This is a genomic window from Nonomuraea sp. MTCD27 (genome assembly GCF_041950495.1).
Lineage (GTDB): Bacteria > Actinomycetota > Actinomycetes > Streptosporangiales > Streptosporangiaceae > Nonomuraea.
In genome coordinates this window covers 55,900-108,117 of the sequence record NZ_JBGNUW010000024.1, presented here as the reverse complement: position 1 = coordinate 108,117, position 52,218 = coordinate 55,900, and the positions used below count along the sequence as shown (strand labels likewise).

General features: G+C 70.8%; 61 protein-coding genes (2 of these 61 cut by a window edge). 24 read left to right on the top strand and 37 right to left on the bottom strand.

What is annotated here, in order from left to right; genetic code table 11:
- On the bottom strand, positions 1–465 hold the start of the coding sequence (rlmB, locus tag ACBJ59_RS49565) for a 23S rRNA (guanosine(2251)-2'-O)-methyltransferase RlmB (RefSeq protein WP_364119714.1). 498 nt of this gene lie to the left of the window's left edge; only the first 465 of its 963 coding nucleotides appear in the window; it begins with the start codon at positions 463–465; its stop codon lies beyond the left edge, outside the window.
- 273 nt (positions 466–738) lie between these two features.
- Here rlmB and ACBJ59_RS49560 point away from each other — a divergent pair, with 273 nt between their 5' ends.
- Positions 739–1,239: a SigE family RNA polymerase sigma factor gene (locus tag ACBJ59_RS49560; protein WP_375116985.1), complete on the top strand. Its 501-nt coding sequence runs from the start codon at positions 739–741 to the stop codon at positions 1,237–1,239.
- On the top strand, positions 1,236–2,432 hold the full coding sequence (locus ACBJ59_RS49555; protein ID WP_375116984.1) for a hypothetical protein: 1,197 nt from the start codon (positions 1,236–1,238) through the stop codon (positions 2,430–2,432). The genes ACBJ59_RS49560 and ACBJ59_RS49555 overlap by 4 nt, the downstream gene beginning before the upstream one ends.
- On the opposite strand, the gene cysS is transcribed toward ACBJ59_RS49555, so the two are convergent.
- A complete protein-coding gene (cysS, locus tag ACBJ59_RS49550; RefSeq protein WP_375116983.1) occupies positions 2,429–3,820 on the bottom strand; it encodes a cysteine--tRNA ligase in 1,392 nt (463 codons plus the stop codon). The two genes, ACBJ59_RS49555 and cysS, sit on opposite strands and share 4 nt — an antisense overlap.
- Before the next feature lie 42 nt (positions 3,821–3,862).
- Entirely contained in the window at positions 3,863–4,249 is a 387-nt protein-coding gene (locus ACBJ59_RS49545) for a PPOX class F420-dependent oxidoreductase (protein ID WP_375116982.1), read from the bottom strand.
- A gap of 55 nt (positions 4,250–4,304) precedes the next feature.
- Here ACBJ59_RS49545 and ACBJ59_RS49540 point away from each other — a divergent pair, with 55 nt between their 5' ends.
- Positions 4,305–5,363: a DUF2637 domain-containing protein gene (locus ACBJ59_RS49540; protein WP_375116981.1), complete on the top strand. Its 1,059-nt coding sequence runs from the start codon at positions 4,305–4,307 to the stop codon at positions 5,361–5,363.
- 84 nt (positions 5,364–5,447) lie between these two features.
- On the opposite strand, the gene ACBJ59_RS49535 is transcribed toward ACBJ59_RS49540, so the two are convergent.
- From ACBJ59_RS49535 to ACBJ59_RS49520, 4 genes are all read right to left on the bottom strand, one after another.
- Positions 5,448–5,717, bottom strand: a complete 270-nt coding sequence (locus ACBJ59_RS49535) for a GlsB/YeaQ/YmgE family stress response membrane protein (RefSeq protein WP_364119728.1) — start codon at positions 5,715–5,717, stop codon at positions 5,448–5,450.
- 97 nt (positions 5,718–5,814) lie between these two features.
- Entirely contained in the window at positions 5,815–6,102 is a 288-nt protein-coding gene (locus ACBJ59_RS49530) for a GlsB/YeaQ/YmgE family stress response membrane protein (RefSeq protein ID WP_375116980.1), read from the bottom strand.
- Positions 6,103–6,281: 179 nt separating this feature from the next.
- Positions 6,282–6,752 carry a 2-C-methyl-D-erythritol 2,4-cyclodiphosphate synthase gene (ispF, locus tag ACBJ59_RS49525; protein ID WP_375116979.1) on the bottom strand — a complete coding sequence of 157 codons (471 nt, stop codon included), beginning with the start codon at positions 6,750–6,752 and terminating at the stop codon, positions 6,282–6,284.
- A gap of 17 nt (positions 6,753–6,769) precedes the next feature.
- Positions 6,770–7,252, bottom strand: coding sequence for a CarD family transcriptional regulator (locus tag ACBJ59_RS49520; RefSeq protein ID WP_020544658.1), 483 nt, complete (start codon positions 7,250–7,252; stop codon positions 6,770–6,772).
- A gap of 179 nt (positions 7,253–7,431) precedes the next feature.
- Here ACBJ59_RS49520 and ACBJ59_RS49515 point away from each other — a divergent pair, with 179 nt between their 5' ends.
- Positions 7,432–8,085 (top strand): copper chaperone PCu(A)C, encoded by a 654-nt coding sequence (locus ACBJ59_RS49515; RefSeq protein ID WP_364119736.1) that lies wholly within the window; start codon positions 7,432–7,434, stop codon positions 8,083–8,085.
- A gap of 53 nt (positions 8,086–8,138) precedes the next feature.
- On the opposite strand, the gene ACBJ59_RS49510 is transcribed toward ACBJ59_RS49515, so the two are convergent.
- Together ACBJ59_RS49510 and ACBJ59_RS49505 are read right to left on the bottom strand one after the other, a co-directional pair.
- Positions 8,139–8,831: a response regulator transcription factor gene (locus ACBJ59_RS49510; RefSeq protein ID WP_364119739.1), complete on the bottom strand. Its 693-nt coding sequence runs from the start codon at positions 8,829–8,831 to the stop codon at positions 8,139–8,141.
- A 67-nt stretch (positions 8,832–8,898) separates the two neighbouring features.
- Complete coding sequence (locus ACBJ59_RS49505; protein WP_364120005.1) at positions 8,899–10,071, bottom strand: ATP-binding protein; 1,173 nt, start codon at positions 10,069–10,071, stop codon at positions 8,899–8,901.
- Positions 10,072–10,204: 133 nt separating this feature from the next.
- Between ACBJ59_RS49505 and phoU the strand changes: the two genes are divergently transcribed.
- Complete coding sequence (phoU, locus tag ACBJ59_RS49500; protein WP_364119742.1) at positions 10,205–10,849, top strand: phosphate signaling complex protein PhoU; 645 nt, start codon at positions 10,205–10,207, stop codon at positions 10,847–10,849.
- Positions 10,850–10,994: 145 nt separating this feature from the next.
- Here phoU and ACBJ59_RS49495 read toward each other — a convergent pair whose 3' ends face one another.
- Entirely contained in the window at positions 10,995–11,957 is a 963-nt protein-coding gene (locus ACBJ59_RS49495; RefSeq protein ID WP_375116978.1) for a helix-turn-helix transcriptional regulator, read from the bottom strand.
- 61 nt (positions 11,958–12,018) lie between these two features.
- On the opposite strand from ACBJ59_RS49495, the gene ACBJ59_RS49490 reads away from it, so the two are divergent.
- Positions 12,019–13,209, top strand: a complete 1,191-nt coding sequence (locus tag ACBJ59_RS49490; RefSeq protein ID WP_375116977.1) for an epoxide hydrolase family protein — start codon at positions 12,019–12,021, stop codon at positions 13,207–13,209.
- 108 nt (positions 13,210–13,317) lie between these two features.
- The gene (locus ACBJ59_RS49485) at positions 13,318–13,596 is read left to right on the top strand and encodes a hypothetical protein (protein WP_364119747.1); all 279 of its coding nucleotides are present in this window, start codon (positions 13,318–13,320) and stop codon (positions 13,594–13,596) included.
- Between the two features lie 176 nt (positions 13,597–13,772).
- Here ACBJ59_RS49485 and ACBJ59_RS49480 read toward each other — a convergent pair whose 3' ends face one another.
- From ACBJ59_RS49480 to mshA, 3 genes are read right to left on the bottom strand one after another with little or no spacing between them, the layout of a single operon-like run.
- Positions 13,773–14,516, bottom strand: coding sequence for a phosphoglyceromutase (locus ACBJ59_RS49480; RefSeq protein ID WP_375116976.1), 744 nt, complete (start codon positions 14,514–14,516; stop codon positions 13,773–13,775).
- A gap of 33 nt (positions 14,517–14,549) precedes the next feature.
- Positions 14,550–15,029: a YbjN domain-containing protein gene (locus ACBJ59_RS49475; RefSeq protein ID WP_375116975.1), complete on the bottom strand. Its 480-nt coding sequence runs from the start codon at positions 15,027–15,029 to the stop codon at positions 14,550–14,552.
- A 36-nt stretch (positions 15,030–15,065) separates the two neighbouring features.
- Positions 15,066–16,307 carry a D-inositol-3-phosphate glycosyltransferase gene (mshA, locus tag ACBJ59_RS49470; protein WP_375117058.1) on the bottom strand — a complete coding sequence of 414 codons (1,242 nt, stop codon included), beginning with the start codon at positions 16,305–16,307 and terminating at the stop codon, positions 15,066–15,068.
- Between the two features lie 152 nt (positions 16,308–16,459).
- Here mshA and ACBJ59_RS49465 point away from each other — a divergent pair, with 152 nt between their 5' ends.
- The 3 genes from ACBJ59_RS49465 (at position 16,460) to ACBJ59_RS49455 (ending at position 20,869) form a co-directional block, all read left to right on the top strand.
- Positions 16,460–17,203 (top strand): SDR family NAD(P)-dependent oxidoreductase, encoded by a 744-nt coding sequence (locus ACBJ59_RS49465; protein WP_375116974.1) that lies wholly within the window; start codon positions 16,460–16,462, stop codon positions 17,201–17,203.
- Positions 17,196–17,987 carry a class I SAM-dependent methyltransferase gene (locus ACBJ59_RS49460; protein WP_375116973.1) on the top strand — a complete coding sequence of 264 codons (792 nt, stop codon included), beginning with the start codon at positions 17,196–17,198 and terminating at the stop codon, positions 17,985–17,987. The genes ACBJ59_RS49465 and ACBJ59_RS49460 overlap by 8 nt, the downstream gene beginning before the upstream one ends.
- 137 nt (positions 17,988–18,124) lie before the next feature.
- Positions 18,125–20,869 carry an AbfB domain-containing protein gene (locus ACBJ59_RS49455; RefSeq protein WP_375116972.1) on the top strand — a complete coding sequence of 915 codons (2,745 nt, stop codon included), beginning with the start codon at positions 18,125–18,127 and terminating at the stop codon, positions 20,867–20,869.
- A gap of 66 nt (positions 20,870–20,935) precedes the next feature.
- On the opposite strand, the gene ACBJ59_RS49450 is transcribed toward ACBJ59_RS49455, so the two are convergent.
- Complete coding sequence (locus ACBJ59_RS49450) at positions 20,936–21,439, bottom strand: O-acetyl-ADP-ribose deacetylase (RefSeq protein ID WP_375116971.1); 504 nt, start codon at positions 21,437–21,439, stop codon at positions 20,936–20,938.
- 110 nt (positions 21,440–21,549) lie between these two features.
- On the opposite strand from ACBJ59_RS49450, the gene ACBJ59_RS49445 reads away from it, so the two are divergent.
- The 5 genes from ACBJ59_RS49445 to ACBJ59_RS49425 all read left to right on the top strand — a co-directional run bounded on the left by ACBJ59_RS49445 (position 21,550) and on the right by ACBJ59_RS49425 (position 24,267).
- A complete protein-coding gene (locus tag ACBJ59_RS49445) occupies positions 21,550–21,906 on the top strand; it encodes a BlaI/MecI/CopY family transcriptional regulator (protein WP_364119766.1) in 357 nt (118 codons plus the stop codon).
- A complete protein-coding gene (locus ACBJ59_RS49440; RefSeq protein WP_375116970.1) occupies positions 21,903–22,808 on the top strand; it encodes a M56 family metallopeptidase in 906 nt (301 codons plus the stop codon). The genes ACBJ59_RS49445 and ACBJ59_RS49440 overlap by 4 nt, the downstream gene beginning before the upstream one ends.
- A 60-nt stretch (positions 22,809–22,868) precedes the next feature.
- Positions 22,869–23,360, top strand: coding sequence for a helix-turn-helix transcriptional regulator (locus ACBJ59_RS49435; RefSeq protein WP_364119771.1), 492 nt, complete (start codon positions 22,869–22,871; stop codon positions 23,358–23,360).
- Between the two features lie 3 nt (positions 23,361–23,363).
- Entirely contained in the window at positions 23,364–23,780 is a 417-nt protein-coding gene (locus ACBJ59_RS49430; protein WP_364119774.1) for a hypothetical protein, read from the top strand.
- Between the two features lie 121 nt (positions 23,781–23,901).
- On the top strand, positions 23,902–24,267 hold the full coding sequence (locus tag ACBJ59_RS49425; protein WP_364119777.1) for a DUF2516 family protein: 366 nt from the start codon (positions 23,902–23,904) through the stop codon (positions 24,265–24,267).
- 1 nt (position 24,268) lies between these two features.
- Here ACBJ59_RS49425 and ACBJ59_RS49420 read toward each other — a convergent pair whose 3' ends face one another.
- Complete coding sequence (locus tag ACBJ59_RS49420; protein WP_375116969.1) at positions 24,269–24,922, bottom strand: SGNH/GDSL hydrolase family protein; 654 nt, start codon at positions 24,920–24,922, stop codon at positions 24,269–24,271.
- Positions 24,923–24,949: 27 nt separating this feature from the next.
- Here ACBJ59_RS49420 and ACBJ59_RS49415 point away from each other — a divergent pair, with 27 nt between their 5' ends.
- The gene (locus tag ACBJ59_RS49415) at positions 24,950–25,684 is read left to right on the top strand and encodes an alanyl-tRNA editing protein (protein ID WP_375116968.1); all 735 of its coding nucleotides are present in this window, start codon (positions 24,950–24,952) and stop codon (positions 25,682–25,684) included.
- A 544-nt stretch (positions 25,685–26,228) separates the two neighbouring features.
- Here ACBJ59_RS49415 and ACBJ59_RS49410 read toward each other — a convergent pair.
- Positions 26,229–27,143, bottom strand: a complete 915-nt coding sequence (locus ACBJ59_RS49410; protein WP_375116967.1) for a TetR/AcrR family transcriptional regulator C-terminal domain-containing protein — start codon at positions 27,141–27,143, stop codon at positions 26,229–26,231.
- Positions 27,144–27,257: 114 nt separating this feature from the next.
- Between ACBJ59_RS49410 and ACBJ59_RS49405 the strand changes: the two genes are divergently transcribed.
- Both ACBJ59_RS49405 and ACBJ59_RS49400 read left to right on the top strand, forming a co-directional pair.
- Positions 27,258–28,337, top strand: coding sequence for an FAD-dependent monooxygenase (locus ACBJ59_RS49405; protein ID WP_375116966.1), 1,080 nt, complete (start codon positions 27,258–27,260; stop codon positions 28,335–28,337).
- A gap of 28 nt (positions 28,338–28,365) precedes the next feature.
- Positions 28,366–29,976, top strand: a complete 1,611-nt coding sequence (locus tag ACBJ59_RS49400; RefSeq protein ID WP_375116965.1) for a DUF2207 domain-containing protein — start codon at positions 28,366–28,368, stop codon at positions 29,974–29,976.
- On the opposite strand, the gene ACBJ59_RS49395 is transcribed toward ACBJ59_RS49400, so the two are convergent.
- Complete coding sequence (locus tag ACBJ59_RS49395) at positions 29,973–30,881, bottom strand: asparaginase (protein WP_375116964.1); 909 nt, start codon at positions 30,879–30,881, stop codon at positions 29,973–29,975. The two genes, ACBJ59_RS49400 and ACBJ59_RS49395, sit on opposite strands and share 4 nt — an antisense overlap.
- A gap of 60 nt (positions 30,882–30,941) precedes the next feature.
- On the opposite strand from ACBJ59_RS49395, the gene dtd reads away from it, so the two are divergent.
- A complete protein-coding gene (dtd, locus tag ACBJ59_RS49390; RefSeq protein WP_375116963.1) occupies positions 30,942–31,367 on the top strand; it encodes a D-aminoacyl-tRNA deacylase in 426 nt (141 codons plus the stop codon).
- Between the two features lie 59 nt (positions 31,368–31,426).
- On the opposite strand, the gene ACBJ59_RS49385 is transcribed toward dtd, so the two are convergent.
- The 4 genes from ACBJ59_RS49385 to ACBJ59_RS49370 all read right to left on the bottom strand — a co-directional run bounded on the left by ACBJ59_RS49385 (position 31,427) and on the right by ACBJ59_RS49370 (position 34,044).
- On the bottom strand, positions 31,427–32,365 hold the full coding sequence (locus ACBJ59_RS49385) for a folate-binding protein (protein WP_364119800.1): 939 nt from the start codon (positions 32,363–32,365) through the stop codon (positions 31,427–31,429).
- 124 nt (positions 32,366–32,489) lie between these two features.
- A complete protein-coding gene (locus ACBJ59_RS49380; RefSeq protein ID WP_364119802.1) occupies positions 32,490–32,903 on the bottom strand; it encodes a Fur family transcriptional regulator in 414 nt (137 codons plus the stop codon).
- 349 nt (positions 32,904–33,252) lie between these two features.
- Positions 33,253–33,549, bottom strand: a complete 297-nt coding sequence (locus ACBJ59_RS49375) for a DUF2470 domain-containing protein (RefSeq protein ID WP_375116962.1) — start codon at positions 33,547–33,549, stop codon at positions 33,253–33,255.
- A gap of 6 nt (positions 33,550–33,555) precedes the next feature.
- Positions 33,556–34,044 carry an FABP family protein gene (locus ACBJ59_RS49370; RefSeq protein ID WP_347701491.1) on the bottom strand — a complete coding sequence of 163 codons (489 nt, stop codon included), beginning with the start codon at positions 34,042–34,044 and terminating at the stop codon, positions 33,556–33,558.
- Between the two features lie 43 nt (positions 34,045–34,087).
- Between ACBJ59_RS49370 and ACBJ59_RS49365 the strand changes: the two genes are divergently transcribed.
- Positions 34,088–34,450, top strand: coding sequence for a DsrE family protein (locus tag ACBJ59_RS49365; protein WP_375116961.1), 363 nt, complete (start codon positions 34,088–34,090; stop codon positions 34,448–34,450).
- Between the two features lie 33 nt (positions 34,451–34,483).
- Here the strand turns inward: ACBJ59_RS49365 and ACBJ59_RS49360 are convergent, their stop codons facing one another.
- From ACBJ59_RS49360 to ACBJ59_RS49340, 5 genes are all read right to left on the bottom strand, one after another.
- Complete coding sequence (locus ACBJ59_RS49360) at positions 34,484–35,281, bottom strand: ArsR/SmtB family transcription factor (RefSeq protein ID WP_375116960.1); 798 nt, start codon at positions 35,279–35,281, stop codon at positions 34,484–34,486.
- A gap of 121 nt (positions 35,282–35,402) precedes the next feature.
- Positions 35,403–36,116 carry a type 1 glutamine amidotransferase gene (locus ACBJ59_RS49355; protein ID WP_375116959.1) on the bottom strand — a complete coding sequence of 238 codons (714 nt, stop codon included), beginning with the start codon at positions 36,114–36,116 and terminating at the stop codon, positions 35,403–35,405.
- Positions 36,106–37,335 carry a MurT ligase domain-containing protein gene (locus ACBJ59_RS49350; protein WP_375116958.1) on the bottom strand — a complete coding sequence of 410 codons (1,230 nt, stop codon included), beginning with the start codon at positions 37,333–37,335 and terminating at the stop codon, positions 36,106–36,108. The genes ACBJ59_RS49355 and ACBJ59_RS49350 overlap by 11 nt, the downstream gene beginning before the upstream one ends.
- Positions 37,336–37,396: 61 nt before the next feature.
- Entirely contained in the window at positions 37,397–40,276 is a 2,880-nt protein-coding gene (locus tag ACBJ59_RS49345; protein ID WP_375116957.1) for an ATP-binding protein, read from the bottom strand.
- 167 nt (positions 40,277–40,443) lie between these two features.
- On the bottom strand, positions 40,444–42,390 hold the full coding sequence (locus ACBJ59_RS49340; protein ID WP_375116956.1) for a hypothetical protein: 1,947 nt from the start codon (positions 42,388–42,390) through the stop codon (positions 40,444–40,446).
- A 170-nt stretch (positions 42,391–42,560) separates the two neighbouring features.
- Here ACBJ59_RS49340 and ACBJ59_RS49335 point away from each other — a divergent pair, with 170 nt between their 5' ends.
- Genes ACBJ59_RS49335 through ACBJ59_RS49325 form a run of 3 tightly spaced genes read left to right on the top strand, consistent with a single transcriptional unit; the run spans position 42,561 to position 45,017 of the window.
- Positions 42,561–43,223, top strand: coding sequence for a hypothetical protein (locus tag ACBJ59_RS49335; protein WP_375116955.1), 663 nt, complete (start codon positions 42,561–42,563; stop codon positions 43,221–43,223).
- A complete protein-coding gene (locus ACBJ59_RS49330; RefSeq protein WP_375116954.1) occupies positions 43,223–43,876 on the top strand; it encodes a hypothetical protein in 654 nt (217 codons plus the stop codon). The genes ACBJ59_RS49335 and ACBJ59_RS49330 overlap by 1 nt, the downstream gene beginning before the upstream one ends.
- A 4-nt stretch (positions 43,877–43,880) precedes the next feature.
- A complete protein-coding gene (locus ACBJ59_RS49325; RefSeq protein WP_375116953.1) occupies positions 43,881–45,017 on the top strand; it encodes a hypothetical protein in 1,137 nt (378 codons plus the stop codon).
- On the opposite strand, the gene ACBJ59_RS49320 is transcribed toward ACBJ59_RS49325, so the two are convergent.
- Positions 45,007–46,266 carry a hypothetical protein gene (locus tag ACBJ59_RS49320; protein WP_375116952.1) on the bottom strand — a complete coding sequence of 420 codons (1,260 nt, stop codon included), beginning with the start codon at positions 46,264–46,266 and terminating at the stop codon, positions 45,007–45,009. The two genes, ACBJ59_RS49325 and ACBJ59_RS49320, sit on opposite strands and share 11 nt — an antisense overlap.
- Positions 46,267–46,494: 228 nt before the next feature.
- Between ACBJ59_RS49320 and ACBJ59_RS49315 the strand changes: the two genes are divergently transcribed.
- A complete protein-coding gene (locus ACBJ59_RS49315) occupies positions 46,495–47,046 on the top strand; it encodes a helix-turn-helix domain-containing protein (protein WP_375116951.1) in 552 nt (183 codons plus the stop codon).
- On the opposite strand, the gene ACBJ59_RS49310 is transcribed toward ACBJ59_RS49315, so the two are convergent.
- The 10 genes from ACBJ59_RS49310 to ACBJ59_RS49265 form a co-directional block, all read right to left on the bottom strand.
- A complete protein-coding gene (locus ACBJ59_RS49310) occupies positions 47,025–47,774 on the bottom strand; it encodes a methylated-DNA--[protein]-cysteine S-methyltransferase (protein ID WP_364119840.1) in 750 nt (249 codons plus the stop codon). The genes ACBJ59_RS49315 and ACBJ59_RS49310 overlap by 22 nt on opposite strands.
- Entirely contained in the window at positions 47,771–48,331 is a 561-nt protein-coding gene (locus tag ACBJ59_RS49305) for an RNA polymerase sigma factor (RefSeq protein ID WP_375116950.1), read from the bottom strand. Before ACBJ59_RS49305 ends, ACBJ59_RS49310 begins: the two co-directional genes overlap by 4 nt.
- An 87-nt stretch (positions 48,332–48,418) precedes the next feature.
- On the bottom strand, positions 48,419–48,724 hold the full coding sequence (locus ACBJ59_RS49300) for a DUF1416 domain-containing protein (protein ID WP_364119846.1): 306 nt from the start codon (positions 48,722–48,724) through the stop codon (positions 48,419–48,421).
- Complete coding sequence (locus ACBJ59_RS49295; protein WP_364119849.1) at positions 48,724–49,563, bottom strand: sulfurtransferase; 840 nt, start codon at positions 49,561–49,563, stop codon at positions 48,724–48,726. Before ACBJ59_RS49295 ends, ACBJ59_RS49300 begins: the two co-directional genes overlap by 1 nt.
- Complete coding sequence (locus ACBJ59_RS49290; protein ID WP_364119852.1) at positions 49,560–49,973, bottom strand: DUF4395 domain-containing protein; 414 nt, start codon at positions 49,971–49,973, stop codon at positions 49,560–49,562. Before ACBJ59_RS49290 ends, ACBJ59_RS49295 begins: the two co-directional genes overlap by 4 nt.
- A gap of 60 nt (positions 49,974–50,033) precedes the next feature.
- Positions 50,034–50,117: a putative leader peptide gene (locus ACBJ59_RS49285; protein ID WP_350668905.1), complete on the bottom strand. Its 84-nt coding sequence runs from the start codon at positions 50,115–50,117 to the stop codon at positions 50,034–50,036.
- A gap of 72 nt (positions 50,118–50,189) precedes the next feature.
- The gene (locus ACBJ59_RS49280) at positions 50,190–50,609 is read right to left on the bottom strand and encodes a thioredoxin family protein (protein WP_364119855.1); all 420 of its coding nucleotides are present in this window, start codon (positions 50,607–50,609) and stop codon (positions 50,190–50,192) included.
- 73 nt (positions 50,610–50,682) lie between these two features.
- Positions 50,683–51,558: an anti-sigma factor family protein gene (locus tag ACBJ59_RS49275; protein ID WP_375117057.1), complete on the bottom strand. Its 876-nt coding sequence runs from the start codon at positions 51,556–51,558 to the stop codon at positions 50,683–50,685.
- Positions 51,558–52,070 carry a sigma-70 family RNA polymerase sigma factor gene (locus ACBJ59_RS49270; protein WP_364119857.1) on the bottom strand — a complete coding sequence of 171 codons (513 nt, stop codon included), beginning with the start codon at positions 52,068–52,070 and terminating at the stop codon, positions 51,558–51,560. Before ACBJ59_RS49270 ends, ACBJ59_RS49275 begins: the two co-directional genes overlap by 1 nt.
- 37 nt (positions 52,071–52,107) lie before the next feature.
- A protein-coding gene (locus ACBJ59_RS49265) for a DUF2993 domain-containing protein (protein ID WP_375116949.1) crosses the window boundary here: on the bottom strand, positions 52,108–52,218 show its 3' portion. 555 nt of this gene lie beyond the right edge of the window; 111 of the gene's 666 nt are visible here — the last part of the coding sequence; the start codon falls outside the window, past its right edge; the stop codon is at positions 52,108–52,110.

Genomic DNA, 52,218 nt, shown 5'->3' with positions numbered 1-52,218 from the left:
GTGCGCGTAGTCGTATGCCGGGATCTGGAGGGCGATGCCCTGGTGGACGGCACCCTCCGTCAGACGGTCGAGCTTGTCGCGGGAGACCTCGAGCAGGGCGATGCCGCGCTCTGCCGCGATCTTGATGGAGTCGCGTACGCGGTCGTCGTTGTCGATGCGCTGGGCCACGTAGAGGGCGTTGCTCGGCACCCCCGCCTGCAGCGCCTCCAGCACCGGGTTGCGGCCGCCGATGTATTCGGGGGCGTCTTCCGAGCGCCGCTGCCTGGCAGGCGCGGCGCGCCGGGCGCCTCCCTGCTCCTCGCGCGCGATGCGCTCGGTGCGGGCCTTGTCCTTGTACCAGTGACGCATTTCGGCAGGCGGTGTCGCGCCCCGGCCCTCGAGCGACCGGCGGCGCTGCCCTCCGGCGCCTTTGGACGGGCCCTTTTTCTTCGCGGGCCTGCCCGATGCCCTACCCCCTGCTGCCATGCCATCAAGGGTACTCGGGCCGCCAGCCACCTCAGCCCACGGCGGCGAGGGAGGTCTTTCGCAGCGGATGGGCGGTGCTCGCGGAGAGGGTCGAGGAAAGAGGAGGTCGAAGGGCACCGTGCACAGTCGTCCGAGGCAGGGGCAGAGTCGAGTGGTCGATCCGCACTTCCCGGGCGGGCCCCGCATCGCCCACGGCAGAAGTCCACCGGCCGTTCAACAAATCCCCCGCCAAGTCCGTCTCTGTGGAGACGGACCAGGGAAAGGCGATGACAAGTGGAAGACGACTCCCGCTTCACGGAGTTCGTCGCGGAGCGAGCCAATGCGTTACTGCGTTACGGCTACGCGCTCAGCGGCAACCCGCATGACGCGGCCGACCTGACGCAGGAGGCGCTGATCAGGCTGCACCGGGCCTGGTCGAGGGTGCGCCGGAAGGAGGATCCGGAACGCTACACCAAGGTCATCATGACCCGGCTCCACATCAGCGCCTGGAGACTGCGCCGCCGCGAGCACCTGGCCTGGGCGCTGCCGGAGACGCCCCTGCACGACGCGCTGCCCTCCGACGACGACCAGGAGCTGTGGCAGGCCCTCGACGGGCTGCCACGTAAGCAGCGCGCCGTGCTCGTCCTCCGCTTCTACGAGCAACTCGCCGACGCGGAGATCGCCGAGCTCCTCGGCATCTCCCAGGGAACCGTACGCAGCCACGCCTCGCTCGGGCTGGCCAAGCTCCGTTCCGCGATCGCCCACCGTATCCCCGCCAAGAGGAGCACCCCGTGACCAAGGAGCTGGAAGACGACCTCCGCCGGGTCATCGGCCGCGCCGCCGAGACCGCGCCGCAGGCACCGAGCGGCCTGTCCGCGGCGATCGTGGGCCGCTCGCGGCGGCGCCGGGCGCGTACGCTGGCCGCCGTGACGGCGCTCGCCGTGGCGGTCGTCGCGGGCGGCGTGTCCGTGACGGTACGCGACCTCGGCGACGACAGCGCCCACCTGGCGGTGAATCCCGTCCCATCACCTCAAGAGAGCCAGGCCGCCCAGGAAGGCCGTCCTGCCCCCGTCGAGGAGGTGTGGCCGAACGCCGTGTGGAAGATCCCGGCGAAGCTTTCGGACGGCCGCAAGTTCCAGCCGCTGCTGTTCATCGACGACCGGACGATCCTGCTGTCGACGTGGTCGAGCTTCGATAAGGCCGACGCGATCCACGCCTACGACCTCGGCACCGGCGATGTCCGCAAGATCGCCGACATCCGGACGCCGAAGGGCGTGTTCGCCTCCGGGTACGCGGTCGGCGAAGGCCGAGTCGTCTGGCAGACGGTCCGGAACAGGCGTACCGAGTTCTGGTCCGTCCCCATCACGGGCGGAGAGCCCACCGCCATCGCGACGGACGCCCCGGTCGAGGGCGGCACCGACGCCTCCGCCGTGGTCGCCGGCAAGCTCGCCTTCTCCCTCGTCAAAGGAGGCGTCTTCACCCTGCCCCTCGACGGCGGGCAGGTGACCCCCGTCGCGGGTGCCGACCGCCACCACATCCTGCGCTGGCCGTGGGTGGGGACCCCGGGCGACTACACGCCGGACAACGAGCCCAGCTTCGAGGAGCTGCTCAACGTCGAGACCGGGGAGACCAGCAAGGCGCTCGTCCGGCCGGGCGAGAAGTTCGTCAGGTGCGGCGTCACCACGTGCGTCGGCACGGGCGCGGACGAGAAGTATTTCCACCGCCTGCGCGACGGCTCGCAGCAGCGGGAGCTGCCGCAGTGGGCGGCGCTCGGGCTGGCCTACGACCGCTTCATGGCCATCCACCTGCCCATGCCCACCGGCGGCCAGGCGCTGCTCGACCTGACCACCGGCAAGTCCGGCGACCTGGGTCTGCGCCCCGACGCCAAGGGTGGGTCGGTCAGCGTTCAGCCGGGCCTGACCGGGAACCGCCTGGTCTCCTACCCGCTGGGAGACCAGTACGTGATCATCGACCTCTTGCGGATCTAGTGGCTCAGCTCCCAGCGAGCCCCGTGCGGCGTGTCCTCCACCGTGATGCCGGCGGCCGCCAGCTGGTTCCTGATCGCGTCGGCGGCCGCGTAGTCCTTGCGCTCCCTGGCCGCCTTGCGCTGCTCCAGCGCCACCGCCACCAGCGCGTCCACCACCGGGGTCAGGTCCGACCCGGCACCGCGCCACTGGGGCGAGCGCGGGTCGAGGCCCAGAACGTCGAGCATGTTCTGGGTCTCGGCCAGCAGCCGCGCCACGGCTTCCTTGTCGCCCTTGGACAGCGCCACGTTGCCCTCGCGCACCACCTCGTGCACGACCGCCAGCGCCTGGGGCGTGCCCAGGTCGTCGTCGAGCGCGTCGGCGAACGCCTGGGGCAGCGGCGCGTCGGCGTCCACGTCGTGGATGACCTCCGCGGCCCGCGTCACGAAGCCCTCGATCCGCTGGTAGGCCGCTGCGGCCTCCAGCAGCGCCTCCTCCGAGTATTCGATCGAGGACCGGTAGTGCGGCGCCGCCAGGTAGTAGCGCAGCTCCACCGGCCGGACCTTCTGCACCATCTCGGGAATCAGCAGCGAGTTGCCGAGCGACTTGCTCATCTTCTCCGCGCCGATCTTGAGCATCCCGTTGTGCATCCAGAAACGCGCGAAGCCGTCGCCCGCGGCCTGGGACTGGGCGATCTCGTTCTCGTGGTGCGGGAAGATCAGGTCGAGCCCGCCGCCGTGGATGTCGAACGTCGGGCCCAGGTATTTCGTCGCCATGGCCGAGCACTCCAGGTGCCAGCCGGGGCGCCCGGGCCCCCACGGCGTCGGCCACGTCGGCTCGCCCGGCTTCTCGCCCTTCCACAGGGCGAAGTCGCGCGGATCGCGCTTGCAGGACTCGTCGTCGGTGTCGGCCGCGGGCCGCATGTTCTCCACCTTCTGGTTGGAGAGCGTGCCGTAGCGGTCGGCGTAGGACTGCACGTCGAAGTAGACGTCTCCACCGGATGCGTACGCGTGCCCGCGCTCGATCAGCCGCTCCATCAGCGTGATCATCTCGGGCACATGGCCCGTGGCGCGCGGCTCGACGGTCGGCGGCAGGCAGCCCAGCGTGTCGTAGGCCCAGGTGAAGGCCCGCTGGTTGCGCTCGGCCACGACGAACCAGGGCACGCTCTCGGCGGCCGACACCCTGATGATCTTGTCGTCGATGTCCGTGACGTTGCGGCAGAACGTCACGTCATATCCGGAACGCGCCATCCAGCGCCTGAGCACGTCGAAATTCACGCCCGAGCGGATGTGCCCGATGTGCGGGGGAGCCTGCACGGTTGCCCCACACAGGTAAATCGACGCCCGGCCGGCTTCGACCGGAACGAATTCACGGATGGCGCGCGTACTGGTGTCGTAGATGTGCAGGCTCACGAGGAAAGGCTAACGCCTCGCGGCCGCCATCACGTCGATTAATCAGCCTCGCAAGAAGACCCTGTCCGGCGAGATCCGTACGATGAGCCGCTCGACGCCCGGCTTGTCCTCCCATGGGAGCCCTCGGTACTTCTGCGACAGCTCGTCGATGAGCGCGCCCTCGGGGTCGGGCGTCACGGTCACGCGCCCGCGTACTTCCACGTAGCGGTACGGATCGGCCGGGTCGATCACCAGCAGGCTCGCCCGGGGGTCGCGCTCGAAGTTCCGCGGCTTCCTGCGCCCCTTCACGGTCGAGAAGATCACGTCGTCGCCGTCCGTACGCACCCACACGACCGACGACTGCGGCCCGCCGTCGGGGTTGATGCTCGTCACCGTCGCGTAATTGGGCGCGTCCAGAAGTTTGCGGACATCTTCCGTGAGCTCGGCCATGCGGGGTCTCCCTTGATCGGTCTGCGACCCCATTCTTCTGTAGGCTCGAACCGCCATGGACGTGACTCCCCCCTCTTTGCTCCGCCGCCTGGGCATCGCCCTGGCCGGGCTCGCCGTCGCCGCCCTCACCGGGGCCGCGTGCGCGCTCTCCTTCGACGACCTGCGCGCGCTGGCGCTCACCGGCGAGGCCCGCCCCGACCTCGCCTTCCTCTACCCGGCCGCCTTCGACGCGCTCCTGGTGGTGGCGCTGATCGGCGTGCTGCTGCTGCGCCCGGCCAGGATGCTCGTACGCGTCCAGGCGGCGTTCGTGCTGGTCCTGCTCATCGTGGCGGCCGCGGCGGCGAACGTGGCCACGGCGGTGCGGTTCACGTTCGACGTGCGGCCGACGGCCGTGGGCGTGGCCCTGGCGCCCTGGGTCATGCTGGCCCTGGCGCTGTGGCTGTGGTTACTGCTGATCAAGCACGTGCAGGCCCATCGCGCCCAGGGCTCGGGCGAGGGCGACGACCGTACGGCCGAGCAGGACATCGTGCCGTTCCACCGCTCCCCGTCCCAGGCCGGGACACCGCCCCCGCTCGCCACGCAGGCGCCGGTGCCCGTGCTGGAGCCCACGCCGGTGGTCGGTCCCACCGCCGCCCCCGAGACGCCCCCGGTCTCGACGCGGGTGTCCGAGTGGCCGGTGCAGGAGGAGAAAGACCCCGAATTAGAGCCCCAGCCCCAGCCTGAGCCCGAGCCCGAGCCCCGCCCTGAGCCCGAACGAGAGCCTGAGCCCGAGCCGGAACCCGAGCCCCGCCCTGAGCCCGAGTCCGCGCCCGAGCCTGAGTCGTTGACGCGCCCCGTCCGCTGGGGTGACCGGGTCAAGCCCACCGACGTCCTCGTCCACCCCCGCTCCGACCGCAGGGACGAGGAGGAGGACGCCGACACCCAGCCCCACCCCGTCGTCGGGGACGACGAGGTCCCGGATCCCGAGCACGGCCCCGAGGCCGCCGACTCCGGAGAGCGCCGTGAGGAGACGCGTGAGGAGCTGGAGGACACCGCCCCTCACCCGGTGATCCACGACGACACCCCGGCCCCCTCAGGGCGTCTGCGCAGCACGCCACGCCCGCCTGAGGACTGAACACGCCCGCCTGAGAGCTGAGAAGGGGCCCGCCCGGGACGAATCCCGGGCGGGCCCATCTATCCCGCCTGGAGGCCGCTGCCGTCAGACGCTGGTGCCGCGACGGAGCCCGGCCACCAGGCCGACTCCGACAATGGCAAGCACCACCTGCATCACCAGCTCGATCCAGTCGATGCCGGGTGTCGTCTGCACACCGAGCACCTGTGCGAGCAGCGTGCCCAGCAGAGCCGCCACGATGCCGACGACGATGGTGAGGATCCACCCGATGGCCTGCCTGCCTGGGAGCAGCAGGCGACCGATTGCGCCAATCACGGCGCCAATCACTATGGCGCCAAGGATGGATTCGATGGTCATGACATGAAACCTCCCCGTGAGGGTGAGCGGTTCACTCTCACGGAGAGGTGGCTACCCGATCTACGGCGATTATGCGCCGTCTTGGTGAAGGGGCAGGTCAGGTCATTGTTCTGCCGCTGCGACCGCCGCGCCCCATGCCCATTCGCGTCACAAGGAGCACACCGGCGACAGCCAGTACGAGCTGGAGTATGTGTTCGATCCAGTCGATCCCTCGCGTGTCCGCCCAGCCGGCCGCCTGTGCGATCAGCGTGCCGATCAGGGCGGCGACGATGCCGACGATGAGGGTCAGACCGATGGACATGTTCTGCCTGCCGGGCACCAGCAGCCGGGCAAGCGCACCGACGATGGCGCCGATGACTACTGCGGAAACAATCGCGCCGATCATGTGTAGCTCCCCCCGAGACGTTCACATGTCTTGGGGAGACCTACCCCCTGAGCAGGCAAACTACCCATGGGAAGGCGGCGGTCCGTACCGCGCCAGTGACGAACCGCCGCCTCCGAACTCGACGGGCTCGGCGGCCCGCCGGGACACCCTCACGCATCCCTACGTATGACGCCCGCGGTTCAGGAAAGGTTGACGACCAGAGCGGTCGCGATGGCCGCGACACCCTCGCCGCGGCCGGTCAGCCCCAGACCGTCGGTGGTGGTGGCGGAGATGCTCACGGGCGCGCCCACGGCGGCGGCGAGCGCAAGCTCGGCCTCCGCACGGCGTGGCGCCAGCTTGGGCCGGTTGCCGACCACCTGGATGGCCACGTTGCCTATCTCATAGCCGGCGGCGCGCACCTGGCGCGCGGTCTCCTCGAGCAGGGAGGCGCCGGAGGCGCCCGCCCAGCGCGGGTCGGCGGTGCCGAACAGCCCGCCCAGATCGCCCAGGCCGGCCGCCGACAGCAACGCGTCGCAGGCCGCGTGCGCGGCAGCGTCGCCGTCGGAGTGGCCTTCGAGCCCTGTCTCGCCCGGCCAGCGCAGGCCGGCGAGGTTGAGCTCACGCCCTGAGTCAGCCGAAGCGAACGGGTGGACGTCGACTCCGACGCCCACCCGTGGAAGATTCGTGTTCAGGAGTTGAGAACCTCGTCGAGAAGGGCCTCAGCCTTGTCCTCATTGGTCTTCTCGGCCAGGGCCAACTCGCTGACCAGGATCTGGCGTGCCTTGGCGAGCATGCGCTTCTCGCCTGCGGACAGACCGCGCTCACGGTCCCTCCGCCACAGGTCCCGAACCACCTCGGCGACCTTGTTCACATCGCCGGATGCGAGCTTCTCCAGATTGGCCTTGTAGCGACGAGACCAGTTGGTCGGCTCTTCCGTGTGCGGCATCCGAAGGACATCGAAAACCCGCTCAAGGCCTTCCTGACCGACAACATCGCGCACACCGACGAGTTCTGCGTTTTCGGCTGGCACCTGGACGGTAAGGTCGCCCTTGTCGACCTTGAGCACCAGGTAGGTCTTTTCCTCACCCTTGATGGATCGCGTCGTGATTGCTTCGATCCGAGCAGCCCCATGGTGGGGGTAGACGACAGTGTCGCCGACCTGGAAAGTCATGTGACAAGTACCCCTTCCGCTGTACTCCAGGGTACCACGCGTCCACAGCCTCCCGGAACAGTGAAATCCTCATAACTGCAGGTCAAGGCCGCATATTGGGGCTTGACAAGCTCTCAACTGTATGAATCGCATTTCCGGACATAGCGAATGACCTGCGGGGGTGTGGATATGACCTTGCATTGGGGTGGATATGGTGGGCGCTGCACATCACGCACGCGCGACACCTGCGCAAGACCAAGGAGAACCCGCCCGTGACCAGCCGTCGCTGGATTGTCGTAGCCGCCGCGTTCTTGGCAGCCCCCGTGCTCGCGGGCTGCGGGGCTGGAATCGACGCCACCACCAACAAGCCGTACGCCCCGAACGAGGCGCAAGCGTTGATCGAGAAGGGTTCGTACGGCAACCAGAGCGGCATTCACATCCCGCAGGCGTTCATCCTCGGCCCCGACTCCGGAGCGCAGCTGGCCTGGCGCGGCTCCGCCCCGATCTACCTGAACATCCTCAACACCGCCGGCGCCCCGGACACGCTTCAGGCGGTCTCCGCGGGCAACATGGGCACGGTGAAGGTCACGGCGCCGATCCAGCTCCCGAGCAACCAGCTCGTCAACACCGGCAAGCCCACCCCGCAGATCATGCTCGAGGCGATCCCCAAGAGCCTCAGGGGCGGCGAGACCATCAAGCTGGACCTCCAGTTCGCCAACGCCGGAGTCGTGTCCCTGAACGTGCCTGTGGTCACGCGCAGCCGCGAGTTCAAGGACTACCCCCCGGCCCCCGGCGCCACCCCGGCCCCCACGCCGACCCCGACGCCGTCCGCCCCCGCGGAAGAGGCCCACTGACGCGCTGAGGGCATGCGAAACCCCGGCACCGCCGTTCGCGGTACCGGGGTTCCTCACTCCTCCACGGCGTCGAACTTGTAGCCCAGGCCGCGCACGGTCAGGATGCAGCGCGGGTTGGACGGGTCGGCCTCGATCTTGGCGCGCAGGCGCTTGACGTGGACGTCCAGCGTCTTGGTGTCGCCCACGTAGTCGGCGCCCCAGACGCGGTCGATGAGCTGGCCCCGGGTCAGCACCCGCCCCGCGTTGCGGAGCAGCACCTCCAGCAGCTCGAACTCCTTCAGCGGCAGCTGCACCGCCTCACCCCGCACGGCGACGACGTGCCTGTCGACGTCCATGCGCACGGGGCCGACGGCCAGCACGGCCGTCTCCAGCTCCTCCGGCATGTCACCCTGGCGGCGCAGCACGGCGCGGATGCGGGCCACCAGCTCGCGCGAGGAGAACGGCTTGGTGACGTAGTCGTCGGCGCCCAGTTCGAGGCCCACGACCTTGTCGATCTCGCTGTCCTTGGCCGTCAGCATGATGACCGGCACCTTGGAGCGCTGCCTGAGGGAGCGGCACACCTCCGTACCGGGCAGACCGGGCAGCATCAGGTCGAGCAGCACCAGATCGGCGCCGTTGCGGTCGAACGTGTCGAGCGCCTCGGGCCCGGTCGCCGCGACCGACACCTCGAAGCCCTCCTTGCGCAGCATGTAGGACAGGGCGTCGGAGAAGGACTCCTCGTCCTCCACCACGAGTACGCGGGTCATGAGCTCTCCTTCGTCGGCCTCATGCCCCTGAGGGTGCTGCGTCCAATGGTTCCTTCGCTTCGCTCGGTCACGAGGCTGCCTCCAGGGGAATCGAGGGTGGTACGGCCACCGCCGTCCCGCCGAAGGCGGGCAGGCGGAGCGTGAAGGTGGAGCCGGACCCTTCCTTGCTCCATACGGACACCTCGCCGGCGTGCGCGGCGGCGACGTGCTTGACGATGGCGAGGCCGAGCCCGGTGCCGCCGGTGGCGCGCGACCGGGCCGCGTCGACGCGGAAGAATCGCTCGAAGATGCGCTCCAGCGCCTCCTCGGGAATGCCGATGCCCTGGTCGCTGACGCTGATCTCGACGGAGTCGCCCGCGGGCCGCACGCTGACGACGACCCTCGTGTGCTCGGGACTGTAGGCGACCGCGTTGTCGATCAGGTTGCGCAGGGCGGTGACGAGCAGCTCGTCGTCACCCCAGATGCGCAGGCCCTCGGTACCGCCGGTGACGAGCGCGATGTCCTTGGCGACGGCCCTGGTGTTGCAGTGGTCGATGGCGTCGTTGACGGCCTCGTCGATCGAGACCTGGCCCGGGGTGGGGATGGGCTCGGCGCCCTGGATCCTGCTGAGCGTGATCAGGTCCTGGATGAGGTAGTTGAGCCGGGCCGCCTCGTGTTGCATGCGCCCGGCGAAACGGCTGACCGCCTCGGGGTCGTCGGCGGCGTCCTGGATGGTCTCGGCCAGCAGGCTCATGGCGCCCACCGGGGTCTTCAGCTCGTGGCTGACGTTGGCGACGAAGTCGCGGCGCACGGCCTCGACCCGGCGCCGCTCGGTCTGGTCCTCGGCCAGCACCAGCACCTGGCCGTAGGAGCCGAGGGGTGCCACGCGGACGGCGAAGTTGGTGGTCTCCTGGCCGAACTTGTGCCCGGCGACGTCGATCTCGCTCTCGCGGATCTCGCCGTCGCGGCGTACCTGTCTCGCCAGGGCGAGCAGCTCCGCGGCCATCAGGCGGTCGCCCTTGACCAGCCCGAACGCCCGTGCGGCCGAGCTGGCGCGCAGGACGCGGTCGTGGGCGTCCAGCACCACCGCGGACGAGGGCAGCACAGCCAGCACGGACGCGACGCCTTGCGGCAGCGCGGCGCCGGTCTCCACGCCGTCGGTCGCGGCGGTACGGCTGGGGGCCTCGATCTGATTGCGGTAGAACAGGACCGCCAGGGCGCCCACCACGAACCCGGCCAGGGCCGCGAAGCTCATGGCCATCTCACTCATGCCTCCGATGGTAGGTGGCGTTTCCGCAGGGACAGACCCTCTCATCAGGGGATGAACGACCCTTTCCTGGAAAGTTCATCTTGCTGTAGGGGTTCGTTCATCGACCGGGCCGTACGGTGACGACATGCGCGACGCGTACCATGAAGAACTTGATTCGCTGACCGACAAGCTGGTCGAGATGACCAGGCTTGTCCGCTCGGCCATTTCTCGTGCCACCACGGCCCTCCTCGACGCCGACCTCCAGCTCGCCGAGAGCGTCATTTCCCGCGACGAGGAAGTGAACGCGACGTTCGCGGAGGTCGAGACCTCGATCTTCGAGCTGATGGCCAGGCAGCAGCCGGTCGCGGTGGACCTGAGAATGGTCATCACGGCGCTGCGCATGGGCACCGACCTCGAGCGTATGGGCGACCTGGCTGTGCACGTGGCCAAGGTGGCCCGGCTGCGCCACCCCGACTCGGCGATCCCGCCGGAGGTGCGCTCCACCATCCTGGAGATGGGCCAGATCGCGGAGAACCTGGTCACGAAGGCCGGGAGCTGCGTGGCGTCGCGGGACGTTGACTCGGCGCTGGAGCTGGAGCAGGACGACGACGCGATGGACCGGTTGCATCGGAGGCTGTTCAGGAGCATCTTGGCCAAGGACTGGCAGCACGGGGTGGAGCCGGCGATCGACATCACGTTGGTCGGGCGGTATTACGAGCGGTACGCGGATCATGCGGTGCGGGTCGCCCAGGACGTCGTTTACCTGGTCACCGGGGCTCGCCCAAGCTAACAGCCCACGGTGCGGGACCGGGCCGAATACCCGGACTCCGCCCTGAGACACGCGCCGGCCGAGGGCCGACCGCACGGTCTTCGCGAATGGAGCGCTCCGCGAGGGGCTTACCGGCCCCTCCCGAGGCGATGATCGCTCGTGTCCGTCAGGCACCCTCCGGAACCGCCTGCCGGTAGCGGTCGGCCAACGTGCGGATCGCCGCGACGAGTTCGGGCGGCTCGGTGACCTCGAAGTCGGCATCGAGCATGCCCAGATAGCAGGCCAGCATCCGCGGTGTGTCCGAACCGACCTCGGCCACGCAGGCGTCATCGCCCAAGGGTTCCACTGGAATGCCGGACGGCAGCCGTTCGCGCACGTGTTCGGCCGGGGCACGCACCGTCACCCGGGCCCGGCACTGCCAGGTCGCGGTGGCCAGGCCGGCGGCGACATGGCCGGCGAGGTCACCGCCAGGGTCCTCGCGCGGGGTGAACCGCGGGCCGTTCGGCGTCCGCAACCGCATCCGGTCCACCCGGAACGTGCGCCAATCGGACCTCGCGACGTCCCATCCGACCAGGTACCAGCGGCCTCGATTGTGGGCCAGCCGGTGCGGCTCGACCTCGCGGCGGCCGGCCGACCCGTCATGGCCGACGTAGTCGAACCGGAGCCGCTCGTGGTCGCGCGAGGCCGCCGCGATCGCGGTGAGCGTGTCGGCGTCCACGCTGGGGCCCGCGTGCGGAAGCGGGACGAGGTAGGCGCGCAGGCCGTTGACACGACGGCGAAGCCGCGAGGGCAGCATCTGTTCCAGCTTGGCCAGGGCACGCAGCGCTGCCTCCTCGATGCCCGTGACCGCGCCCTGTGTGGCGCCCACCCGCAGCCCGACCGCGACGGCGACCGCTTCATCGTCGTCGAGCAGCAGCGGCGGCAACTCGGCACCCGCCCCGAGCCGGTAACCGCCGGTGACGCCCCTGATCCCGTGCACGGGATAGCCGAGACCGCGCAGGCGTTCCACATCGTTGCGGACGGTGCGCGCGGTGACGCCGAGACGCTCGGCCAGCTCTGGCCCGCTCCAGTCACGCGGCGTCTGCAGCAAGGAGAGCAGCCGCAGCAGTCGTTGTGCTGTGTCCGACATGCTGCAAGTCTGCCCGGATACAGGAACGGAAGGTTCCTGTATCGCTCCTATGTTTGCCGGTATGGACAACAACACCGGCATCCGCCCGTTCCGCGTCGACATCCCGCAGGCCGAACTGGACGATCTGCGCGATCGCCTCACCCGCACCCGCTGGCCCCGGCAGATCCGCGGAACTGGATGGGAGCGCGGTGTTCCCGTGGACTACCTCAAGGTGTTGGCGTCCTACTGGGCGAACGGCTTCGACTGGCGCGCGCAGGAGAAGGCGCTGAACGAGCACCCGCAGTTCGTGACCACGATCGACGGCCAGGACATCCACTTCCTGCACGTCCGCTCACCCGAGCCGGATGCGCTGCCGCTGATCCTCTGCCACGGCTGGCCGGGCTCGTTCGTGGACTTCCTGGACGTGATCGGGCCGCTGACCGACCCCCGCGCGCACGGCGGTGACCCGGCGGACGCGTTCCACGTCGTGATCCCGTCGCTGCCCGGCTTCGGGTTCTCCAACCCGGTGCGGGAACCGGGCTGGGGCAACCTGTTCCGGGTGGCCGCCGCGTTCGGGGAGCTGATGAGCCGGCTCGGCTACCAGCGATTCGCCGCGCAGGGCGGCGACGTCGGGGGTGGCGTGACCATGCTGCTGCCCATGGCCGCCCCCGGCCGCGTGGTCGCCACCCACATCAACGGTCCGTCGCCGTACCCGTTGGGCCCGCCCGTCGAACCGGACGGGCTGTCCGCCGCGGACCGGACGCGCGCCGAGCGGTTCAACGCCGCCCGCCAGGACGGCCTTGGCTACCTGCACCTGCAGTCCACCCGCCCGCAGACCCTGGCCTACTCGCTGACCGACTCGCCGATCGGACAGTTGGCGTGGATCGCGGAGAAGTTCAAGGAGTGGACCGATCCCGCCGCCGAACTGCCCGAGGACGCGGTGGGCCGCGACCGGTTGCTCACCAACGTGAGCCTGTACTGGTTCACCGGCTCCGGCGCGTCCTCGGCCAACATCGTCTACGAGGGAATGCGCGCCTACCGTGAGATCGCCTCCGGCCGGTCCGGCGACGAGCAGGCCGGGTGGCCGTCCGCGCCGGCACCGCCGCAGGGGATCGCGGTGTTCGCGGCGGATCTGACGATCCGTGCCCTCGCCGACCCGGCGAACACCGTCGACCACTGGTCGGAGTTCGACCGGGGTGGCCACTTCCCGGCGATGGAGGCACCCGACCTGCTCGTCGGCGACCTGCGCGAGTTCTTCCGCGTCGCGCGGTGATCCTGGCGGCGGGCTGACGGGCGACTGGCGGGCGACGGTGTCCGGCGTCTTGGGCATCGACCGGGGATGGGCGATGCTGGAGTCGTACGGTGACTGCCGGGAGGGCTGATGGCGGACGACGACGCGAGGACGACGGGCCGGTGCTACGCGTGCAAGCGCACCTTCAGCTACGACCCCAAGGAGGTCATGACCTTCCTGATCGATCGCGAGACCGGCCTCCCGCCGGGGATCACGTTCTTCGGCACCCTACGTCCGGCCACGCCCGAATCCGTGGCCAGATCCGCCGATGAGCCGGTCTGCCCCGATTGCGTGGACAGAGCCAAGCGGTTCACCGCGGAGAGCGACCCGCCTCCGCAATGGGAAATCTGGCCGCCAACCAAGAATTAACCGGTGCATAGCGGCCCCGCAATCGCGGAACTTGCGAGAAGCCCTTCGCGGCGGGCCTAGCATCGTCTGCGGACAGACCGGTTACCGGGCTGGGCGAAGGGAAGCCTTCGCCCAGCTCAAGCGGCTGCGCGATGATCGGCCCCGCGGTCGCTCGTCGCGGTCGGGAGGCGGCGGGGTCAGCGGCCCTGGTTGGCGACGGCCTCGATGGCGGACTTGGCGGCCTCCGGGTCCAGGTACCGGCCGCCGCGGACCGTGGGCCGGTAGTCCGCGTCGAGCTCGTACACCAGCGGAATCCCCGTGGGGATGTTCAGCCCCGCGATCTCCTCGTCGCTGATCCCGTCCAGGTGCTTCACCAGGGCCCGCAGGGAGTTGCCGTGGGCCGCCACCAGGACCGTGCGGCCGGCTGCCAGGTCGGGGACGATCTCGTCGTACCAGTAGGGGAGCATGCGGTCGACCACGTCCTTCAGGCACTCCGTGCGGGGCATGAGCTCCGAGGGGAGGAGGGCGTAGCGGCGGTCGCCGGCCTGGCTGTATTCGTCGTCGTCCGCGATGGGGGGCGGGGGCACGTCGTAGGAGCGGCGCCACAGCATGAACTGCTCCTCGCCGAACTCCTCCCTGGTCTGCGCCTTGTTCTTGCCCTGCAGCGCGCCGTAGTGGCGCTCGTTGAGGCGCCAGCTGCGCTTCACCGGGAGCCAGAGCAGGTCGGCCTCCGCCAGCGCCAGCTGGGCCGTCTGGATGGCCCTGGTCAGGAGGCTGGTGTGGAGGACGTCCGGGCGCAGTCCGGCTTCCTGGAGGAGCTTGCCGCCGCGGCGGGCCTCGTGCTCGCCCTTGGCGGAGAGGCTCACGTCCACCCAACCGGTGAACAGGCCCTTCGCGTTCCAGTCACTCTCGCCGTGCCTAAGCAGCACCAAAGTCGCCATGCGGCCAATCCTATGGCCGGGCCACGCGGGGCCTCACCTGTCCGGGTCGGCGAAGCGGGCGAAGGCCTGGAGGTTCGCCAGGGACTCGCCGCGCTTGGCCCGCCACTCCCATTCACGCCTGATCGAGGAGGCGAAGCCCAGCTCCAGCGCCCGGTCGAACCAGTCGTCCGAGTACGTCAGCACGCACCCGAGCAGCCGGTCCACCTCTTCCCCCGTGACGGCCGTGAGCGGTATCCGGCCGACCAGGTAGACGTCGCCCACCGGGTCGAGCGAGAAGTGCACCCCGTACATCGAGCCGTTCTTGCCCAGCAGCCAGCGGTAGAACTCGGCGTGGTTCTCGTCCGGCTGGCGGCAGAAGAACGCCTCGACGTGCAGCACCCGCTCCCCCACGATCAGCCAGGTCATGGTGGCGAGCTTGTGCTGTCCGGGGAGTTTGGCCAGGAACGCTCCGGGCCGCGGCTCGTCGTAGGTGACGTCCGCGGCCTTGAGCGCGGCTTCGACGACATTGCGCATGCCGTCCACAATAGAAGCCCCCAGAACAAAGTACGGTCAGAAGGTCGGTACGGCCACGGGGACCTTGTGCAGGTTCGCGACGGCGCCGGCGTACACCTCCACCAGTCGCGAGGCCGTGGCCTGCCAGCCGAACGCGGCCGCGTGCGCGCGGGCGCCCTCCGAGAGCTGGTCGCGCCAGAGCGGCGCCTTGATGAAGCGGCACAACTCCTGCGCCCACTCGGCCGGGTCGTGGCTGTTGACGAGCAGGCCCGAGACCCCGTCGCGGACGGCCGTGCGCAGCCCGCCGACCGCCGCGGCCGCCACCGGCGTGCCGCAGGCCTGCGACTCCAGCGCCACCAGGCCGAACGACTCGCTGTACGAGGGGACGACCGTGATCGAGGCGGCCCGGTACCAGTCGGCCAGTTCCTCCTGGGGAGCCGGGGGGACGAGCCGGACGACGTCGGAGATGCCCAGCTCGCCGGCCAGGTCGGTGAGGAGGGAGGGCCTGGCCAGGCCGTTGCCCGAGGGTCCGCCCACGCACGCGACCACCAGGCGCTCCCGCAGGGAGGGCTCGTCGATGAGCATCCTGGAGGCGGCGCGGAGCAGCACGTCCGGGGCCTTGAGCGGCTGGATGCGGCCGACGAAGAGCAGGACGTGCGCGTCCTGCGGGAGACCGAGGCGGTGCCGGGCGGCGCCCTGTGAAGCCGGCTGGAAGAGGTTGAGGTTGACGCCGGGGTTCACGACCGCGACGCGTTGCTCGGGGGCGCCGTACAGGTCGATGAGTTCGCGGGCCTCGTCGGCGGTGTTGGCGACGAGGCGGTCGGCGATGTTGACGACCTGTTCCTCGCCGACCACGCGGGCCTGGGGCTCCGGCTTGTCGCCCTCGGCGAGCAGCAGGTTCTTCACCTTGGCCATGGTGTGCATGGTGTGGACGAGGGGCACGCCCCAGCGCTCCTTGGCCAGCCAGCCGACCTGGCCGGACAGCCAGTAGTGGGAGTGGATGACGTCGTAACGGCCCGGGTCGTACATCGCCTCCGTGCGCAGCACCTCCGACAGGAACGCGCACAGCTGGCCGGGGAGGTCGCCGCGGTCCATCTCCTCGTACGGGCCCGCGGTGAGATGGCGTACGAGGACCCCTGGGGCCAGTTCGGCCACGGGTGGCAGGTCGCGGGCGGTGGCCCGGGTGAAGATCTCCACCTCCACACCGAGCTGAGCCAGCCGCTTGGCGGACTCGACGATGTACACGTTCATGCCGCCGGCGTCGCCCGTTCCGGGCTGGTCCAGCGGCGATGTGTGCATGCTGATGGTCGCGACCCGGCTGACCCGTCGTCGCCTCACTCGACACCACCTCCAAGCGGGTTATAACCATGCAGATTTTTTCGACATTCCCGACAGACAGTCACAAGAGGGGGTACAGGGCCGCCCCAATCACCTCCTGGCAGGATGAGGGCATGCGGAAAACGGCTGTGGTGACCGGTGCGAGCAGCGGGATCGGGGAGGCGACCGCGCGTCGGCTCGCCGCCGAGGGTTATGACGTGGTGGCGGGCGCCCGGCGCCGCGACCGCCTGGAGAAGCTGGCCGCGGAGGTGCCCTCGATCAGGCCGGTGACGTTGGATGTGACCTCTCAGGAGTCGGTGGACGCGCTGGCCGCCGCGCTGGAGCGCTGCGACGTGCTGGTGAACAACGCGGGAGGCGCGCTCGGCCTGGATTCGGTGGCGGAGGGACGGCTGGATGACTGGCAGCGGATGTACGACACGAATGTGCTCGGGTCCCTTCGCATGACCCAGGCACTGGTCCCCAAACTCGTCGAGTCGGGCGACGGGGTGCTGGTGATGCTCACCTCGACCGCGGCGCTGGGCGCGTACGAGGGCGGGGGCGGCTACGTCGCGGCCAAGCACGCCCAGCGCACGATGGCCGAGACGCTCCGCCTGGAGCTGGTCGGCCAGCCGGTGCGGATCGTCGAGATCGCGCCCGGGATGGTGCAGACCGAGGGGTTCGCGGTCAATCGGTTCCGGGGCGACGAGGCGGCCGCGGCCCGCGTGTACGACGGCGTGCCGGGTCCCCTGACCGCCGACGACGTGGCCGACGCGATCGTCTGGTGCGTGACCCGCCCGGCCCACGTGAACGTCGACCGCCTGGTCATCCGCCCCCGTGCCCAGGCCGCGCAGCACAAGGTGCACCGCGTAAGTGGCTAAGCCGGTCGGGACGATCACGCGGGGCACGACCGGGCACAACCGGCTGCGGCGCTGTGATCGCTGGATCGCGGCCGTGCACGGCCCGCTGCTGCGCTCGGCCGGCCGGCCCCTCGTGGTGGATCTCGGGTACGGCGCCTCGCACACCACGACGCTGGAGCTGTTCACCCGGTTGCGCCGGGTGGCCCCGGGCGTCGAGGTGGTGGGGATCGAGATCGACCCGGCCAGGGTGGCGGTGGCGAAGCCGTACGAGCGGGAGGGGTTGAGCTTCCGGCTGGGCGGCTTCGAGTTGCCCGTCCCGCGCGCGCCGACACTGGTGCGGGCCTTCAACGTGCTGCGGCAGTACGGGGAGGACGAGGCGTGGCGCTACTGGGACGCGCTCAGGGGCCGGCTGGCCCCGGGCGGTGTCCTGGTCGAGGGCACGTCGTCCGAGAACGGGCGGCGGGCGGTCTGGGTGGGGCTCTCGCCCGACGGGCCCCGGACGGTCACGTTCTCCGCCCGGTTCGATGCTTTCGAGCGGCCTTCGGACCTGGCCGACCGGCTGCCGAAGACGCTCATCCACCGGAACGTGCCGGGTGAGCGGATTCATGCGTTCCTGAGTGACTTCGACCGGGCCTGGGCGGTCAGCGCCCCTTACGGGGCCCATGGGCGGCGGCAGCGGTGGCTGGCCGCGATCGACGTCCTGTCCGGGACCTGGCCCGTGCCGTCCGGCCCACCTCTGGGCGGCGACGCCAGGTGGCGGCTGGGCGAGCTGACGCTCCCGTGGTCGGCCGTGGCTCCCCGGTAAGAAGGCCGCAAATCTCCGGCAAATGGTCTATTTCGCACACCTGATCTCCGGTATATGGTCACGGTGCGATCTAACTCGTTCAAGTTCGGTCGCAACCTGTCGGGGGGAGTCAGCACCGGTCCTCGTCAAGGAGCGAGATGAGCAGATTCTCAGGCTGGGCCCGCCGCCTCACCGCGGTGCTGGTCCTCTCAGGAGCAGTCGTCGCCTTACCCGTGCAGGAGGCGCTGGCCGCGCCCCCGCTCACCACCCCATGGACCGCCGAGGTGACCCCGGACAACGCGTTGCCGGAGTATCCGCGGCCCCAGCTCGTACGCTCCGAATGGCAGAACCTCAACGGCCTGTGGCAGTTCGCCGGGACCGGCTCCATCACCACCCCGCCCGTCGGCCAGAACCTCGCCGAGCAGGTGCTGGTGCCGTACCCGATCGAGTCGGGCCTGTCGCGCATCCAGCGGCACGAGGACCGCATGTGGTACCGCAGGACGTTCACCGTGCCGAGCAGCTGGTCGGGCCGCCGGGTGCGGCTCAACTTCGGCGCGGTGAGCTGGGAGACCCGGGTGTGGGTGAACGGCACCTCGGTCGGCACCCACACCGGCGGGTACGACCCGTTCAGCCTCGACATCACCGGAGCCCTGCGCTCCGGCTCGAACGAGCTTATCGTCGGCGTGTACGCCCCCGTGGACGCCACCGGCGCGCCCATCGGCAAGCAGCGCCGCGCTCCCGGCGGGATCTTCTACACCGCCCACTCCGGCATCTGGCAGACCGTGTGGATGGAGCCGGTCAACGCCGCGAGCATCACCCGCCTGGACACCACGCCCGACGTGGCCGCCGGGCAGCTCGACCTCGTCGTGCAGGCGGCCGGGGCGTCCGGCCAGCAGGTGCGGGCCGAGGTCATGACGGGCGGGAGCGTCGTCGGCACGGCGACCGGCGCGATCGGGGCGCACCTGCGGGTGCCGGTGCCGAACGCCCGGCTGTGGACGCCCGACGACCCCTTCCTGTACGACCTCAGGGTCACGCTGACCGGCACCGGCGGCGGCGACGTCGTGACCGGATATTTCGGGATGAGGTCGGTGGGCAAGGCCGTCGTCGGCGGCGTCCTGCGCCCGACGCTCAACGACCGGTTCGTCTTCCAGATGGGCACGCTCGACCAGGGCTACTGGCCCGACGGCATCTCCACCGCCCCCACCGACGCCGCCCTGCGCTTCGACCTGGAGCAGCAGAAGGCGCTCGGCTTCAACACCGTGCGCAAGCACGTCAAGGTCGAGCCCGCCCGCTGGTACTACTGGGCCGACCGGCTGGGCCTGCTGGTCTGGCAGGACATGCCCTCGATGCGCACCGGCGCCACCCCCTCGACCGCCGACCGCGCCAACTTCGAGAGCGAGCTGCGCCGCATGGTGGACCACCTGCGCGGGATCACCTCGATCGTGCAGTGGGTGCCGTTCAACGAGGGCTGGGGCGAGTACGATCCGGCCCGCATCGCCGACCTGGTCAAGAGCTGGGACCCCAGCCGCCTGGTGAACAACAACTCCGGCTCCAACTGCTGCGGCTTCGACGGCGGCAACGGCGACGTGGTCGACGACCACATCTACGTCGGCCCCGGCTCGCCGCAGCGGCCCAGCGCGACCAGGGTGGCCGTGCTCGGCGAGTTCGGCGGCCTCGGCCTGCTCAGCCCCGGGCACCAGTGGCCGGGCACCGGCTTCGCGTACGAGATGACCGCCGACGCCACGGCCCTGACCAACCGGTACGTCTCGGTCAACGAGCAGCTCAAGCCCCTCATCGTGAACAACGGCCTGTCGGCCTCCATCTACACCCAGCCCACGGACGTCGAGAACGAGGTCAACGGCCTGTGGACGTACGACCGGCGGGTGCTCAAGATGAACGCCGACCGCGTACGGGCCGTGAACCGCTCCGTGATCCAGTCCGCCACCGGGCTCGCGGCGGGCGGCCTCGTCTCGCTCCGCGTCACCACCGCCGGCCACACCGACCGCTTCCTGCGCCACCAGGACGGCCTGGCCCGCACGGACGTGGTGAACGCCGCGAGCGCGGACGGGCTCCGGCAGGACGCCACGTTCTGGGTGCGCCCGGGGCTGGCCGACGGCACGTGCTTCTCCTTCGAGTCGCGCAACTTCCCCGGCCACTACCTGCGGCACGCCGACTTCCGGGTACGCAAGGACGCCCGCGACGGGACCGCCCTGTACGACCAGGACGCCACGTTCTGCGCCCGCGCGGCGCAGGCGGGGACCGGCGTGTCGCTGGAGTCGCTCAACCTGCCGGGCCACTTCCTGCGCCACCACTCCGACGCCGTCTACGTGGCGCGCAGCGGTGGCCCGAACGCCTGGGACACCGCCACCTCGTTCGCCGCCGACGTCACCTGGCTGGCCTCCGCCCCGTGGTGGCGCAGCGGTGCGAACCTGACCGTGGGGGCGGCCCAGTCGCTCCGCGTGACCACGCCGGGCTTCACCGACCGGTACCTGCGGCACCAGGACTCGCTGGCGCGTACCGACGTGGTGACGGCGGCCGGTCCGGCCACGCTCAAGGCGGACGCCACGTTCCACGTGCGGCGGGGGCTGGCCGACGGGAGCTGCTACTCATTCGAGTCGCGCAACTTCGCCGGCCACTACCTGCGGCACGCCGACTTCCGGGTACGCAAGGACGCCCGCGACGGGACCGCCCTGTTCGACCAGGACGCCACGTTCTGCGCCCAGCCGCCCAGGGCCGGGGGCACCGGGGTCACGCTGGCCTCGTACAACATCTCGAACCACGCCGTCCGCCACTACGCCGAGGCGGTCTACATCGCGGTGCCGGGCGGCTCGCACGCCTTCGACGCCTCCGCGAGCTATGACCAGGACGTGACCTGGGCCGTCGCGCCGCCCTGGACCCCCTGACCCGCCCCGAGGCGCGCCTCCCGCTCAGAGGCGCGCCCCGGACCCCGTCATCGACGGCGTGCCTCGTCAGAGGCGCGCCTCGAAGACGGCGTAGGCGTCCTCGTCGAACAGCACGAACCGGACGTCCTCCACCGTCGTGTCGGCCTGCCGCACCGTCTCCAGGGCGATCATGGCGGCGTCGTCCATGGGCCAGCCGAAGATGCCGGTCGAGATCGCGGGAAAGGCCACCGACGTGGCGCCCAGCGAGTCGGCCACCCGCAACGACTCCAGATAGCAGGAGGCCAGCAGCGCGGAGCGGTCCTCCGACCTGGAGTGGACCGGCCCCACCGTGTGGATGACCCACCGGGCGGGCAGCCGCCCGGCCGTGGTGGCCACGGCCTGACCGGTCGGCAGGCCCTTGCCGTAGCGGGAGGCGCGCAGTTTCCGGCACTCCTCCAGGATCTCGGGGCCACCGCGGCGGTGGATGGCGCCGTCGACGCCGCCGCCACCCATGAGGGAGGAGTTGGCGGCGTTGACGACCGCGTCCACCCGCTGCTCGGTGATGTCCCCTCGGACCAGCGTGAGCTTCATCTCACCGAGCCTGCCACGGCCCTTGTCCGACCCGGCCCGCGACGCCCGCGGACACGAAATCGGCGATCCCGGATGCCAGCTCGACACGTTGTAGAGCTACCCTGAAGGGCGTGAAGGGTCTTGGCGAGCTTGAGCGCAGCATCATGGACATCCTCTGGGCGGAGAGCAGCGCGCTGACCGCCCGCGAGGTCGGCAGGCTGATAGCCGACCGCGACCTCGCCCCCACCACGGTCATGACCGTTCTCGACCGCCTCACCCGTAAGGGCTTCCTCGAGCGCACCCGCGACGGTCGCGCGTGGAGGTATCAACCGGCGGAAAGCCGCGACGCATACATCGCCGAGCTTATGCTGGAAGCCTTGGACCTGACGGGCGACCGCTCGGCCGCCCTGACCCGCTTCGCCCAGGCCGTGTCGGGCACGGAGGCGGAGATCCTGCGCAGAGCCCTTACGGAGCTGGAGGAAGAGTGATCACGGCAGCGGCGCTGGCAGCGCTCGCCACGGCGTGCGCGGTTGGCTCCTGGCGTTTCACCACAGCCGGGTGGACCTCACGCGCCCCCCGGCTGGCCATCATTCTCTGGCAGTCCCTCGGTGTGTCCTGGGGCCTGGCCACCACGGGCGCGATGCTCGCCTACGCCGTGCAGCCGTACGGCGTGGGGGTGCTGCCCGGGCTGATCGCGTTCGCGCACGGCGAGACCCCGGCGCAGGCGTGGGACCCGCTGCACGTGCTGGCCCTGATCGCGGGTCTCACCGCGCTGGCCGTGCTGATCGCGGTGCTGCTCACCGCGGGCGTGCAGGCGCTGCGGGCCCGCCGCCGGCACCGCATGCTGCTGGCGCTGATCTCCCACGACGACCCGGGCGTGCCGGGCGTGCGGGTGCTGGCCCACCCCAGCGCCGCGGCCTACTGCGTGCCGGGGCTGCGCTCGCAGGTCGTGGTCAGCGAGGGCGCGCTCAAGCTGCTGTCGGAGGACGAGCTGGCGGCCGTGCTGGCGCACGAGGCCGCCCACGTACGCGAGCGCCACGACCTGGTGCTGCTGCCCTTCGCCGCGCTGCGCCGGGCGCTGCCCTGGTCCAAGGTGGCGGCCGACGCGCAGGCCCAGGTGGAGCTGCTGATCGAGATGGCCGCCGACGACCGGGCCCGCCGCTACTGCTCGCCGCGCAGGCTGGCCACGGCGCTGCTCAGGTTCGGTACGGCGGGCGCCATGCCGACCCCGCACGGCATGCTCGGCGTGCACGCCCACAACGTCATGGCCAGGGTCGATCGCCTGATCAAGCCGGGTCCCGAGCTGGCCGCGTCGGTGCGTTACGGCTTCATCGCACTGTCTGTGACTTTGGTCACCGCCGCCCCATGTCTGTGGGTTTTCCAGCTCTAACGCTTGCTGCAGTTAACCACCCCGTTTGCAATTGCAAGCACCACGGGGCAGACTACAGATATGGCACTACCCAAAGTCGGCTCGATCGGTGAATACATCCGCGACCAGCGGCAGCAGGCGAAGATCTCGCTGCGCCAGCTCGCCGCGGCGGCCGGGGTCTCCAACCCCTACCTGAGCCAGATCGAGCGCGGGCTGCGCAAGCCGAGCGCGGAGATTCTCAACCAGATCGCCAAAGGTCTGCGCATCTCCTCACAGGCGCTCTACGTGCAGGCGGGCCTCATCGAGGACCGCGACCCGCCCAGCGACGTGATCACCACGATCAGGGCCGACACGCATCTCAGCGAACGGCAACGCCAAGTGCTGATCGACATTTATGAGTCGTTCCGCAAGGAGAAGCGTGCCGAAGACGAGCAGACCTCCCAGAACGCTCGTCCCCGGCACGACTCCGATTCGGACGACGAGCCGCTGCCCGAGGAGTTTCTCGCCGCTCTTGAGCCCTTTGCGGCGACCTCACGCAACGGCAACGTCACCCAGGAAACCAAGGAAGGTTAACCCATGACGCTCGCCACCGAGGTCAAGAAGCTCACCGAGTCCAAGCCGTTCTACGCCGTGGCCGGCGCCGGCGACTACGCGGTCGAGAAGCTGCGCGAGTTGCCCGAGCAGCTGCAGAGGCTGCAGTCGCGCCGCTACGACCTGGCCAAGGACCTGCCGGTGAAGGCCCGCGAATACGCCGACAAGGCCGAGGGCATCGCCAGGGAGTTCCCGGAGAAGGCCCGCGAGTACGCCGACCAGCTCACCCACAAGGCCACCGAGGTCTACGAGGACTTCGCCACGCGCGGCCGCAAGGTCGTCAGCAAGGCCAGCGGCGAGGCCGCGCTCGAGCTCGAAGAGGTGTCGGAGGCCGCCGAGCCGCCCGTCGCCGAGCCCGTCCAGCCCGTCAAGAAGACCCGCACGCCCCGGGCCAAGGCCTGATCTTCGACAGAGGCCCGTCTCCCATCGGGAGGCGGGCCTTTCCGTTCAGGGGTGCCCGCATGTCGGGGGTGCCTATTAGGCTGAAGCCGTTTGGATCGCGGCGTTGGGCGGAGACGACAACATGAGTATGATCAACGGGGTCTTCAACCTCCTCTTCCTGGTGCTCGCCGTAGCCATCTTGGGCATGTCGATCTACGCGCTCGTGCACGCGCTCCGGGTGCCGGCCAACGCGTTCATCTCGGCGGGCAAGCTGCAGAAGAACCTGTGGCTGCTGATCCTGGGGCTGGCCACGCTGTTCTCCGGTGCCGGGGCGTGGAGCTATCTCAACGCCTTCATGCTGGTCGGCGGCGTCCAGTTCATCGGCATCGGCCTCGGCCTGTTCTCGATCGCGGCGGTCATCGCGGCCACCATCTACATCGTCGACGTCAAGCCCGCCGTCAAGGGCATGGGCGGCCGGGGCAACAGCGGGCCTTACGGCCCCTGGTAGATCACACCAGCTCGGCCGCCAGCCAGGCGGCGATGCTCTCGTGCCCGGCGAGCGTGGGATGCACGCCGTCGGGCAGGATCGCCTCCGGCGGCCAGCGCCTGCGCATGGGGTCGAGGAACGGCACGCCGCCGGCCTTGGCCGCCCGCGCCAGGGCGTCGCGCACCGCGTACGCCTTCCGCGGCGCGTCCTCCAGCCAGATCGGGCCGACCATGACGGTCCTCGTGCCCGGCCAGCGCGAGCGCACCTCGGCCAGCAGGTTCGCGGCGGCGCGGCGCACGTGGGCGGGCCTCCAGCGCCGGTCGTTGTGGCCGCCAGAGATGACCAGCAGGTCGGGGGCCGGCCGCCAGGCCAGCTCCACCTCGAAGGAGCGCTCGAACGTACGCCCCGCCCGGCCGGCGTTGCAGAAACCCGTGCCACCCGCGCCCGCGATGATCGGCTGCCGGCCCAGGAGACGGGCCGCCTGGGACGCGTACGACTGCCACCGCGGCACCGGCCCGGAGCCGACGGTGAAGCTGTCACCCAGGAACATCATCACCGGCGCCGCCGGCTTCGGCTTCGCGGCCTGGCGCGGCGGGGCGGGCGGAACCTCCGCACCGCTGCACGCCGGCACGACCAGCATCGTCATGACCAGGGCGACTCGCGTCAGATCACGCATGACCACCTCGGGCACTAGGCTGCCGATATGACCTACGACCTCCACGGGCGCACGGAGCGACTGGAACTGTCGGACCAGAATCTACGCGACTTCGAGGCCGTCGTCCTCGATGCCACGCCTGAGGGGATCGTGCTGAGCAGGTCGGCATTCTATCCGGGCGGGGGCGGCCAGCCGGCGGATCACGGGGTTCTGATCTGGCAGGGTGTGGAGACCCGCATCGCGGGGGTACGCAAAGGCGACGATCTCTACCTGATCCCGGCCGAGGGCGACCCGATCCCGCCGGTGGGCACCGTGGTGACGGGCGCGGTGGCCGACGAGCGGCGCTCGGCTCTCATGCGTACGCACTCCGGCCTGCACGTGTTGTGCGGCGTGGTGTTCAGGGACTACGGCTGCCTGGTCACGGGTGGCAACATGGACGAGCTCAGCGCGCGCATGGACTTCAACCTGCCCGAGGTGCCGGCCGGGTTCAAGGAGGCCGTGGAGGACGCCTGCAACGCCGAGATCGTCGCCGACCGGCGCATCGACGTGCGGGTGCTGCCCCGGGCCGATGCGTTCGCGATCCCCGACATCATCCGTACGGCCACGAACCTGGTGCCGGAGACCGTGCAGGACGTGCGGATCGTCGACATCGTCGGCCTGGACACCCAGGCGGACGGGGGCACGCACGTGGCCTCCACGAAGCAGATCGGGCACATCAGGGTGGCCAAGATCGAGAGCAAGGGGCGCGGTTTCCGGCGCCTGCGCATCCAGATCTCCGACTAGCCCGACCGGGTCTTTCCCCCGCACTTCGGCTGAGGTCCTTTGGGGAAGAGAAGAGGGGACAGGCCTCGCCGCGCTCCCGGCTGAGGTCCCTTTGGGGAAGAGAAGAGGGGACAGACGCCGCCGCACTCCCAGCTGAGGTCCCTTTGGGAAAGGGAAGAGGGGACAGGCCCCGCCGCGCTCCCGGCTGGGGCCCCATTGGAGACCGAGACGGGAGTCACCGCCGCGCCCCCGGCTGAGGTCCCTTTGGGGTGGCCGGCACGGGAGTCCGCGCCGCGCTCCCGGCTGAGGCCTTAGGGAGGAGATCGGCTGAGGTCCCTTTGGGGGAGATCGGGGGCGGGGTCCCTGCCGCGCTCCCGGCGGGGGCGGAGGAGGGCTTGTGGCGGGGGCCCGCGTCCGCGTGGAGGGGGCGGAGTCCTGCCGGGTCTCAGCGCACCCCAGGAGCGGCGCTGAGGGCGGTGGGCGTCCCTTGAGGGGGAGCGCGGTGAGCCCGCGCGGGCGGCGGGCGGCCCGCGTCCGGGAAGGGCGGGGCGTGCCGCTTGGGGCCTCAGCGGGGGTCGATGAGGGTGGTGAGGCCGTCGAGGAGGGGGCTCAGGCCGAACTCGAAGAGGCGGTCCAGGTCGAGGTCGAAGTCGTCGCCCAGTTCCCCGATGAGCGTGGCGAAGGCGGGATAGTCGCGGGACCCGGCGATCTGGCGCATGACGTCCTCCTGCCCCTTCATCCATTCGTCGGCGGTGATCCCGGTGGCGGCCTGGGCCCGCTGCTCCAGCTCGATGTTGGCGGCGATGCCCTGCACGTAGCTGTAGAGCAGGGTGTGCACGTGCATCTTGGTCACGGGGTCGAGCCCGGTGCCCTCCAGGGCCCGCATGACCCACTCGGTGTGCTTGAGCAGTGACGGCGAGGGCAGCGGCCGGGTGATCGAGGCGAGCCGCGCCATCCACGGGTGGGCGCGGTAGGCGGCCCACTGCAGGCGGGCGGAGGTCTCCAGCCCGGCGCGCCAGCCCTCCGGCGGCTCCGGCGGCAGCGCGAACTCGTCGATCACCGCCTCCACCATCAGCATGACCAGGTCGTCCTTGCCGCCCACGTGCCGGTAGAGGGACATGGTGGCCACGCCGAGCCGGCCCGCCAGCCCGCGCATGGTCAGCTCCGCCAGCCCTTCCGCGTCGGCGATCTCGATGGCCGCGCGCACGACGCGCGCGCGGGTCAGGTCATGGTCCGAGGTCGCGGGCCTGGGCTTCGCGCCGCGGACCTCGGCCACGACGGTGCCCACCCGGGGCTCGGCGACCACGACGCCCTCCCGCGCCAGCAGCGTGAGGGCCTTGGCGGCGGTGGCCAGGGCGACGTTCCAGTCCCTGGCGAGCTGCCGCGTCGAAGGCACCCGTTCGCCGGGCCGGAGCTTGCCGTCGGCGACGCGCCGCTTGATGTCGGCGACGATGCGGGCGTGGGGCGGGGTGCCGTCCATCCGGATCCGAACCTCCTGTACTAGTACAGATACTTCCACTATACCCTTGCGACCTGCTGTATGTACTACGTACATTCACTTTTGCGTACAACGTCAACAAGCAGGGAGCACATCATGAAGGTTCTCGTCTCCGGAGCGAGCGTCGGCGGTCCCGTGCTGGCGTACTGGCTGGGGCGGAACGGGCACGACGTCACGGTGGTCGAGCGGGCGCCGGCTCCCCGCAGGGGCGGTCAGGCCGTCGACATCAGGGGCGTCGCGCTGACCGTGGCGGCGCGGATGGGGATCCTGGAGGAGGTCAGGGCGCTGCGGACGACCATGCGGGGCATGTCCATGGTGGACAGCGCGGGCAACGAGCTCATGCGCGACGAGGAGGCGACGATCAGCGGCGGGCGGTTCGACAGCCCGGACGTCGAGATCATGCGCGACGACCTGAACGCCATCCTCGTCCGCGTCTCCGGCGGCGCCCGCTACCTCTACGGCGACTCGATCGCCACCCTGGACGAGGTCGGGGAGGTGACGTTCGAGAGCGGGCGGCAGGGCCGCTACGACTACGTCATCGGCGCCGACGGCCTGCACTCCAACGTGCGCAGGCTCGCCTTCGGCCCGGAGTCGCGGTTCCTGCACCACCTCGGCACGTACGTCTCCATCTTCACCGCCGGCAACTTCCTCGGCCTGGACCACTGGCAGACCTGGTTCAACGAGGGCGAGGCGGGCGGGGCGCTGTTCAGCGACCGCGACGCCGGCGAGATGCGGGTCAACCTGGGCTTCAGGTCCGGCGTGATCGACTACGACCATCGCGACATCGACCAGCAGAAGCGGCTCGTCCAGGAGCACTGCTCCGCGGTCTACGAGGCGCCGCGGCTGCTGGAGGCGATGTGGAAGTCCGACGACTTCTACTTCGACGCCATGGCCCAGGTCAGGATGGAGCGCTGGACGAAGGGGCGGGTCGCGCTGGTGGGCGACGCGGGCTACTGCGCCTCGCCGATGTCGGGCCAGGGCACGAGCCTGGCCATGGTGGGGGCGTACGTGCTGGCGGAGGAGCTCGACAGGGACCCGGCGGCGGCCTTCGAGCGGTACGAGGAGCGCATGCGCCCGTTCGTCGCCGCGAACCAGGCGCTCGCCCACGAGAACCCGGGCCAGGGCGCCTCCCCGGAGAGCGTGGAGCGGGCGGCGAACAGCATCACGCTGGACTGACAGGTACGAACCGCTACGATTTGCCGCCATGACGGGTATCAGGCTCACGATGGCCGCCCTGGGGGCCACCGCTCTGACGTTGACCGCCGCCCCCGCCGCCCTGGCAGCGGAGGCCGGGATCACCGACGAGGTGACGATGACCCTAGGCAAGGACGGCACCCTGCACGTGGTCGAGAAGATCAGCGGGGCATCGGGAGAGCTCAAGCGGACGTTCATCACCCGGACGCGCTACGACGACACCACCGACCGCGTCTACCAGATCGCGAACGTCAAGGGCGGCACGCTCGCGGGCGACGTGCTCACCGTGACGGGCCAGACCGTCGAGTACGACGTCAAGGGCGCGGTGACGACCTCGGGCGGCGTCGAGGAGCTGCGCTGGTTCGCGGTGAACGGCTGGAACCAGCAGGTGGCCAAGGCCACGGTCAAGGTGGAGGGCCCGGGGCAGGTGCAGAACCTCTCCTGCTTCGCCGGCGAGCTCACCTCGGCCATCGGCTGCACCTCGGCCTCCATGGACCACTCGGCCACGCAGGCCGACTTCGAGCAGGAGAACATCGCCCCCGGCCAGGCCCTGACCGTGGTCGTCGGATACCCGAAGGGCTCCAGCGGCGGCAAGCCCATCCTGGAGAAGCGCTTCTCCCTGGCCGCCGCGTTCACCCTCGACACCGTCACCGGCGGCGCCCTGGCCGGCCTGCTGGTGCTGCTGCTCGGCGGGGTCGCCCTGCTCTACTGGACGCGCGGCCGCGACGCCAGGGTCGTCGGCCACGAGAGCGGCGCGGTGGACCCGGTGCAGAACGGGCACTTCGCCCCGCCCGACGGGGTGCGGCCGGGGCAGATCGGCACGCTGGTGGACGAGCAGGCCGACGTGGTCGACGTGACCGCCACCATCGTGGACCTGGCGGTCCGCGGCTACCTGCGGATCGACGAGCAGTCGCGGCAGACGTACGACGCCCCCGACTGGATGCTCGTCCGGCTGCCGAACGCCCCCGTCAACGCGCTCCTGCCGTACGAGCACGCCCTCTACGACGCCATCTTCGACGGCCGGGACGCGGTGCTGCTGTCCCAGCTCTCCGGCTCGTTCGCGGCCCACCTGGGCAAGGTGCGCGACGCGCTGTACGCCGACGTGGTCAGGCAGGGCTGGTTCGCCCGCCGGCCCGACACCGAGCGCACCAGGTGGACCACGATCGGCGTGGTGCTCATCGGCGTGGGGCTGCTGGCCACGGTGGCGCTGGCCTGGTTCACCACGTACGGGCTGCTCGGCCTGGCCGTGGTCATCGCGGGCGGCGCGCTGGCCGTCGGCGGCCAGTACATGCCGGCCAAGACCGCCAAGGGCTCGGCGGCGATGGCGCACACGATGGGCTTCCGCCAGTACCTGTTCTCCGGGGAGCTGGGCGACGTGCCCGAGCAGCACCGGGTGGAGCTGTTCTCCCGCTACCTGCCCTACGCCGTGATCTTCGACGGGGTCGAGCACTGGTCGCGGGTGGTGGCCTCGGTCACGGGCAACGGCCACCAGTCCGACAACCTGTACTGGTATCACGGGCCGGCGGAGTGGGACCTGTCCAAGTTCGCCGGGTCGATGCGCACGTTCACCACGACGACCTCCGGCGCCATCTCCGCCACCCGCCAGTTCCGTACCCTCTAGCGGATCCTCAGCTCGCCGACGGGCCGCCCGCCGCCCAGCACCGCGGGGGCGCCCAGCTCGGCCAGCTCGGGCGCGTCCAGGCCCAGCGAGCGCAGCCCGGCCACGGTGACGGGCACGCGGGCGCGCGGGGAGCCGTCCTCGACCTTGACGGTGCCCGCGCGGCCGTCCTCGAACACGAACGCGTCGAACCCGTCCGCCCCGGCCTTCAGCATCAGGCCGGGCAGCGCCCGCATGAGCTTGGCCTCGGGCCGGTCGGTGCCGGAGGTCCACTCGGGATAGGCGCGCATGGCGTCGAAGATCTTGCGCTCGTACGAGTCCTCCGACGACATCGGGAACGCCCGGAACGCCTTGGTCACCCCCAGCATCGACACGAAGAACAGCGGCGCCCCGCACCCGTCCACGCCGGAGGCGGCGACCCGCTCCCCGGTCAGCTCCTCCACCGTCTCGCGGATCGCGCGCTGGAGCGGGTGCGCCGGCTCCAGGTACGTGGTCAGCGGCCAGTCGTTCAGCACACAGGTGGCCAGCATGGCGGCGTGCTTGCCGGAGCAGTTCATGTACACGCGCCCGCGCTCGGTCACCGAGCGGTCGAACGGGTAGTCCTCGGGGCACAGCAGCGCCGACTCCTCCAGCCCCGCGCCCGCCAGGATCTTCCGCACACCGTCCACGTGGAAGGGCTCGCCGGAGTGCGAGGCGCAGGCCAGCGCGAGCAGCTCGTCCTCCAGCCGCAGACCGGCCCGCAGCATGCCGAGCGCCTGCAGCGGCTTCATCGACGACCGTGGCGAGGCCGGGACGTGCACCGCCCCCCTGGCCTCCACCGGGCGTCCCTCCGCGTCCACGGTCAGCAGGCGAGCCTGATGCGTGGACTCCACGAACCCGGATCGGACAACTTCCACAATCATCGACATTTCACATCCCCTTTCGACACGAGTGTATGGACGGTTTCACCTGGTCCAGAATGGGATCCCATGCGAGCAGTCGTACAGAGAGTCAGTTCCGCGTCGGTCGAGGTCGAGGGACGCACGGTCGGGGCCGTCACCGAGCCCGGCCTGCTGGTCCTGGTGGGGGTCACGCACACCGACACGCGCGCCGAGGCCGCCAAGCTGGCCGCGAAGCTGTGGGGGCTGCGGATCCTGCACGGCGAGAAGTCCTGCTCCGACGTGTCGGCGCCGCTCCTGGTGATCAGCCAGTTCACCCTGTACGGCGACGCGCGCAAGGGCCGCCGGCCCACCTGGCAGGCGGCGGCCCCCGGCCCGGTCGCCGAGCCGCTGGTGGATGCCGTGGTGGCGGAGCTGCGGGCCCTGGGGGCGCACGTCGAGACGGGCGTCTTCGGCGCCGACATGAAGGTGTCGCTGGTCAACGACGGCCCGATCACGCTCGTCCTGGACGTGTGACGGCGTGACCGGCCGCCGCGGTGTCGCCGCGGTGTCCCCTGACGGACGCGGCGGCTTCGCTAGCGGATGCGGCGGCGCAGCGACGGGTCGATGCTGACGTTGCGGCCGGCGTCCGGGGGCACGACGACCTCCTGCGCGGCGGCCACCCCGCCGGCCAGCAGCGGCGCGTCCACCGGCACCGTACGCTTGATCACGGCCAGCGCGATCGGCCCGAGCTCGTGGTGCCGGGCCGCCGAGCCGACCACCCCGACCTCCTGGCTCTCGAAGATCACCGGATCGCCGTGCACGGGAAGCGTGTCCACGCTGCCGTCGAGGTGCAGGAACACCAGGCGGCGCGGCGGATGCCCCAGGTTGTGCACCCGGGCCACCGTCTCCTGCCCGCGGTAGCACCCCTTGCTGAGGTGCACGGCCGCGCCGATCCAGCCCACCTCGTGGGGGATCGTCTTGTGGTCGGTCTCGAAGCCGAGCCGGGGGTGGTGCGCCTCGATCCGCAGCGCTTCGTAGGCCCACAGCCCCGCCAGAGGCCTGCCCAGGTGCTCGGCCAGCTCGGCGCGCGGCACCAGGAAGTCCTCCGTGGCCGTGGAGAGCACGGCCAGCTCGTCGACGCGGGACACCTCCACGCGCATCATGAACCGCATGCGGTCGAGATAGTCGATCAGGCTCTGCGCGGTGCCCGGCTCGACGTGGGCCAGCACGCTCTCACCGTCGTCGACCAGCGTCAGGTGGTGCTGCACGCGGCCCTGGAGGTCGAGGTCGAGGGTCTGGGTCCACCCGCCCGGTTGCAGCGTGTCGAGCTTCTGCGAGGTGAGGTCGTTGAGCCATTTCAGCCGGTCCGCGCCGGAGATGCGGACCACCTCGCGGTTGCTTCGGTCGACGACCGCCTCTCCCTTGGCCAGCGCGCGCTGCTCGGCGAACAGGTCGCCATAGTGCGCGGCTACGTCGGAGTCCGGGGCGTCCGCCTGGACCGCGCCGGGGAGGTCGAGCAGAGGGCTACGCATGCCATCCAGGCTATCCGCACCCGCCCGGCTCTCCGCACCCGCTCCCGCCCCGTGAAGGACGCGGTCGCCGCTCCGCGGTCCGCAGGGTGAGCCCGCGCTCAAGCCGCATGTGCGGGGGGCGGGACTAGCGGCAGTCGCGGCACCGGCCGAAGACGGTCAGGTGGTGGACGTCGGCGACGAACCCCAGCTCCTCGTCGAGCCCTCGCACCAGCCCTTCGGCCAGCTCCGGCCGCACCTCGAACACCTCGTCGCAACCCCGGCACACCAGGTGCACGTGGTCGGCCTCGGCGGCCAGGTGGTAGGTCGGCGCCCCGTGCCCGAGGTGGGTGTGGGTGACCATGCCGAGCTCTTCGAGCAGCTCCAGCGTCCGGTAGACGGTCGAGATGTTCACCCCTCGGGCCGTCTCGCGGACCTTGACGCAGATCTCCTCGGGGGTGGCGTGCTCCAGCGCCTTGACCGCCTCCAGGACGAGCTGGCGCTGCGGGGTGACCCGGTAGCCCTTGGCGCGGAGTTCCTCATGCCACTGCGTCTCCGTCATGCCCTGAGTCTAGGCGAGGTGTCCCCGGGCCTGGGGCGGACCGCGGAACGCGGCCGGAGGACCGCTCGCTGATATTCACTTGCCCGTTTCGCGGAGAAGCGCATAGCTTCTTGGGTACGCGGAAAGGAGGTGGTCCGAATAATGGTTAGTCATAGTCGGGCTAGCGAGGTGGTTGTCCGCTGACGTCGCGGACTGTTGTCTCGTGCCGTTGAGCGAAAACGAGGCAACCACCGGGGCCCCTGGCAGCCGGAGGGCGGGATGTGCATCCCGACCATGGTCCATCCGGCCCGCCCGCGCCGCGGGCGGAGTGATGCCCGGGGCCCTCTTCAATTTCCGGTGTCCGCGCCTCTCAGTGCTCGCCGCGGATCGGCAGGCCGAGCTTCCCGCACGCCTCGCGATAGAGCATCACCACGGCCTTGCGCACCTGCGCCCGCTCGGTGATCGTCTCGCCCCAGGGCACCCGCACCCGCTCCCCGCCGTCGATCGTGAACGTGATCGCCTCGGCGTCGACGTCGGTCGTCACGGCGGTCTTCGCCTCCGGCCGCCCGCCGAGCCCGCGCACGATGATCAGCGCGTCGTCGGAGTGGTCGTCGTTCATGTGGCGCTTGATCGCCTCGACGGCGTCAGCGGAGAAAGGCGTGCTCATAACGGCTCAAGCTACCTTCTTCAGCTCCGCCGACATGTGGTCGGTCAGCGGGTGCCCGACGGCCGCCATCTCGTAGGCCCACATGAGGTTGCCGTTGACCAGGCCGTAGAGGCGGTGGCCCGCGGTGTACTCCTTGGCCGAGGCGGTGCGCGCCACCACGTCCGTACGCAGCTCGATCTTGTGGAAGACGACCTCGCCGATGTAGATCTCCACGATCCCCGTGGGGTGGGAGAGCACGACCTCGACCTGCCGGTCGGGCTGCGGGCGCCAGTAGCCCGACTCCGTCGCCAGCGGCCTGACCCGGTTGCCGGCCTCGTCGAGCAGCCACGTGCGGCTCACGTAGGTCAGGAACGGCTTGCCGTTGTGCCCGAACTCGATCTCCTGGCCGAAGTTGAAGCTCTCGATCGTCGGGTAGCCGCCCACGCCGGCGCCTTCCCACCGCCCCAGCAGGAACGCGATCGGCTCCAGGTCGGGGTGCACCTCAGGTTCTTCCATGGTCCTCAAGAGTAGTGGCGCCGGGAGCGTTAGGGTGGCGAGCATGGCACGATCACTGGTGATCAAGGTTACGGCCGGGGCCGACGCCCCCGAGCGCTGCAACCAGGCATTCACGGTCGCGGCCGCCGCGCTCGCGAGCGGCGTATCCGTCTCCCTCTGGCTGACCGGCGAGTCCTCGTGGTTCGCGCTCCCGGGGCGGGCCAAGGAGTTCAGCCTGCCGCACGCCGCGCCGCTCACCGACCTGCTCGACGCCGTGCTGGCCGCGGGCCGGGTGACGCTCTGCACCCAGTGCGCGGCCCGCAGGAACATCACCGTGGACGATCTCATCGACGGCGTCCGCATCGCGGGCGCGCCGGCGTTCGTCGAGGAAGCGGTCGCCGAAGGCGCCCAGGCCCTGGTCTACTGACCCCGGCCCGGCGGGTCACGCGCCTTTGTCGTCCTACGCCGCGGTGACCGGCGCCTCGCCGGTCTCCAGCAGCGTCTTCAGGCTGGACAGGAGCTCGGGCCAGCCCTCGCTGACCGCCTTGCGCACGGCGCTGCCCGGCTCGAACCCGCTGTGCACGACGGTCAGTTTGACCATCTGCCCGGCCTGCTCGATCTCGAAGGTCACGGTGGACCTGGGCTCCGCCGCCGCCTCGGCGAGCTGCTCGGCGCCCCAGCCGACGGACTCGCCGAACTCCGGCGTGAAGGTGTGCCAGGAGTAGGCCAGGCGGCGGTGCGGCTCGGACTCGAGCACCACCTGCTCGGGGTCCGCCATCGTGACTCCCAGCTGCTTCCAGGTCACCGCGGAGCCCACCTTCCAGTCGGACTCCAGCTCGACCCCCCAGTAGCGCTTGGTCCAGGCGGGGTCGGTCAGCGCCTGCCAGAGGCGCTCGGGGGTGGTGCGGATGTAGGTGGTGTAGACGAAGTCGTTGTTCGGCTGGTCCATGAGGTGCTCCTCCAATGCCGTCTTCAGGTCGGCCAGGGCGCCGGTGCGGTGGCGGTCGTACTGGTTGATCCAGCGCTCGGCGATGGCGTTGATCGGGACGGCGTTGAGGTAGTGCAGCTTCTCGCGCCCGCTCCGCACGGTGGTCACCAGGTTGGCCTCCTCCAGCACGGCCAGGTGCTTGCTGACCGACTGCCGGGCCATGTCCAGCCCGGCGCACAGCTCGCGCAGGGTCTGCCCGTTGCGGGCGTTGAGGCTGTCGAGCAGCCTGCGGCGACTGGGGTCCGCCAGCGCCTTGAACACCTCGTCCATGTACCGCCATCCCAATATGCAGCCGGTTGGCTGCCTGTTTGTACAGTAGGCAGCCAGACGGCTGCATGTCAAACCCGCCGCAGGGGCGGAGTGTCTCGTCGCAGCCGACCGGAGGTGGCGGTCAGTGTTGCAGGACGGTCGCCAGGCGTTCCTGGCGCAGGGCCTCGTAGCGGGAGTCGTCGAGCGGCGCCAGCTCCCCGGCGCGCCAGGACAGCAGCAGGTCGGCCAGCGCCGGGTTGCGCGCCAGGGCGGGCCCGTGGAGATAGGTGCCCACCACGTGGCCGGCGTAGCAGCCCTCGAAGCCGTCGCCGTTGCCCACGCCCGTGATCGTCTTCGACAGCGGCCTGACGCCCGGCCCGAGGTGGGTGACGCCCATGTGGTTCTCGAAGCCGGTCAGCGTGGGCAGGTTGAGCGCGGCGTCCACCTCGGCCACCAGCTCGCCGACCGCTCGCGCGGGACCGCGCGAGCTGGCGATGTCGAGCAGGCCGATGCCGTCGACCGGCTGGCCCTCCTCGCCGCCGAACGTGCTGCCCATGATCTGGTATCCGGCGCACACCGCGAGCATGGCCGCCCCGCGGGCGATGGCGCGGTGCAGGCCGCCGTCCCTGCGCAGCCGCTCGGCGGCCAGGATCTGCGGCCGGTCCTCGCCGCCGCCGATCAGGTAGATGTCGCCGGTCTCGGGGACCGGGTCGGCCGAGCGTACGTGGATGGTCTCCGTCTCGATCCCCCGGCGCTGCGCGCGCTGCTCCAGGACGAGGACGTTGCCCTGGTCACCGTAGGTGCTCAGCAGGTCAGGGTAGATCCAGACGATGCGCAGGGCGCTGTCAGACGGCACGACCGAACTCCGATCGGATCTGCTGGAAGGCGGTGTAGTTGGCGATCACGTCGACCCGGCCGGGCGGCTGCATGGCCAGCGCCTCCGTGAACGTGCCGCACAGGCTGAACGGCACGTCGGCCACGTCGAGCCGGAGCGCCAGGTCGAGGCGGCGCTCACCCGTGACGAAGACGGGGCGCCCGCGCAGGATGCGGTAGTCGACGTCCCACAACCACGAGGTGTCGCGGCCGTCGGGGCCCTGCGCGTTGACCGAGAGGATGATCGGGAACTGCGGGTCGGCGACGTCGAACGCCTCCAGCCAGCCCGCCGGGTTCTTCGCCAGCAGCAGCCGGGCGTGCCGGCCGTCACGCTCGACGGTGGTGTAGCGGCCCGCCACCGAGGTGACCTCGCGCAGCCGGGGCAGCGCCCGCTCCACCGGCACCCCGAACGCCTCCGCCACCGCCAGCGCCATCACCGCGTTGGAGCGGTTGGCCTGGCCGGGAAGCTGGATGTCGAGCAGCCACCGCTGCCCGCGCGGGTCGACGGCCGCGTCGTCGTCGACCGCCCACTGCGGCTCGGGCCGGTGGAACGTGCACTCCCGGCACGCCCAGTCGGCGTCCTTGCGGTCGAGCGGGCCGCCGCACTCGGGGCAGCACCAGGAGTCTTCCTTCCACCGCTGCCCGCCGGCGACCCAGGTGACCTTGGCGGCCGTGGAGGCGCCCCAGGTGACGAGGGGGTCGTCGCAGTTGGCGATGACATGCGTGGGCTTGCCGGACAGGGCCCTGCGCCACTTCTGGGCCAGCAGCCAGATCTCGGCCGCGCGGTCCATCTGGTCGCGGCTGAGGTTCATCAGGCAGACGACGCCCGCGCCGGTCGTGTCGAGCACCTCCGGCAGGTATTTCTCGTCCACCTCCAGCACGCCGTAGGGGGCGGCCTTGTGCTGGGAGAGCGCCGAGACGTGGCCGGCGGGCATGTTGGCGCCGAAGGCGTTGGTGGCCACCTCGCCGAGCTCCAGCAGCGCCGAGGTGATCAGCCTGGTCGTGGTGGTCTTGCCGTTGGTCGCACTGACGAGCGCCAGCTTGCGATCGCGGGCCAGCTTGCGCAGGAGGTCCGGCTCTAGCAGCAGGCCGACCCGCCCGCCGATCACCGAGCCGTCACCCCGCCCGGTCATCCTGGACAGCGTTGCGGCACTGCGTCCCAGAGCGCTGGCGAGTTGGGCCCGCAGAGGAAGCTGGGTCATGTGCATGGATCCTAGTCGGCATTGGCCCATACTCAGGTGACGCTCGCGAAAACGCGGCCCGTCACGGAGCGGCCGCCGGCTCGGCGAAGGCGATCTCCGGAGCGCCGCCGTGCTCGAAGGGGAGCACGAAGCGGCGCGGCCACGACAGCACGCCCTCCAGCCACCCGGCTCCCATCGTCTGGCCCACGTGCCTGATCCGGGCCGACGACTCGACGCCGATCGCCACCGTCACGATGTCCCGCTGCACGCTCTCGTTCTCGTCGTCCCCGAGGATCACCCGCCAGGCCAGCGCCCGGTTGTGGTCGACCTCCATCGACAGCGGGTGGTGGCGCAGCGCCTTGGCCCGGTGGCCGAGCAGCTCGGTGTGTACGAGGTCGCCCGCGCCGTTGCCGTTCGGCTGGCGGAACAGGGCGTACTCCATGGGCGGCGCGGGGCTGCGCAGGTTCGGGGCCGGCTGCCCGTACGGGAAGAGCCGGTCCACCTCGTGCAGCCAGCGCACCTGCGGGATGACCCACGACGCCCCCGGCCGCTCGCCGCCGCTGTCGACCGCCGAGAGCAGCCGCGTGGCGGTCTCCGCCGCCTTCTCCGTCAGCAGCGCCGGGTCGAACCAGCTGCGCAGCGACCAGGCGCGCCGCTGCACCGAGCGCTCGACGAGCGTGGCGAGCAGGCACTCCCTGCGCCGCGCCGGCAGGTCGGCCCAGGCGGCCGACAGGGCGCGCGGCACGCCGGGCAGCGGCCGGTTGCTGACGAAGGCCAGCACCACCGTGTCGCACCAGATGCGCAGCCACGCCCAGTCCGGCGCGCCGGCCAGCACGTCCGCCTCGCGCAGCTCCACCAGCGTGCACGCCTGCCCGGTGCGGCACTGCTTGCCGCACGCCGCCGACCGGCGCCCGCGGATGGGCGGCGGCGGGCCGGGCAGCACCTTCTCCCTGGACTCCCCCAGCGGTACGCGGACCCGCAGCGGCCGGTCCATGCCGTCCGCGAACACGGCGGCCGAGCCCGGCTGGAGCGAGACCACGTGGCGGGACTGCTCGTCGCTCAGGTTCATGGCGGCGCCGACGAGCTTCCTGTCGTCCTCGGCGGGCAGCCGGTGCACGACCTTCAGCGCCGTGTTCTTCACCACGTCGGAGACGAGCTTGGTCGGGATCTGCTCGGCCACCACGATGCCCTCGCCGTACGCCCTGATCTCGGCGAGCAGCCCGGCCAGCAGCTCCACCGCGTGGGTGGAGGCCCGGCCGTGCCCCCGGTCGCGCAGCAGCCGGTGCGCCTCCTCGATCACGATGACGTGGCGCAGCCCGGCGGAGCGCTCCTTCCTGGCGCGCATGCGCAGGTGCTCGACGATCCGGATGATCAGCGTGCCCATGAGGAACGCCTTGTCCTCGTCGTTGGCCACGTCCTCGATGGCCAGCACCACGTCGCGCTCCAGCAGGCCGCCGATGTCGGCGGGGTGGCCGCCCTCGAAGAAGCGGCCCGCCGAGCCGACGCGCAGCGAGCGCAGCCGCAGCGAGATGAAGCCCTCGACGTCCGCCTGGACCTCGCGGCCGTAGCCGATCTCCTGGATGACGTCCATGGCGTGCTGCTGGAGCTGTTCGAGGGTGGGGATGCTGGGCGGGACGTTCGAGCCGGGCACCGCGCCGCCGGTGACCACGTCCCAGCCGGTGGCCTCGTAGACGCGCTGCAGGGCCAGCGACATGATCTGCGGGAACGGCTCCTCGGCGTCGAACGCGGCCATGAACAGCGCCCGCACCATGTCGATGTGGGCCTGGACGGGGTAGCCGGGCTCGGGTTCGAGGGGGTTGACGCTGAACGGCACGCCGTCGGGCGCCGACGGGTTGATCACGGTGACGGGGTCCTCGATGCGGCCGGCCATGGCGGCGTACTCGGACTTGGCCGGCTCGATGGCCAGCCACGGGATGCGCGCCCGGCTGAGCTGCTCCAGCAGGTGGCGTACCGTCTGGGACTTGCCCGAGCCGGTCGCCCCCGTGACGAACGCGTGCCGGTTGAGCGTGGCCAGCGGCACCCGGAAGGTGCCGACGCCCCGGTCCTGCCCGTCGAGGATCTCGCCGAGCTCCAGCTCGCCCCCGTCGGCCACCTCGTCGGACTCCGCGGTCACGTCGAAGAAGCCCGAGTCGAGCACGCGCACGCCGGGCACCTCCCGCCGGGGCAGCCCGGCCAGCGCGGCCAGCGCCCCCGCGGTGGCGGCGAACGGCGCGGCGGCGCCGTCGGCCGGGTCCTGCATGGTGATGGCCAGGGCCTCCGACAGGGCGTAGACGGCGCCGTGCGAGCTGCGCAGCCGGTACGGGTGGTGGCTCATCTCGACGGACCCGACGAGCACGGGTGCGATCTGCCGCAGCTCCTCGGCCGTGGCGCCTCCGGCCAGCACGCGTACGTTCCAGAGCCCCGCCTCGCGGAAGGCGTCCAGCTCCTGCATGCGGCGCTCGGCGCGCTCGGCGTCGAAGCGGGAGCGCTCGGAGGCGTCGCCGTACTGCCGCAGCACGTTGAGCTGCGTACGCAGGTGCGCCACCTCGGCGTCCAGCAGGTCCGTCGGCTCGGCGACGACGAGCCACGCGAACGGCCGCGACATGAGCGTCATCAGCGTCGACTCGAACAACGTCGGCCGCCGCAGCTCGTCCGGGTCGAACTCGCGCCCCTTGCTCCCCAGCGGCGGCGCCTGCCGGCCCGGGCACGGCGTCCACACCAGGTCGGCCAGGTCGGCCAGATACTCCTCGTCGAGCTGCACCCCCCGGGCGCCACCGGGGAACAGCAACGGCTGCGGCCCGCTCGGATGGTCGGGCATGTCGGTCGACCGGCGCGGCTGGCGCGGCGGCGACAGCGGCCCGGCGTTGGTGATGAGCTCCAGCGGCGCCCCGGAGCCGCGCGACAGCCAGCCGATGACGAACGGACGATCGCGCTGCGCCGCCGACAGCACCGCGGGAAGCACAGTGACGAAATCCCATTCCGCCGACGAGCTTCGCGAGGGTGCTGCGATCGACTGAATTCGATACCAGGGCCCGCTCAGCGAGACACTCGGCTGCATTTCAATCCCCCACAGACGGTTCTTTGTTAAATTCCGCCAACCGTCAGCTCGTCACCTTGACATTGACCATGTCATTGCCTGCCCTTGCGCCAGTCCAGGCGTGGCGGTGGTGGCCCGAGGTTCGGTGGCGGCTCCGCGTCGCCGTCGCCGTCCCTGGGATCGAGGGCCAGCACGGCCTCGCGCACGTCCTCCAGTTCGCCGAGGGTGGTCTTGGGGAAGGTGAGGATGGCCGGGTTCGCGTCGGCGAGGCGTACGCGGCGGCCCTGGGCGGTGGCGTCCGTGACGATCACGGACGTCGTGGGGAGCTGCTGGAGCTGGTGCGGCTCGACGAGGAACTCGCGCGAGCGCTGCAGCACCCGCTCCTTCTCCGAGATCTTGTCGGCGGTCCTGCCCCACTCGGTGGACTCGGTGATGTCCCCCGCCAGGTCCGCGTGGTTCTCGTCGCGATCCTCCCGCTCGTCGTCGAACTGGGCGATCGTGGAGGTGTAGCCGCCGTCGAGGCCCGGCAGCGAGTCGCTGATCGTCTCGGTGAGCTGGGCCAGCTCCAGGCGGTGCTCGGTGCCGACGTGCTCGCTGGCGACGCGGGCGTCCTCGGCGTTGCCGAGGCGCATGAACGCGACCGCGGCGTGCCCTCTGCCGAGCCGCTCGCGCACGGTCGGCGTCAAAGACCGATAAGTCAGCACAAGGCCGGTACGGGAGGTCTCGCAGGCGTCCATCAGCCGGTCGAGCACGTCGCCCCTGAGCTTGTCCGCCCCGGCCACGATGATCGTGTGGTACCAGGGCCGGTCGGAGGCGGCGGACTGGCGCAGGATGTGGGTCAGGGCGGTGGCCACGTACGTGCCGAGCACCCGGTTGCCGAACACGCCCGCCTGCCGGTCCATGCTCACCACCCGGAGCCGGGCCGGCGGCAGGCGTACGGCCTCGGTGCCGAGCGTCTCCAGCTTGCGCAGCTGCGACTCCAGCGCCCAGGCCCGCTCGATCACCACGCGGTCGCTGACCCCCCGCCCGAACAGCGTGCCGATGCGCTCCAGCTGGGTCGCGGTGATCAGCCCGAACCTCAGGTCGTCGCGCGGGTCGCCCACCTGCGCCAGCGCCCGCAGCGCCGCGGTGACCTGGCTGATCGTGGCGTTCTCCCCGAGCACCTCCAGCACCCGCTCCAGGATCGCGTTGTCGAAGCTGAGGTCGCGGGTGGTGCGGTGCTCCTCGCTCACGCTCACCACGTGCGCCAGCACGTCCGCGAACGCCTCGGGCTTCAGCGTGGCGCCCAGGTCGAGCTTGGGCAGGTCGACGGGCAGCACCCAGACCAGCGGGTCGTCGCCGCCCTTGCGGGCCAGCTCGATGAGGTCCTTGGCGATCGCGCCCTCGGACAGGTCGAGCACGGTCAGGTGGCCACCGCTGTAGAGCCGCGTCGCCCCGAGCAGCGTGACCAGTGCGGACCATCCGGGTAAGGTGCCGCCCGCCACGTCGATGCGGTCGATCTCGTCGGGCACCGCGACGGCGTACCAGGTGAGCTGCCGGTCGTGCCGCTCCTTCGACTCCTGCCACTCCCGGTAGCGCTGGGCGTGCTCCTCCTGGGCCCGGAACAGCTCCTTGTCACGTTCCTGGCGCTGCCGCTCATTCCTGGCCTGCTGCTCCAGCACCCGGTATTTGACCGCCCGGTCCCCCTGCAGCAGCGCGTAGCTGCAGATGCCCGCCACGCCGCCGGCGGCCACGAGCCCGACCAGCGCGAAGGACCAGGCGAGGTAGCCGGACAGGGCGGCCGCGAGGATCAGGACGGTCAGGACCAGCATGAACAGGCGGACGAGCCGCACCGGCCGGTTGAGCATGTCCTCCTGGAGCCGCTCGCGGCGCAACATCTCCAGCTGCGCGGGGTCCTGCTCGGCCGCCGCGGACGGCTCCTCGGCGGGAGAGGGGCGTCTGGGCGGGGGACCGGGGTCGGGATGCAGCAGGATGTACTGCCAGCCCAGGTAGATGCGGTCCGCCTGGAGCTGGGCATGCTCGGGATGCACGTCCGTCACGTGACCCTCCGGCCGCCGATATGTCATTAGGAGTAGGGGTCAGCCCTTTCCGCTCCGTGACAGCGTATGAGCTACAAGCCCGGTAGCGGCAGGGTTTCTCGGCAATTCGACCAGTCCGATGGGAGCATTGCGGCAGATGGGACAAGCGAGACCTATTACCATCCTTACCCATGACGGAACCCTCCGGCGGGAGCACTGACAAGCCCAGACGCCCGGTAGTGGTGCCCGCCGTGGCATTGGTGGCGGTCACAGCCATCGGTATCACCGCCCTGCTGGGCGGTCTGGAGGAGCGGCCCGACCCGGCGCCGCCGCAACTGAAGCCCGGGCAGGTCCTGGACCAGGGGCAGTTCGACACGCAGGTCATCGAGTCGAAGATCACGTTAAAGCCTGCCGAGAACGAGTTCGCCGAGGACAAGCGCTACCTCGACGTGGTGTTCAAAGTGACGAACAAGACCGACGAAACCATCCACGTGGGCGGCCTGCCCAGGGACAAGAGCGGCGGCTTCAGCTTCGGCAGCACGCTGCTGAGGATGAACCCGGAGATCAAGTCGAAGTGGGGGGGCCAGCTCTTCGTGCTCTCCAAGGGCGTCGAGTCCTCCCAGCTGCACCCGGGGATCGCGGCCACCGTGGTGGCGCGCTACGAGCTGCCGGGCACGACACCGCCGCCCAAGCAGGTCAGCTATGACATCGGCAAGTTCGAGCTGCTGCGCAACGGCCTCACCGACACGTCCGCGTGGTTCCTGGAGAGCGAGCCCACCGACGTGCTCGAGGACAAGGAAGGGGACAAGGTGGTCGCCAAGATCACCCTGCCGGTCCGGACGCAGGGGGCGTGATGACCGCTACCGAGCAACGCTCCGTCGCGCCACGCGGCGCCCGGTCCCGCAGGCAGGCGACCCGCGGCGGGGGCGGGGCGAGGGCGCTGCACGTCATCGCGGGACTGGTGCTGGCCGCCGGAGCCGTCGCCGTCCAGTCGATCTATCTCTCCGGTGACGATCGGGGCATGCCGCTCACGTATACCGGGGCCAAGGGGGAGAACGTCGACGCGGGCCGCTTCTCCGTACGGGTCCAGAACGTCTCCACGGCGAAGACGATCAAGGCGGGCGACGACACCATACCGACGGAGCAGCTCTTCCTGGTGGTCGAGGCCGCGGCCACGGTGCCGAAGAAGCCGCTGCACCTGGGCAAGCCGACCCTGCTGACCGCCGACGGCAAGAAGTTCACCGCGACCGACAAGGTCGACAGCGAGAAGACGCTCGCGTATCCGTGGATCCAGCCGGGGTGGTGGACCACCGGCAGGTTCGTGTTCGAGGTGCCGGCCTCGGCGCTGCCGGGCGCGCAGGCCGTGTTCGAGCTGCCGGTCGCCGCCCTCTACAGCGAGCCGTTGCCGCCGGAGGCGCAGATCGACCTCGGCATCGACGAGGCCGCCGCCAAGCAACTCACCTCCTCGCCCGCGGAGGTCTTCGACATGGACGAGAAGAAGAAGTAAGGCCATGAGCCAGAACGAACCCGACCGCGACTGGTTCGCGCCCCCTTCCGGCCAGCCGTCCCAACCTCCCCAGCCCGCCCACCCCGAAGACGCCGGCGAGCCGCCTCCGGCCCGCGCACCGCGGCACGCGCAGCCCGGACGGCCGCAGCCTCCTCAGTACGGCCAACCGCCACAGCCCCGGGCACGGGGGCAGCGGCCGCAGCCCGTCCCCATGATGCCGCCCCGGCGCAGCGACGATCCGCACCCGGACCAGCAGGTCTGGCCGCCCGCCCCGCACCCCGACCCGCCGGGCGGCGAGACGCAGCCCCTCCCGGCCGTCCCCAGCGCGGGCCCCGTGCCGCGCCGGAGCATGGGCGCGCACACCCTGGGCAACTCGTTCGGCGCGCAGGGCGACAGCCCCCGGAGCCCGCGCGAGTCTCCCCCCGTCCAGCCGCCCGTCCCGCCCCCCGTCCAGCCGCCCGTCCCGCCGCCCGTCCAGCCGCCCACCTCGCCATCCAGCGAGCTGCCCGCCGAGCCGCCCGCCTCGCCACCCGCCGAGCCGCCGGCCGCCGGCCCACCGGCCGCCGCACCGACGCCGCCGCGCCGGACGCGTACGCTCCTGCTCGGCGTGGGCGCGCTCGTCGCCTTCCTCGTGGGGGTGGGCGCCCCGACCGTGGACGCGTTCATCTTCTACCGCAGCGGCCAGCCGTCCGACATCGAGCACGTGGTCCCGAAGGGCGGGGAGCTGGCGTTCGAGCACGTGTCGTGGAAGGCCGCGATCGAGCCGATGGAGGCGCCCAGGACCACCGCGCCCGACAGGCAATGGCTGAAGATCATCATCACCAGGAAGGGCGTCGACGCCACGGGCATCAAGCTCACCGGCAAGCCCGAGTTGGAGCTGCGGGACCGCGAGGACCGCTCCTGGCAGGTGGAGGTCGCGGAGGACAACGTCGCGATCGACGACGCCGTGGTCGGCAAGCCCTACACGTACGAGGCCGTCGCCGTCGTGCCGAAGGCGGTGGCCGGCCAGGTGGAGCTGCACCTCAGGCCGAACACCACCTACCTGTCCGACACGCCGACCGACCAGCTCCTCGCGGTCCCGACGGACCCGGCGGAGCAGGAGAAGCGGAAGCACAAGGACGTGCTGGTGTTCAGGCGGTGATGTCCTCGCCCCGGAGCCGGGCCCTGGTCGCCGCGATGTCGAACGCGGCGGCCAGCACGCAGTAGCTCAGGCAGGTCACCAGCAGGTCCCCGATGAAGACGACGGGCTTGCTGGCCACCAGCCACATGTACTCGACGTCGGAGCCGATCAGCGTGCGCACGGCCCGGTCCAGGTACTGGCCGCCCACGTGCAGCCCCGAGTACAGCAGGCACGTGAAGCCGAACAGCGCCATCCCGCCCCTGATCGTGATCCGGAAGGCGTTGACCACGGGCACCCAGCGCTCCATGAAGCCGCCGATGGCCCGGTCCACGGCGCGCTGGGTGACGTCGTGGGTGCCCTCCAGCTTGTCCATGCCCTTCTCCAGCCGGGTGCCGCGCAGGGCCCGCCGGGCGTCGTCGATGGAGGTGCCGAAGATGAGCACGGCGATCGCCAGCCAGGTCAGCGGTACGGCCAGGGCCTCGATGACGTGCGGCCACATCTCCCCCACCCAGCCCCAGAAGGCCTCCCACCCGGGCACGTTCTCCTTCGCGTGCTCCCACGCCTCGGTCGCGCCGCTCACGACGGCCCGGTGCGAGGCCCAGTCCCCGCGCAGCTGGGTGAAGGTGAAGATGGCGTTCAGGCCGCAGAAGACGAACGCGAACTCGGCGAAGGCGGAGGCGACCCCCGCGAACTTCCCCGAGCCCTTCTCGACCATCCGGGAGAACAGCGCCCGGAGCCCGAAGGTCACCACCATGGCGCCCAGCGAGACCTTCCAGTCCAGGCCGACCAGGCCCATCCCGTACGTGACCTCTTCGTCGGTGCCCTTGGCGACGTTGTTGAGCACCGTCGTGTAGAAGTCGTCGTCCAGGTTGTGGAAGCGGTCCATCGCGTAGAAGTCGGCGGCGTCCCGGTAGTACAGCTCCCAGGCCAGGTAGATGACCGCGAAGGCGGGCGCCACCCGGTTGAGCGAGACCCAGAACCGCTCGTCCTCCTGCCCGTCCTGCCTGCGGGCCCGGGTCTCCCACAGGGCGTTGCGCAGCGCCAGGAACATGCCGGTGGTGACGGTCATGGAGATCAGGATCACCACGGTCACCAGCGCCAGCGTCGCCACCAGGCGGGCCTGCCACCACGACCCGTGCGAGATCTCGGTGGCAACGTAGATCACCACCCAGCGCACCAGCTCGCCGACGGAGAACCAGAGGATCAAGGGCAGGGCGCACTTCCCCGCCAGGCGTAGTGCGTGCAGGGGCAGCGAGTACGGCGACGGCATCCGCTGAGCCGGCGTAGGCCCAGGTCGCGGGGGCGCCATCACACCTGACGAACCGGACATCTGTGGAATCGTATCGGTCTGTCCCTCGTACCGCAGCCGCAACTCCCGAAAGCGCTCTACCAGCACCTTGATCCCGGACGGGCACGTGTCACCGCCTGCGCAGTGACAAATGGATTATCCGCCGCGAAAGGCGGCCCCGAAGCCCTGCACGTGCGGCAGCATGACGGTATGGATCCGCAACCCGCGATCGACACCGATCCTCGCCTGGTGGGAGATCGATTGCGGCGGCTGCGACAGGCGCGCGGCGTCTCGCTCTCCGAGCTCGCCAAGCGCGCCGGCATCGGCAAGGCGCTCCTGTCGAGCGTGGAGACCGGCAGCCGCAGCCCCACGCTGGAGACGCTCTGGGCGATCACCGCGCAGCTCGGGGTGCCGATCGGGGCGATACTCGACGCGCCGCCCGAGCCGCAGATCATGCGCGGCACGGCGATGGAGGCCGAGCTGCTCGAGGTGTTCGAGGACGACCGCGTCACGTACGAGCTCTACCGCGTACGCGTCCCGCCCGGCCTCACCCAGACCTCCCCCGCCCACCACGAGGGCGTCAGCGAGCACGTCACGGTCTTCACGGGCATCCTCAGCGCGGGCCCCATCCACGAGCCGCTCACGGCCCGGCCGGGCGACCACATCTCGTGGATGTCCGACGTGCCCCACGGCTACCGGGCCCACGGCCCCGACATCGTCCGGGCCACCCTCCTCATGCGCTACCCGGTCAAGCCGATCTGAGCCGGGCGGCAGGTGCGGCACGGGCGGTAGCCCGCGGCCCTGGCCTGGGCGATGCTGCGGAAGCCGTGCCGGTGGGCGGGCGTGATGCGCCGGGCGTTGTGGCAGGTCGGGAAGCAGACCACGCCGGTCGTGTCGCTGGCCAGGTAGAACACCCGCTCCCCGGCCAGCGCCCGGACCCGGTCCAGGTCGACGCCCTCGGCCAGCAGCAGCCGCTCCTTGGCCGCCGAGCCGAACACGTAGTCGCCCGCGACGCCGTCCGACCTGGTCACCCGGTGGCACGGGATGAGCAGCGGCACCGGGTTGCGGCCGAGCGCCGTGCCCACCGCGCGCACGGCCTTGGGCCGCCCGACGCGCGCCGCGATCCACGAGTAGGGCCGTACCTCGCCGCGCGGGATGGTCCGCGCCGCCTCCAGCACGTCGCGCTGGAAGTCGCTCATGCCGCGCAGGTCCAGCCGCAGCCCGGACGTCCGGCCCGTGCGCAGCGCGGGCAGCAGGCCGGCGGGCGGGCGCGCGGCGGGCAGCAGCGGGCGGCCGAACCGCTTCCTGAACGTCTCGGCGAACCCCTCCCCGGCGTGCACGTAGGCCACGCCCTGGTCGGTGAACGCGACCGCGAGCTCCCCGATCGGCCCCGGCACGCGTACCCAGCGGGCCGCGATCCGGTCGAGCAGCCCCTCCGGCGGTTCGGCGGCCAGTGCCGCGAGTCCGGCGAGCAGTGGATCCTGGGTCATCGGGCACCTCCCAGTGCGCGCAACCGCCTCAGCCCTCGCGAGACGTGCGATTTGACCGTCCCCTGCGGGATCTTCAGCACCATGGCGATCTCGGCGACCGGCAGGTCCACGACGTGCCTGAGCACGACCGCGGCCCGCTGCTCCGCGGGCAGCAGCCCGAGCAGCTCGGCCAGCTCGTCGCCGGTCTCCCGGCGCACCGCCGCCGCCTCGACGTCCTCGTTGGGGTCGACGGCCTCGATGGGTTCGTCCCGCAGGTCGGGTGGCGGCTTGCGGGACTTCGTACGGGCGCAGTTGCGCCAGATGTTCATGAGGATCGTCATCAGCCAGGCGCGCGGCTGGAGCTCGGCGACCCGGTCGCGCTCGTAGCCGGCCAGCGCCCGGTAGGCCCGCAGGAACGCCTCCGCGGTGAGGTCCTCGGCGTCCGCCCAGCGCCCGCTCAGCCGCAGCGCGGTCGAGAAGACCAGGCCGCGGTAGGTGCCGTAGAGCTCGGCGAACCCTTCGTCGAGGTCGTCGAGCAGCGCCTTGCGCACCGGGTCGAGACAGTCGATTTCACTCACGTCCACTACAACACCGGCGGGCCCGGACCCGTTGCACGCAAGAGGCCCGCGTCCGGCGGACGCGGGCCTCTTTCACGTTGTCTCGGGTCAGACGGCCACCGCGAGCTGGGCGACCTCGCCCAGCTTGGCCTCGACCTGGACGTCCCGGGTGACGCCGCCGCCCGCGATGATGCGGACGGTCCAGTCACCGGGGGCGGCGAAGAAGCGGAAGACGCCCTCGTCGGACACGACGACCTCACCGGTGAACTCGCCGGAGTGGTCGAGCAGCCGCGCGTAGGCGGTGCCGGCGCCGGTCACCACACCCTGGATCACGGCCTGGTTGGACAGATCGATCCCGGCCGGCAGCGCGATGGTCTGCTCCGGCGCTCCGCAACCCTGTGCTGCAGTCGACATCAGCGGGCCTCCCCCAGCTCGATCGGCACGCCCACGAGCGAGCCGTATTCGGTCCACGAACCGTCGTAGTTCTTCACGTTGGACTGCTCGAGCAGCTCGTGCAGCACGAACCAGGTGTGCGCGGAGCGCTCGCCGATGCGGCAGTAGGCGATGGTGTCCTTGCCGAAGTTGACGCCGGCCTCCTGGTAGAGGGTGCGCAGGTCGTCGTCGGACTTGAAGGTGCCGTCGTCGTTGGCCGCCTTGGACCACGGGATGTTGCGGGCCGTGGGCACGTGGCCGCCGCGCTGGGCCTGCTCCTGCGGGAGGTGGGCCGGGGCGAGCAGCTTGCCGGTGAACTCGTCGGGCGAGCGCACGTCGACCAGGTTGAGCTTGCCGATCGCGGCCACCACGTCGTCGCGGAAGGCGCGGATCGCGGAGTCCTGCTCCTGCGCGACGTACTGCGTCTTGGGCCGCTCGGGCACGTCACGCACCAGCTCGCGCGAGTCGAGCTCCCACTTCTTGCGCCCGCCGTCGAGCAGCTTCACGTTCTGGTGGCCGTAAAGCTTGAAGTACCAGTAGGCATAGGCCGCGAACCAGTTGTTGTTGCCGCCGTAGAGCACGACGGTGTCATCGTTGGAAATGCCGCGGTCGGACAGCAGGGCCTCGAAACCGGTCTTGTCCACGAAGTCGCGGCGCACCGGGTCCTGCAGGTCCTGGCGCCAGTCGACCTTCACGGCGCCACGGATGTGGCCCTTGTCGTAGGCGCTGACATCCTCGTCGACCTCGACGAGGACGACTCCGGGCGTGTCGAGGTTGGCCTCGACCCAGTCGGCGTCCACCAGGGCGGCGGAGCGGCTCATTGGGATACCTCCATTTTGGCGGCGGGCAGTAGACGGCGAATGAGCAGGTACATCTCGCAGCCAAGGCAGAATCCGAAGGCTGCGTTGAGGAAGGCGGCGAGAAGAGCCGCCGCCGTGGCCACCAGGGCCAGCGGCGTGATCCCGGCGAGGTATCCGGCCAGCCCCGCGACCGCGAAGACCAGCCCGACCCCCTGGGCGAAGCGGGGCGGGCGGGCATCCTCGGTCACCTTGGGAGTGCCCCGGACGAGCGCCTTGAAGAGCATCGCGTACGGCGAGCGCCATGCCGCGCCGATCGCGAAGACCACCGCCTGGACGGCGAGCAGCCAGGAACTCTCCGTCACCAGGACGGAGGCGAGGACCAGGGTGGTTACGGCCGCGCCGAAGCGCAGCGCTCTAGGATCGGCACGCATCGCGGGATGCTCCTGAAGGGGTCGATTTGGGGCGGATCTGGTGTCCGCGCGAGATCGTCCTCAGGCAGCGCGACAGAGCGCGGTGGCCACGCGGCAGAAATCAACCGCGCGCCGCTTCGTGAGCAGCTCTGTCGACGGGTTCATGGCCACGACACTACTCGGCGTCTCGTCATCTGTCACATCTCGTCCGGTTGGTGAGACAACTTGTGAGACGGCTCACAGACGGGAATCCGGTACGGCAGCCGCCAGCGCGGCCAGGACGTCGGCCTTCCGCGGCTGGCCGGCGGCCTGCTTGACGATGGTGCCCGCGGCGTCGAGCACGAGCACGGTGGGCGTGCGCATGATGTCCAGCCGGCGTACGAGGTCGAGCCGGGACTCGGCGTCGATCTCGACGTGGGCCACCCCCGGCACGAGCGCGCTCACGTCGGCCAGCACCCGGCGGGTCGCCCGGCACGGCTGGCAGAACGCGGTCGAGAACTGCACGAGCGTCGCCCGTTCCCCCAGCCCGGAGCCGAGGTCGGCGGCGGACAGCCGCCCGCCGCCCGCCTCGCGTACCCGTCCGTCGCGGCGCAGGCGGACCACCCCGATCACCGTCCCGAGCGCCAGCGTCGCCAGCGCCACCCACAATCCCGTCATCGTCAGGTGCAACCGCGCGGCACCGCGTTTACTTCCGCGCGCTCGTCGGGATCACTTCCGCGTCCATCTGGGGTCAATTCCGCGCCTGCTTCCGCAGCGGCACCTCGACCAGCACCTTGCCGGCCCCGTCGACGATCTCGAACCTCGCGATCTCCCGCATCGTCTTCGTCGTCTCCCGCCGGAAGACCGCCCGGTCCTGGTAGGCCTCGCGGCTGACGACCCAGCTCTCCGTGGGCTCGCGCGTGCCGTCCACGCCGACGACGACCAGGCTGCAGGTCGTGTCGACCGGCACGCCGCTGACCCGCACGCCCAGCTCCGTGCCCGCGTCCGTGGGCCAGGCCAGGACGGTGGCGCGGTAGTCGGCGGCCCTGTTCGCGCCGGTGAACTCGCGGCCCTCGGCCGCCTTCAGCGGCTGCTCCGAGGGCGGGAGATCGGCCTGCGTCTCCGGCGCGGAACTCTGGGCCGGGCTCTGGGAGGGAACCACCTTCCGGGACGGCGCGGTGCTCCTCAACGGCTGGGCCAGCTGCGCGGAGCTCTGGTCCTGCTGCGCGCGGGTGTCGGACTCCGCCGACCCCGCCGACCGCGCCGCCGCGGGGGCCGCCGCCGAGCTCTCATTGGCCGACCTGGTCTGGATCGCCGTCCACACCGTGCCGCCCACCACCAGCACCGCCGCGGAGGCGGCCACGGCCATGAGGATCCGGCCGCGCCTGTTCCGCCTGACGCGGTCGTTCAGCAACCGGTCGAGCACCTGGCGCGGGGGGCTGGCCACCAGCTCGACGTCGCGTTCCGACACCTTGCCCAGGAACGAGGTCACGCCTTCGAGCTCCAGCAGCTCGGCGCCGCACGCCTCGCAGGTCGCCAGGTGGTGGTCGATCTCCAGCGCCTCTTCCGGATCGAGCGCGCCCAGCGCGTGGGCGCCCAGCGCGATCCGCACCTCCTCGCACGTCATCACGGTGCCAGCCCCCGTTCCTCGAGCGCCAGCTTGAGCGCGCGCAACGCGTAGTACGTACGGGACTTCACCGTGCCCGGCGGTATCCCCAGCGTCGCCGACGCCTCCTTCACCGATCGCCCCCGGTAGTAGACCTCCAGCAGCACCTCACGGTGCTCCTGCCGCAGCGCGGCCAGCGCCTCGGCCACCGCCCACGACTCGACCGCCCGCTCCAGCTCGTCGTCGGCCGGCAGGACCGCCAGGGCCTCGTCGCCGATCTCCGGCGGCCTGGCCTTCCTGGCGCGATGCTGGTCGACGACGAGGTTGCGGGCCACCGTGAACAACCACGCCCGGATCGGCCGGTCAGACAGGGCGTCGGGATGCCGCCAGGCCCGCAACAGGGTCTCCTGGACGACGTCCTCGGCCTTGCCGGAGTCACCGGTCAGTCGCAGAACGTAGCCGTAGAGCGGCCCGGCGTGCTCGTCGAAGAGGGTCTTCACAAGTTCCTCATCGGCGGTGCCCGCTGCTCTCACGCTCTCATCACGTACGGAGGGACGGAGCGGTTCAACCTCATCCACGGATCGGCACGTCAGTCGCCTCGGCCGAGAACTCCAATCCCTCGGCCACGCTCCTGACCCTGGTCACCTTCACGTCGAAGGGCAGATCGCCCTTGAACGGGAT

What these genes read in the sequence shown, in the direction of transcription:
- ACBJ59_RS49385 (WP_364119800.1), bottom strand. Translation starts at nt 32,365, where the DNA reads ATGCGTAGCCCTCTGCTCGACCTCCCCGGCGCGGTCCAGGCGGACGCC.
- ACBJ59_RS49465 (WP_375116974.1), top strand. Translation starts at nt 16,460, where the DNA reads ATGCGGAAAACGGCTGTGGTGACCGGTGCGAGCAGCGGGATCGGGGAG.
- ACBJ59_RS49370 (WP_347701491.1), bottom strand. Translation starts at nt 34,044, where the DNA reads ATGGAAGAACCTGAGGTGCACCCCGACCTGGAGCCGATCGCGTTCCTG.
- ACBJ59_RS49320 (WP_375116952.1), bottom strand. Translation starts at nt 46,266, where the DNA reads ATGCCGTCGCCGTACTCGCTGCCCCTGCACGCACTACGCCTGGCGGGG.
- dtd (WP_375116963.1), top strand. Translation starts at nt 30,942, where the DNA reads ATGCGAGCAGTCGTACAGAGAGTCAGTTCCGCGTCGGTCGAGGTCGAG.
- ACBJ59_RS49350 (WP_375116958.1), bottom strand. Translation starts at nt 37,335, where the DNA reads ATGACCCAGCTTCCTCTGCGGGCCCAACTCGCCAGCGCTCTGGGACGC.
- ACBJ59_RS49300 (WP_364119846.1), bottom strand. Translation starts at nt 48,724, where the DNA reads ATGTCGACTGCAGCACAGGGTTGCGGAGCGCCGGAGCAGACCATCGCG.
- ACBJ59_RS49450 (WP_375116971.1), bottom strand. Translation starts at nt 21,439, where the DNA reads ATGAAGCTCACGCTGGTCCGAGGGGACATCACCGAGCAGCGGGTGGAC.
- ACBJ59_RS49275 (WP_375117057.1), bottom strand. Translation starts at nt 51,558, where the DNA reads ATGACGTGCGAGGAGGTGCGGATCGCGCTGGGCGCCCACGCGCTGGGC.
- ACBJ59_RS49365 (WP_375116961.1), top strand. Translation starts at nt 34,088, where the DNA reads ATGGCACGATCACTGGTGATCAAGGTTACGGCCGGGGCCGACGCCCCC.
- ACBJ59_RS49420 (WP_375116969.1), bottom strand. Translation starts at nt 24,922, where the DNA reads ATGCGTGATCTGACGCGAGTCGCCCTGGTCATGACGATGCTGGTCGTG.
- ACBJ59_RS49310 (WP_364119840.1), bottom strand. Translation starts at nt 47,774, where the DNA reads ATGACCCAGGATCCACTGCTCGCCGGACTCGCGGCACTGGCCGCCGAA.
- ACBJ59_RS49545 (WP_375116982.1), bottom strand. Translation starts at nt 4,249, where the DNA reads ATGGCCGAGCTCACGGAAGATGTCCGCAAACTTCTGGACGCGCCCAAT.
- ACBJ59_RS49360 (WP_375116960.1), bottom strand. Translation starts at nt 35,281, where the DNA reads ATGGACGAGGTGTTCAAGGCGCTGGCGGACCCCAGTCGCCGCAGGCTG.
- phoU (WP_364119742.1), top strand. Translation starts at nt 10,205, where the DNA reads ATGCGCGACGCGTACCATGAAGAACTTGATTCGCTGACCGACAAGCTG.
- ACBJ59_RS49490 (WP_375116977.1), top strand. Translation starts at nt 12,019, where the DNA reads ATGGACAACAACACCGGCATCCGCCCGTTCCGCGTCGACATCCCGCAG.
- ACBJ59_RS49455 (WP_375116972.1), top strand. Translation starts at nt 18,125, where the DNA reads ATGAGCAGATTCTCAGGCTGGGCCCGCCGCCTCACCGCGGTGCTGGTC.
- ACBJ59_RS49520 (WP_020544658.1), bottom strand. Translation starts at nt 7,252, where the DNA reads ATGACTTTCCAGGTCGGCGACACTGTCGTCTACCCCCACCATGGGGCT.
- ACBJ59_RS49400 (WP_375116965.1), top strand. Translation starts at nt 28,366, where the DNA reads ATGACGGGTATCAGGCTCACGATGGCCGCCCTGGGGGCCACCGCTCTG.
- ACBJ59_RS49325 (WP_375116953.1), top strand. Translation starts at nt 43,881, where the DNA reads ATGAGCCAGAACGAACCCGACCGCGACTGGTTCGCGCCCCCTTCCGGC.
- ACBJ59_RS49290 (WP_364119852.1), bottom strand. Translation starts at nt 49,973, where the DNA reads ATGCGTGCCGATCCTAGAGCGCTGCGCTTCGGCGCGGCCGTAACCACC.
- ACBJ59_RS49395 (WP_375116964.1), bottom strand. Translation starts at nt 30,881, where the DNA reads ATGTCGATGATTGTGGAAGTTGTCCGATCCGGGTTCGTGGAGTCCACG.
- ACBJ59_RS49405 (WP_375116966.1), top strand. Translation starts at nt 27,258, where the DNA reads ATGAAGGTTCTCGTCTCCGGAGCGAGCGTCGGCGGTCCCGTGCTGGCG.
- ACBJ59_RS49375 (WP_375116962.1), bottom strand. Translation starts at nt 33,549, where the DNA reads ATGAGCACGCCTTTCTCCGCTGACGCCGTCGAGGCGATCAAGCGCCAC.
- ACBJ59_RS49295 (WP_364119849.1), bottom strand. Translation starts at nt 49,563, where the DNA reads ATGAGCCGCTCCGCCGCCCTGGTGGACGCCGACTGGGTCGAGGCCAAC.
- ACBJ59_RS49330 (WP_375116954.1), top strand. Translation starts at nt 43,223, where the DNA reads ATGACCGCTACCGAGCAACGCTCCGTCGCGCCACGCGGCGCCCGGTCC.
- ACBJ59_RS49505 (WP_364120005.1), bottom strand. Translation starts at nt 10,071, where the DNA reads ATGGCCATGAGCTTCGCGGCCCTGGCCGGGTTCGTGGTGGGCGCCCTG.
- ACBJ59_RS49435 (WP_364119771.1), top strand. Translation starts at nt 22,869, where the DNA reads ATGGCACTACCCAAAGTCGGCTCGATCGGTGAATACATCCGCGACCAG.
- ACBJ59_RS49430 (WP_364119774.1), top strand. Translation starts at nt 23,364, where the DNA reads ATGACGCTCGCCACCGAGGTCAAGAAGCTCACCGAGTCCAAGCCGTTC.
- ACBJ59_RS49410 (WP_375116967.1), bottom strand. Translation starts at nt 27,143, where the DNA reads ATGGACGGCACCCCGCCCCACGCCCGCATCGTCGCCGACATCAAGCGG.
- ACBJ59_RS49530 (WP_375116980.1), bottom strand. Translation starts at nt 6,102, where the DNA reads ATGATCGGCGCGATTGTTTCCGCAGTAGTCATCGGCGCCATCGTCGGT.
- ACBJ59_RS49510 (WP_364119739.1), bottom strand. Translation starts at nt 8,831, where the DNA reads ATGACCCGCGTACTCGTGGTGGAGGACGAGGAGTCCTTCTCCGACGCC.
- ACBJ59_RS49535 (WP_364119728.1), bottom strand. Translation starts at nt 5,717, where the DNA reads ATGACCATCGAATCCATCCTTGGCGCCATAGTGATTGGCGCCGTGATT.
- ACBJ59_RS49540 (WP_375116981.1), top strand. Translation starts at nt 4,305, where the DNA reads ATGGACGTGACTCCCCCCTCTTTGCTCCGCCGCCTGGGCATCGCCCTG.
- ACBJ59_RS49475 (WP_375116975.1), bottom strand. Translation starts at nt 15,029, where the DNA reads ATGCGCAATGTCGTCGAAGCCGCGCTCAAGGCCGCGGACGTCACCTAC.
- ACBJ59_RS49285 (WP_350668905.1), bottom strand. Translation starts at nt 50,117, where the DNA reads ATGAACCCGTCGACAGAGCTGCTCACGAAGCGGCGCGCGGTTGATTTC.
- ACBJ59_RS49380 (WP_364119802.1), bottom strand. Translation starts at nt 32,903, where the DNA reads ATGACGGAGACGCAGTGGCATGAGGAACTCCGCGCCAAGGGCTACCGG.
- ACBJ59_RS49335 (WP_375116955.1), top strand. Translation starts at nt 42,561, where the DNA reads ATGACGGAACCCTCCGGCGGGAGCACTGACAAGCCCAGACGCCCGGTA.
- mshA (WP_375117058.1), bottom strand. Translation starts at nt 16,307, where the DNA reads ATGCACACATCGCCGCTGGACCAGCCCGGAACGGGCGACGCCGGCGGC.
- ACBJ59_RS49485 (WP_364119747.1), top strand. Translation starts at nt 13,318, where the DNA reads ATGGCGGACGACGACGCGAGGACGACGGGCCGGTGCTACGCGTGCAAG.
- ACBJ59_RS49315 (WP_375116951.1), top strand. Translation starts at nt 46,495, where the DNA reads ATGGATCCGCAACCCGCGATCGACACCGATCCTCGCCTGGTGGGAGAT.
- ACBJ59_RS49480 (WP_375116976.1), bottom strand. Translation starts at nt 14,516, where the DNA reads ATGGCGACTTTGGTGCTGCTTAGGCACGGCGAGAGTGACTGGAACGCG.
- ACBJ59_RS49280 (WP_364119855.1), bottom strand. Translation starts at nt 50,609, where the DNA reads ATGACGGGATTGTGGGTGGCGCTGGCGACGCTGGCGCTCGGGACGGTG.
- ACBJ59_RS49425 (WP_364119777.1), top strand. Translation starts at nt 23,902, where the DNA reads ATGAGTATGATCAACGGGGTCTTCAACCTCCTCTTCCTGGTGCTCGCC.
- ACBJ59_RS49495 (WP_375116978.1), bottom strand. Translation starts at nt 11,957, where the DNA reads ATGTCGGACACAGCACAACGACTGCTGCGGCTGCTCTCCTTGCTGCAG.
- ACBJ59_RS49415 (WP_375116968.1), top strand. Translation starts at nt 24,950, where the DNA reads ATGACCTACGACCTCCACGGGCGCACGGAGCGACTGGAACTGTCGGAC.